The sequence below is a fragment of the Actinophytocola sp. NPDC049390 genome (assembly GCF_044466355.1).
Lineage (GTDB): Bacteria > Actinomycetota > Actinomycetes > Mycobacteriales > Pseudonocardiaceae > Actinophytocola.
Window position 1 is genome coordinate 1 of sequence record NZ_JBITMQ010000006.1, and the last position, 56952, is coordinate 56952.

Here is a 56952-nt window from a genome sequence, read left to right on the forward strand (position 1 = left end):
GGGGGCGGCGGGGCGGGCTTCGGGGGGGGGGGGGGGGGGGGGGGGGGGGGGCGCCCCGGGGGGGGGGGGGGGGGGGGGGGTGGGGCCCCCGGGGGGGCGGGGGGGGGGGGGGGGGCGCGCGGCCGGGGGGCCGCCCCCCCCCCCCCCCGCTGCGGGACTTCGTCGACGCGTTGCGGGCGGCGGGGGCGTCGGTCGTGGAGGTCCCGGTGTACCGGTGGACCGGGCCCGCCGAACCGGCACCGCTGTCCCGGTTGCTGGACGCGCTGGTCGCCGGGCAGGTGGACGCGCTGACGTTCACCAGCGCTCCGGCGGCGGCGAGCGTGCTGCGGACGGCCGCGGAGGAGGACCGGCTCGAACGGGTGCTGGACGCGCTGCGGTACCGGGTGCTGGTGGTGTGCGTCGGGCCGATCACGGCGAGCCCGTTGGCGAGGGTGGGGGTGCCGGTGATCCAGCCCGCGCGGGCACGGATCGGTGCGCTGGTGCGGGAGCTGGCGGTGGCGCTGCCGGCGCGGGCGACACGGGTGAAGGTCGGGCGGTGCCACTTGGAGGTGCGGGGGCAGGCGGTGCTGGTGGACGACGAGCTGCGGCCGGTGCCGCCCGCGCCGATGGCCGTGCTGCGGGCGCTGGCGGAGGACCCGGGGCGGGTGTTGTCGCGGCGGGTGCTGGCGGGGGTGCTACGGAAGCACTCGGGGCGGGAGGACACCGTGGACGTGCACGCGGTGGAGACGGCGGTCGGTCGCCTGCGTGCCGCGCTGGGCACCCCGAACCTGGTGACGACGGTCGTGAAGCGCGGCTACCGGTTGGCGGTGGAACCGGCATGACGCCTGACCGCCGATCGGACGCACTGAAGGACCCCTTCAGCGCGCGGCCCCGGCGGAGCTGCTCCGGCGGGCCGGGGTTGGCCTCCGGCCCCCGGTTTCCAGCCTACGGCAGGGGGTCGACGCTGTCGGAGCGTCGCGGTGTCGCCTGTGGACAGACCGTTCCCCTGTGGACAACCTCATGACGGGCCACCTCGACTGTCGGCCCTCCGGGCTACGCCGGAAATCGGGGGCCGGAGGCGCGGCCTGCGTGCTCGTCGCGCACGGGACGCGCGATCCCGCCGGAGCCGCCGTCGTCCACGAGTTGGCCGAGCTGGTCCGGCGGCACGTGCCCGACGTCCGGGTCGCGTACGCCGACGTCCGGCAGCCCGACGTCACCGCCGTTCTGCGTGACTTCCCCGGCCCGGCGGTCGTCGTGCCCGCGTTCCTCTCCGCCGGTTACCACGTGCGCGTCGACATCCCCGAGCAGGTCGCCGCGTCCGGTGCGCACGCCGTGATCACCCCGCACGTCGGGCTCGACCTCGTGTCCGTCGCCCGGCACCGGCTCCTCGCCGCCGGGTGGGTGCCGGGGCAGCCGGTCGTGCTGGCCGCGTCGGGGTCGTCCGATCCGCGGTCCCGTGCCGAGGTGTACGACGCCGCGTGGCGGCTCGGCGCGTCCCGCGTCGGGTTCGTCGCCACGTCCGAGCCCGCGCTCGCCGACGTCCTCGAACCGGGGGACGCAGTCGCGAGCTGGTTCCTCGCGCCCGGCCTGTTCCACCGGCGGGCCGTCGCGGCGGGGGCGGCGGTGACGGCAGCGCCGCTGGGCGCGCACCCGGCGGTCGCCGCGTCGGTCGTCCGGCGGTACCGGCACGCGTGCGCACCGAACGCTCAGTGCGTGACGTGTGCCAGGCCGGTTACGCGCAGGAGTTCCAGTGCGGACGCGGTGCGGGTGCCGGGCGCGGCCGAGTAGACCAGCACGAACTGGTCGGCCTCCGGCACCAGCAGGATGTCGCAGTCCAGTGTGAGCGGGCCGAGCCGCGCGTGCTCCACGGTCACGGTGCCGGACCGCAGCCGTCCCGAACGCCCGGCTCGCCAGTGCCGGTCGAACGCCGCGCTGCCCGCCCGCAGCTCGGCGACGAGCCGGGTGAGGTCCGGATCGGCCGGGTACCGGGCGTGCGCGCTGCGCAGGGACGCCACGCAGTCGGCCGCCGACGGCGACTCCGGGTCCGGGGTGGGCCCGAGGAACCGCTGCCGGATGAGGTTGCGCCGCTCCGGCGGCCACGCCGAGAAGTCGCCGAGCAGCGCGGCGGCCAAGGGGTTCCACGCCAGCACGTCCGACTTGGCGGACAGCACGAGCGCGGGCAGGTCCGACATCCGGTCCAGCAGCCGCAGCACACTCGACCGCACCGGCATCGGGACCCGGCCGTCGCGCGGCGGCGGGGTCCCCGCGAGCCGGAACAGCATGTCGCGGTCGTCGTCGGACAGCCGCAGCGCCCTGGCCAGCGCACCCAGCACCTGCGCGGACGGCTTCGGGCCGCGGCCCTGCTCCAGCCGGACCACGTAGTCGACGCCGAGGCCCGCGAGCTGCGCGACCTCCTCGCGGCGCAGCCCCGGCACCTGCCTGCGCGTCCCGGACGGCAGGCCCACGTCGGCCGGGGTGACACGGGACCGCGCGGTGCGCAGCACGGCCGCCAGCTCGGCTCTGTCCACACCACCATCGTGCCGGAATCCGGGGTGGTACTGGCAGGTCCTGGCGTTCGGCCGCGCGTCCGGGTGAGGCTGGCGGGCATGGGAGACACCATCCTGTCGCTCGGCATGCACCCGAGCGCGATCGACTTCAGCCGCTACCCGGGCATCACCGAGGACATGCTGACGGCCCGTGTCGAGGCGGGCGAGGCGCAGCTGCGTGCGGCCGGGTTCGACATCGTGCCGTGCCGCCTCACCTCGGACGACCCGGACGACGCCGAGAAGAGGATCCGCGCGACCGTCGCGGAACGGCCGGTGCGGGTCGTGGTGATCGGCGCGGGCCTGCGGATGGTCGAGGAGTACACGCTGCTGTTCGAGAAGGTCGTGAACTTGCTCGTCGACCTCGTCCCGGGCATCCGGTTCTGTTTCAACACCTCACCGGAGACCACCATCGACGCCCTGCGCAGGTGGGCGCGTCCCAGCCACTGACACGAGCCGGTGCGCGATCTGCTCGACCGGCTCCGCCGAGCGCCTGCCGTCGACGACGAACGCCGTGCCGAAGCGGCGCCGCAGCGACCGGACCCGCCAGTGCGCCCGGGTGGGGAAGAGCGCCTCGCCCTGCCTGCTCATGATCCGCACGACCGGGCCCCTGGCGGTGTCGACGCCGTCGACCGCGTGCCATGGCAGGTACACGGCCTCCGGACGGCGGCCGAGGCCGGTGCGGACCCACAGGCCGGTGTGGTCGGCGGCGAGCTGCGGACCGAGCAGGCCCTGGTACTCGCGCACGACCAGCACGGTGAAGTACAGCTGGAGCGCGAGCGGCGGCGCGAGCAGGAGGAACAGGGCCGTCCCGAGCCACACGGAGGCGGCGAGCTGGGCCACGAGTAGCGCGACCAGCAGCGCCGTCACCGCCAGCAGCATGGCGTACAGGGCGGTCGTGTTGCGTTTGGTGCGCACCACCACTGGCGCGTGACCAGGCACTTCAGGAACGAACGACACCAACGGGCCCCTCCTCCGGACGCCAGGTTGTGACGCCGGAGGAGGGGTCCGCGTTCCTCAGAACCCCGCGGTGATACGCGTGAAGTCCCAGTTGTTCTGGGAGATCCCACTGCAGTTGCTCACCACGCCGCCACCGGGACATGGCCGGTCGCGGTTGACGGACCAGAACGCGAGCCTCCCCAAGCCTCGTGCCTTGGCCCAGTCGCGGATCGAGGTCCAGGTGGCCACCGACGTCATCTCCTGCTGGTCGGACAGGCCGTTCATGCCGGAGATGCCCATGTGCGCGTACGCCTGGGCGTCGGTCCAGCCGAACGCGGACTTGAGCTTGTTCTTCAGGCCCTCCGCCGCGTTGATGGTGTCGGTGCCGATGTTCGCCGAGCCGAAGTCGAACGGCATGATCGTGAACACGTCGATGCCCGCGTTGATGGCGGCGGCGCGCTCGATCAGCTGGTTGCCGTAGTAGTTCGGGCCGGTGGTCGTCGTGCCGAAGGTGACGATCGTCTGGATGCCCGGGTTGTTCTGCTTGACGATCTTCAGCGCGTCGAGGATGCGGTTGCGGACGGTGTCGTTCTCGAACTCGTCGGAGTTCTCGATGTCGATGTCGATCGCCTTGAGGTTGTAGGCGTTGATCACCTGCTGGTACGCGCCGGCGAGAGCCTGCGCGGTCGAGCAGTTCGGGCCGAGCTTGTTGCCGCTCCACCCGCCGAACGACGGCACGATGTCACCGCCCGCGGCGCGGATCGCGTTGATCGCCTGCTGGTCCACCCCGCCGGTCAGCGGACGGGTCGAGTCCCATGCGGGCGTGCAGCCGCCGCCGGAGAGCACGAACGCCATGGTGAACCACTTGACGCCGGTCGCCGACATGACCGTCGCGGGCGCGGGCGGGTCGCCCCAGCCCATGTACAGGTACGGCGCGCCGCGGCCGCCCGTCGGCTGGGTGCAGCCGGTGGTCGTGGCCGAGACGGGGCCGCTCTTCGCCGACTCGCCCGAGCCGTTGTACGCGGCGACCGTGTACGTGTGCGAGGTGCAGGCGCCGAGGCCGCTGATGGTGGCCGACGTGCCGGTGACCGTGGCGCGCACGGTCGTGCCCTCGTACACGCGGTAGCCGGTGACCGTGCCCGACGAGCCGCCCCACGACAGTGAGATCGAGGAGTTGGTGGTCCCGGTGACCGACGGCGTGCCCGGGGTCGACGGGGCGCCGGGGTTGCCACCGCCGCCGTCGCACGGGTCGCCGTTGAAGCGGCAGTTCTGGATGCCGGCGAAGTTGCCGGGGCTGCCGTTGAACCCGAACGTGGTCGAGGCGCCCGCGGCGAGCGTCGGGGCCCACGACGGGTTGCGGAACGTGTAGTGCTGCCCGCTGCTGGTGCGCTGCGCGTCCCAGGAGCTGGTGATCGAGTAGCCGCTGGGCAGGTCGAACTCGATGGTCCAGCCGTTGATCGCGGCGCTGGACGCGTTCTTGACGGTGACCTTGCCCTCGAAGCCGGTGCCCCAGTCGGACACCTTGGTGAACGTGGCCGTCAGTCCGGGCGCGGCGCTCGCCGGCGCCGCCGTGACCAGGCCGAGTACCAGTGTGGCGGCGGCCAGACCGGTGAGCCATCTTCGCATCGTGGACTCCTTCGCGCAGGAACGAAGAGCACCCCGTGGATCTCCCGCGCACCAGTTTGGTCTAGACCACCGCTCCTCGGCAAGGTCTGGACCAATACAGCGAGACAAACCGGACTTCTCCGTGCATGCGCAGTGGCTTGCCGGGCCCGTGAACCGCGTGCGACCGTGACTTCGTGGAGCCCACCATCTCGCGGAGCACCGTTCTGGCCGCCGGCCCCGAGGTCGTGTGGGCCATCGTCACGGACCTGCCCAACATGGGGGAGCTGAGCCCGGAGAACGTCGGCGGGCGGTGGGTGGGCGGGGCGACCGGACCCGCCGTCGGCGCCCGGTTCCGCGGCGTGAACCGCGGCCCCGGCAAGGAGTGGCGGACCACCGTGCGGGTGGTGGAGTGCGAGCCGCCGCGCTGGTTCGTCTTCGACGTCCGCTCACCCATCGGGCTGCGGGTGTCGCGCTGGGCGTACGAGATCACGCCGACCGCGGACGGCTGCGTCCTCACCGAGCACTGGTACCGGGTCGGCAACAAGTTCGTGCAGCGCTACCTCGGCCCGATCGTGACCGGCAAGGCCGACCGGCCGGGGTTCAACGCCTACTCGATCGAGCAGACGCTGGCGGCGGTGGCCAGGAAGGTGGCACGCGTAGCCTGAGGGGCATGTCCATCACGGTTCTCGTGCGGCGCCCCGGACCCCGGCTCGCGGACGGGCTCATCTCGCACATCGAGCGGCTGCCCATCGACCCGGCACTCGCGTCGCGGCAGTGGGAGTCCTATGTGGAGGCGCTGGCCGCGCAGGGCTGGCGTGTCGTCGAGGTCGAGCCCGCCGACGACTGCCCCGACGCCGTGTTCGTCGAGGACCCCGTTGTGGTGTACGGGAAAACGGCCGTCCTCGCCCGGTCCGGCGCCCCGGAGCGGCAGCCCGAGACCGAGGGCCTCGCCGCGGCGCTCGACGGGTACGACCTGCGGCGGATCGAGGCGCCCGGCACGCTCGACGGCGGGGACGTGCTCAAGATCGGCTCGACCGTCTACGTGGGCCGCGGCGACCGGACCAACGAGGAGGGCATCCGGCAGCTCGCCGCGCACCTGCCCGACGCCACCGTCGTGCCGGTGCCCGTGACCAAGGTGCTGCACCTCAAGTCCGCCGTCACCGCGCTGCCGGACGGCACGGTGATCGGCTACCCGCCGCTGGTCGACGACCCGTCGGTGTTCGCCCGGTTCATGCCCGTGCCAGAGGAGGGCGGGTCGCACGTCGTGCTGCTCGGCGGCAACCGGGTGCTCATGGCGGCGAGCGCACCCGCCACGGCCGAACTGTTCCGGGAGCTGGGCCTGTCGCCGGTGGTCGTCGACATCAGCGAGTTCGAGAAGCTCGAGGGCTGCGTCACGTGCCTGTCCGTGCGGCTGCGTGACTCCGCAGCGCTGCCCTGACGCACGACGCCGGGTCGCCTTCGTGGTAGATCCGCTCCGACGCCTCGATCCCGTCGAGGAACTCCTGGTACCGGACCGCGAGGTACAGCCTGGCCAGCGGTGCGCCGACCACGAGCGCGCGGGCCGGGTCGCTGCCCGGGCGCTCGGCGCGCCACGCCGACACCCACGCGGCGTGGGCGGCAGGCGTCCGCGCGGTGTCGCCGAACTCCGTGACCCGCAGCCCGTCGAGCACCGGCGCGCCGACGTGCGCGTCGGCGAAGTCGAGCACCGCGGGCGGGCCACCGTCGCTGCGCCAGTTCCCCGAGTGGAAGTCGCCGTGCACGACCGTGGCCGGCAGCCCGCAGTCGGCCAGTGCCGCCCAGCCCGGCAGCAGCGCCCTGGCACGCGCCACCTCGTCGGCGGTGAGGCCGAGGTCACGGTCGAGCAGGGCGTCGATCTCGGCGGGGTAGTCGCGGTGCCGGAGCCATGTCGGCGGGGTCAGTGCGGCCTGAGCGGCGACGTACCGGTGGATGCCCGCCGCGAGCACGTCCTCGGACGCGTGCCAGCAGTCCTCGCCCGGCAGGTGCGTGAGCAGCAGTTTTCCCTCGCCTGACGCCAGGACCTCGGGCACCAGCGTGGGATCCACGGCCGCGAGCTCGGCCATCACGCGTGCCTCGTCGGTGGCGAACGCGGGCAGTGCCTTCAGCCACACCGGGCCACGCTCGGTCGGCAGCCGGAACAGCGCCGCGAGGTTCCACGTCTTGCGCTGCGTCACCGGCCCGGTCACCGCGACCCCGCACCCGGCCAGCGCCTCGTGGGCCCACGTGAACAGGTCGCGCAGCCCGTCGACGGTCGCGAAGTGCGCCCGCGACGGGTCGTCCCCGTCGAGTTGCGCCGCGGGGAGCGACACGGTCGTGCCCGCCGCCTCCACGTGGTAGGTCACGTGCCCGCCGCGTGGTACCTCGCCGCCGTCGACCCGCATGAGCCGCACCACGTACGCGGGCACGCCCAGCACCGCGGACAGGTGCGCGGTGACCGTCTTGACCTCGGCCCACCACGGTGCGGCTAGCCCGCCTCCCCGGATTTCAAAGTGTTGGTCCCGACTCAGCGCAACCGGCGGACCGCAGGCGGTTGGTGGCTGAGTTGCGTCACGTTCCCCTGAGGTCACTGCCGATCAGGCCAAGACTCAGCGGCAAAGATCCACAGGACTCGTCCTAGATTGGCAGCCGTGACCACACCACGAATGGAGACCGTCTGCGTCGGCGCGGGGCGCGGTCCCGAGCAGCCGGGCACGCCGATGAACGTGCCGCCGGTGTTCGCGTCGAGCTTCCGCTCCGGCGGCGAGCACGAGTACTCGCGCAACGAGGGCACCCCGACCTGGGAGGCGCTCGAACAGGTCGTCGGGCAGTTGGAGGGCGGCACGGCGACCGCGTACGCGTCGGGCATGGGTGCCGCGGCCGCCATCGTGGACCTGCTGCCGCCCCGGTCCCGCGTGGTCGTGCCCGCCGACTCCTACACCGCGGTCCGCCAGCTCGTCGCGGCCCGCGGGCACACCGTCGACCTGCGGGACATCACCGACACCGACGCCACCCTCGCCGCCGTCGAGGGCGCCGCGCTGCTGTGGCTGGAGTCGCCGACCAACCCGCTGATGGACGTCGCCGACCTGCCCGCGCTGTGCGCCGGTGCGCGGGCCGCCGGGGTGCCGGTCGCGGTCGACAACACGTTCGCCACGCCGCTGCTCCAGAACCCCCTGGCGCTGGGCGCGGACATCGTGATGCACAGCGGCTCCAAGTACATCGGCGGCCACGCCGACCTGCTGATCGGCCTGGCCGTCGCCGCCGATCCCGACCTGGCCGCGCGGCTGCGCACCAACCGCGTGCTGGCGGGTGCCACACCGGGTGGCATGGAGGCGTTCCTCGCCGTGCGCGGCGTGCGGACCATGGCGCTGCGGGTGCGGCACGCCCAGGAGTCGGCCGGGGTGCTCGCGGAACGGCTGGAGCAGCACCCGGCGGTGTCCCGCGTCCGGTACCCGGGCCTGCCGACCGACCCCGGCCACAAGCGGGCGGCGGCGCAGATGTCCGGGTTCGGGGCGATGATGTCGTTCGAGGTCGCGGGCGGCGCCGCCGAGGCCGACGCGGTGTGCGCGGCCCTGCGCGTGGTCAACGCGGCGACCAGCCTCGGCGGCGTGGAGTCCACCGTCGAGCGGCGCGCGAAGCTCGCGGGCCAGGAGCACGTGCCGCCGTCGCTGCTGCGGTTGTCGGTCGGCTGCGAGCACGTCGAGGACCTGTGGGCGGACCTCGACGCCGCACTCGGCGGCTAGACGTACCTCGCGCGCAGGCCGGGGGCGAGCTTCTCCACGGCGTACCGGAGCGCGGGCCGCGGCATGCGGCCCGCGTTCTCGTCGAGGAACGTCAGCAGCGCGGGCTCGTCCACCAGGCCCGCGTACTTCAGCGCGATGCCGACCGGCTTGGCCACCACGACGTCCTCGTCCGGCAGGAGGAGCTCGGCCAGCCGGAACAGGTCCGGCAGGTGGTCCGGGGTGCCGTACCGCGCCCAGTACAGCGGCGCGGTGATCGCCGTCCGGCGTTCGTGCGGGTCGGCCGAGCGCGCCAGCGTGAACAGCCGGTCGTGCGGGCGGTCCATCAGGTAGCGGCCGACGACCCTCGGCGCGGCCCGGTCGACCATGTCCCACGTGTCGATCCGGTCGTGCCGTGCCAGGTACAGGTCGCAGAGCGCGCGCCGGTCGTCGTCGGTGAGCTTCGCGGAGCGGGCCATGAAGTCCAGCACGCACATCGCGGACAGCCGCGCCTCGTACTCCGGCCGGTCGAGCAGCGCCGACACCTCGTCCAGCGTCATCCCGGCGTGCGCCTTGGCGAGGTCGAACAGTGTCTTCATCCGCACCCCGATGACCGGGTAGCCGGCCGGGAGCCGGGCGCTCGTCTTCGCCCGGTCCTCGGCTGTCGCGTGCGCGTGGAGGTCGGTCAGGATCGCGGGGTCCACTGGCCGGCCCTTTCCTCGAGGGTGGGTGCGTGGCTCGGCAGGTCGGTGGTGACCGGCGGGACACGCAGCCCGTCGAGGATGATCGTCAGGTAGCGCTGCCGCAGGTCGGCGACGCGGGCCGGGTCGCCGACGCCGACCGAGGCCAGCTGGCCGAAGAGGGCGCCGAGGTCGCCGATCTCCAGGTCGGCGCGGATCACGCCCGCACGGTGGGTCCTGGCCAGCAGCTCGTCGTTCAGCTTGCCCGCGCGCGCGGACATCTCGTACAGCTCGGGCGACGGGGTGAACGTGCCGGCGAGCGCGTTGGTGATCGAGTGGGTGTCGGCGGCGACGACGTCCCGCATGAAGGTCGCGAAGACCTCCCAGGGATCTCCACCGGACGTGATGGCGTCGACCGCTTTCTCCACGATGGCGGTGTAGAGCGCGAGGCCGTCCGCGCACAGCTTGCGGAGCAGGTCCTCCTTGCTGGGGTAGCGCCGGTACAGGGCGCTGATCCCGACGCCGGCCCGCTCGGCGACCGCGGCGATCGGCGCCGTCGGGTCGGCGACGAACACCTCGCGCGCGGCCTCGACGATCAGTCCGTCGTTGCGGGCGGCCTGTGCCCTGCGGCCGCTGAGCGGAGCCGACATCGGAACCCTCCTTGGAACGTGTCGTCAGGTTAGTGGGCGGCGTTCTTCGCCTTGCGGGGCAGCAGGAAGCCGAGTCCGAAGGTGACCGCGGTCAGCGCGATCGCGACCAGCGTGACGACCTTGGCCGCGTCGACGAACGCCGGTGCCGCGGGCGCGTCGACGTTGGAGAAGAACACCGTGCCCAGCACCGCGATCCCGAGCGACGCGCCGAGCTGCTGCACCGAGGTCAGGATCCCCGATGCCGAGCCCACCTCGTCGTCGGCCAGGTCGCCGACGATGATGTCGAACAGCGGCACGAAGATCATGCCCATGCCCGCGCCGAACACCGCGAGCGGCGCGACCGGCGGACCGTCGACCGACAGCGAGAAGTACAGCCAGGTCAGTCCGGCGGTCATGAGCCCGAGCCCGAGGTGCAGCACGCGGCGGCCGAGCCCGGCCAGCACGCTCGCGCCGACCGCGGAGCCGACGAACGCGCCGACCGCCCAGGGCGCCATCGTGAGGCTCGCCTTCAGGGGCGAGTAACCCAGACCGAGTTGCAGAAAGAGACCGACCGCGAGCGAGAACCCGGTGATCACCCCGAAGAAGGCGACCACGAACACGACACCCGAGCTGTAGGACCGCCGGGCGAACACGGACAGCCGCACGAGCACCGGACCGTCGCCGCGCTGGGTGGCGGCGAAGACGGCGAGCACCACCACGGAGGCGGCCAGCATGCCGAACGACCAGAGCGGCCAGCCCAGCTCGTGCCCCTGCGTCAGCGGGTAGACCAGCAGGAACATCCCGGCGGCGGCGAGCAGCGCGCCACGTACGTCGAGCCGCTGTCCCCGTGCGGCGGGCGGGCTGTCCGGCAGCACCCGCGCCCCGACGGCCAGCGCGAACGCCCCGAGCGGGATGTTGATCGCGAAGACCATCCGCCAGCCGGTGCCGAACACGTCGGCGTCCACGAGCAGCCCCGCGACCACCGGCCCGAGCACGGTCGCGAGCCCGATCACGGGCCCGAGCAGCGCGAACGCCTTGCCGACCTCGGCCCCGAACAGCTCGCGGATGAGCCCGAACGACTGGGGCACCATCACCGCGCCGAACCCGCCCTGCAGCACGCGGGCGACCAGCAGCGTCTCCGGTGAGAACGCGACCGCGCACAGCAGTGAGGCGCCGAGGAACCCCAGCACCCCGACGATCATCATGCGCTTGCGGCCGTACATGTCGCCGAGCCGGCCGCCGACCAGCAGCCCGACGGCCATGGCGAGGGTGTAGCCGGCGGCGATCCACTGCAGCGTGGCGGTCGAGCCACCGAGGTCCGCCTGGATCGCGGGCGCCGCGATCGTGCCGACCGTGGAGTCGAGGAGGTTGAGCAGGTCGGCGCCGAGGATCGCGAACAGGCCCAGCCAGCGCCGCGGGTGCGCGGCGGGTGCGACCAGGACGGGCGCGTCGAGGGTGGCGGTCACGGTGACTCCTTTGGAACGGAATGCTTGGTTCCGTTCGAGAGTAACAGAACGGAATGCTTCATTCCAATAGGGTGGCTTCAGAAGTTCGACAGGCCCGCGGAGCCGCTATCTGACCAGGGCGTACGCGATCGCCAGGAACTGCTCCTCCGCCGGGAACCCGCTCTCCATGCCGACCTGGATGTCCCACTCCGGTACGCGCTCGTAACCCAGCCGCTCGTACAGCCGGACCGCGCTCGGCATGAAGTCCATCGTGTGCAGCGCGAGGGCGCCTGTCGTGCGCGTGGCGCAGTACGCCATCAGCGCCCGGCCCGCTCCGGTGCCCTGTGCGGACGGGTGCACGGCGACCGCCCGCACCCAGGCCCAGCCCGCCGGCAATGGCACCGGTGCGCGGTCGGGCGGGAAGAGTCTCGCCGTGCCGACGACCTTGTCGCCCGCCATCGCGACGATGGCGTCGCCGCCGTCGTCCAGGTCCAGCACGCCCGCCAGGTAGTACTCGTGCATGGCGGGCGTCAGGTCGTTCGCGTACGGGCGGTAGGCGTCGGTGAGCAGTGACCGGACGGCGTCCCGCTCGTCGATGCGCATCGGGCGTACGTGGGTCATGGTGTCGTTGTACCGGCGCCGAGCATCCGCCGGTACCGATTTGAGCTGGCGAGGTCTGCACGAGAACGCAACTCGGTATGCGTGGGGGCGCGACTCGCGGTGTTGGGGGGCGTGACTCGCGGGGGAAACGTGAGGAATGTTCTGGTCACCAAACGTCACAGGGGGGACCGTTCGGGGGTGGGTGACCGAATGGCATATCGGCACGTCCTTTTCGGTCGCTCGTGGCGATCGGGTGTGAACTCCGCTGACCGCCGTGTTCTTGCTGCGGGTAGTCGATGTGCGACGCGGTGATGGTAACCGCCTTGTAAATAGGCCGTTCGTCGTACGTCGAGTAGCCCGTCGAACGCGAAGCGTCGTAGTGCGGTGCATGATCAATTACCAGATATACGAGACTGTGATGAAAATTTCCCCTTTGGATCATCGTCGCTGGTCCGGGCATCGGGCGGGTCGTGGTGAGAGGTTTCGTCACTCTCTGCTTAATGTTTCGTTGTGAATCTCCCCCTAGAATCCCGCCGGATCCGATCTGGGACGGAGAGCAGATGACCATCACCGCGAGACCCGGCCTGGCCGCACGGACCGGCGCCGGAGAAGTTCTCGACGCCGTCGACCGGTGGGCGGCGCGACTGCCGGCCGCCACCGCGGTCACCGCACCCGACGGCGTGCTGACCTTCGCGGAACTCCAGGAAACGATCAGGAACATGGCCTCGGCGCTGCGTGCCGCGGGCGCGGGCCCGGGTGTTCCGGTGGGACTCGGGTTCGGACGCTCGAAGCTGACCGTGCCCGCGCTGCTCGCGGTGTGGCACACCGGTGCCACCGCGGTGCCGCTCGACGACCGCCATCCCGCCGACCGGCTCGCGTTCATCCTGCGGGACGCGGGCGTTCAGTTGCTGTTGGGCGAACTTCCCTTCGCCACCACCGCGTCCACCGTCGACCTGACCGCGACCGCAGCGCACCTGCCCGCGCACGCCCCGGCACCCGGCGACCTCGCCTACATCGTCTACACGTCCGGCACCACCGGCAGGCCGAAGGGCGTCGAGATCGGCTACCGCGCCCTGGGCACCTTCCTCGACGCGATCGCCACGCTCGGCCTCACCCCGGGTGGGGTCGGGTTCAACCCGCTGTCGCCCGCGTTCGACGGCTGGTTCTGGTGCACCCTGCTCTACCTGCTGCACGGCCAGGGCGTGGCCATCGTGGACACCGACGGCACCGATCTGGCGAGCGCGCTCGCCTCGGTCGCGCCGAGGACCGTGTGCATGAGCCCGTCGCTGTACGCCGCGTGCCCCGACGACATGCCCAGCGTCGACGTGTTCGTGGTGGCCGGAGAGGCCGCGACCCCGGGCTTGCTGCGCCGGCTGCGGGGCCGGCGCGTGCTGAACGTCTACGGCCCCACGGAGACCACGATCGCCGCGACCTGGGCCGACAGCGCCGACGGCGACGACGTGCGCACGATCGGCCGCGCCATGCCCGGCTACCGGACCTACGTGCTGGACGCCGACGGCGCGCCCGTGCCGCCCGGCGGGGACGGCGAGCTGTGCGTCGGCGGGCCTGCGCTCGCGCACGGCTACCGCAACCTGCCGGACCTCACGGGCGACCGGTTCGTGCCCGACCCCTCCGGCGACGGCCGGATGTACCGCACCGGCGACCGCGTGCGGTTGCGCCCCGACGGGCAGATGGAGTTCCTCGGCCGCGTCGACGACCAGGTCAAGATCCGCGGGTTCCGCGTCGAGCTGGGCGAGGTGGAACGCACCGCCGCCGACGCGGACGAGGTCCGCGCCGCGACCGCGTTCGTGCTCGCCACCGGCGACGCGCTCGGGCTCGCGGTGGTTCCGGAACCGGGTGTCGACCCGGTGGCCGCGGTCGAGGCGGCCACCGGTCGTTGCCGCCACCTGCTGCCGGACTTCATGGTGCCGTCCGTCGTGGACGCGGTCACCGAGCTGCCGGTGACCGCACACGGCAAGGCCGACCGGGCCGCGCTCGCCGAGCAGGCGGACGCGCGGCAGGCGGTGTCGGGCGGCAGGCCACCGGCGACCGAACGGGAACGGCAGGTGTGCGACGTGTGGAGCAGCGTGCTGCCGCGCCCGGTGTACGACGTGGACGCGAACTTCTTCACCTCGGGCGGGCATTCGCTGCTGGCGTCACGCGCGGTCGTGGCGCTGCGCAAGGCGACCGGGCTGCGGCTGTCGATCAAGGACCTGCTGACGCACCCCACGCCCGCGGAGCTGGCCAGGAAGCTCGACCGGTTGGCCGAGTCGTGAGCGGACCCCACCCTCTGACGCAGGGCTGGTTGGTGCCGTTCGCGCCGGTGGGGGAGCGGCCGGTGCTGGTGTGCCTGCCGCAGGCCGGTTCCGGGTGCGGGGCGTTCCGGTCCTGGCAGGAGCACCACGACGACGTGTCGGTGGTCGGCGTGCAGCTGCCCGGCCGGGAGAACCGGTTCACCGACGAGTTCGACGGCACGTTCGCCGACGCGGTCGCGGAGATCGTGGCCGCGCTCACCGCCGCCGTCCCGTCCGGGCTGCCGATCGTCCTGTTCGGACACAGCCTCGGCGGGCTGCTCGGCTACGAGGTGGCGCGGGCGTTGCCGAACCCGCCGGACGCGCTGGTGGTGGCCGCGTCCCGGCCACCGCACCTGAGCGGCCGGGTCGCGGGCAGCATGGGCGCGGCCGACGGGGTCGCGACCGCGACGAACCTGTTGGCGGGCAAGGAACTCGACGACGACGTGCGCGAGCTGGTGCTGGAGGTCCTGCGGCAGGACGCGGAGCTGTCGGCGACCTACACCGACCCGGCGGGCGCACCGGTGCCGTGCCCGCTGCACGCGTGGGGCGGCGCCGCCGACGAGGTCGTCACGGCAGAGCACGTCGGCGGCTGGGCGCCCTACGCGGACCGGACGTTCCACACGCGACAGTTCGCGGGCGGGCACGACTTCTGCCTGCGGGCACCGGAGGCGGCCGCCGCGGCACGCGCGCTGCTGACCGCATCGGTGTCCCATTCGATGTCCCCATCGATGTCCCAGTCGCGGCAAGGGGTGTGAGCGTGCGGATCGACCTGAAGGACCCGGGGCTGTTCGAGCGGGACGAGTTCGGCGAGGTGCTCGCGTGGCTGCGCACCAACGAACCCGTGTACTGGCACGAAGAGCCGGACGGCCCCGGCTTCTGGGTGCTGACACGGTACGCCGACGTCGTGCACGTGTACGGCGACGACGACCTGTTCAGCTCGCAGCGCGGGATGCGGCTCGACAGCAGTCCGGAGGCGGTCGACGCGGTCGCCGGGCGGATGCTGATCGTCACCGACCCGCCCGACCACACGCGGTTGCGGCAGGTGGTCGGGCGCGCGTTCGGCCGGTCGGCCATGCCGCGTATCGAGGCGGTCGTGTCGCGGGTCGTGCGGACCGTCGTGGCCGACGCCGTCGAGCAGGGCGAGGTGGACTTCCTCGACGTGGCCAAGAAGATCCCCAACCACGTGGTGTGCGAGCTGATGGGGTTGCCGCGTGAGCACTGGGAGTGGGTCGGCGACACCACCACCGAGGCGTTCGACGCGCCGGCCGACACCGACCGCGTCGCCGCGTACGGCGAGCTGTTCCTGCTGTTCACCGAGCTGCTGATGGAACGCCGCGAGGACCCGGGCGACGACTTCATCAGCATGATCGCGCAGGCGCGCCAACGGGAACGCGGCGGTGCCGAGGGCCGCGAGCTGACCGACGAGGAGGTCGTCTTCAACTGCAACGGCGTCCTCGCCGGGGCGAACGAGACGACCCGCTACTCGATGGCGGGTGCCGTGCTGGAACTCGTCCGCGACCCCGCGCACTGGCAGTGGCTGCGCACAGCGGGGCAGGCGGGCATCGCGTCGGCGGTCGAGGAGGTGCTGCGGTGGACGTGCCCCGGCGTGCACGCGCTGCGCACCGTGACCCGCCCGACCGAGATCGGCGGCGTCCCGATCCAGGCCGGTGACCGGGTGACGATCTGGAACGCGTCGGCCAACCGGGACGAGTCCGTGTTCGACGACCCGGACCGGTTCCGGCCCGACCGCAGCCCGAACAAGCACGTGACGTTCGGTGCGGGCAGGCACTTCTGCGTGGGCGCCCGCGTGGCACGTCTCGAGCTGACGGCGTTCCTCACCGAACTGGTGTCCAGGGTGGACCGCATCGAGCTGACCGGCGAGCCGAGGCATAACTCGTCGAACTTCACATGGGGCCTGCGGACCCTGCCGGTGCGCCTGGTGCCGGGGTCCGCATAACCTCAGCCGGAACCGGGCACTCCCCGGCATGGCGGACATGCCCACCCTCGACCGGCTCGACGAGCTGACCCTGCTCATCGACCACGGAGAACCCGTCTACCTGCGGTACTCGCCCGGTCCGGAGGCCGACGCCCGCCACCCGAGCAAGGACCACGAGAGCGGGCTGCTCATGTCGGGGGTGTCGGCCAACCCGCTGCGGCCGCCGAGGTGGTGGACCCGGCCGCCGGTGGACTGGGTGGCCCGGAGCGTCTGCCAGTACCTGCGTGAGCTCGACGAGGGCGCGCGGCCGTGGGTGCTGACCGGCAGGGTGATCGACTTCGGTCCCGACAACGAGCCGTTGCTCACCGACGTCACGCCGATCGCCTGGCTGTCCGACGAGCTGCTCGCGGCCGCGCACAAGCACTACAAGGAGCAACTTGACGCTGGTCAGGCAACGCACCCCGGTTGACCCGGTGCGGCGCGGGTACCCGCGCCGCATGGTGAGCATGGGGTACTTCCTGTCCTGTGAGGAGTCCGGGCCCAGGGAACTGGTGCGGCAGGCGAAGCTCGCGGCCAACTCCGGGTTCGAGCGGTTGTGGATCTCCGACCACTACCACCCGTGGAACGACGAGCAGGGGCAGAGCCCGTTCGTGTGGTCGGTCATCGGCGCGTTGTCCGAGGCCGTCGACCTGCCCGTCACCACGGCCGTGACCTGCCCGTCCGTCCGCATCCACCCCGCGGTGCTCGCCCAGGCCGCCGCCACGGCGGCGGTGCAGCTCGACGGCGGGTTCGTGCTCGGCGTCGGGTCCGGCGAGGCGCTCAACGAGCACATCCTCGGTGACCCGTGGCCGAGCGCGGACGTGCGGCTCGCGATGCTCGAGGAGGCCGTCGAGGTGATCCGGCTGCTGCACGGCGGCGGCAGCCGCAGCCACCACGGCAAGTACTACACGGTCGAGAACGCCCGGATCTACACGCTGCCGGACGAACCGGTGCCGATCTACGTCTCCGCGTTCGGTCCGAAGGCGGTCGAGCTGGCGGGGCGGATCGGTGACGGGTTCGTCTGCGTCATGCCGGACGCCGACCTGGTGAAGGCCTACCGCGAGGCCGGTGGCAAGGGCCCCGCGCAGGGCGGGTTCAAGGTCTGCCACGCGCCGACCGTCGAGGAAGGACTCGACACCGCCTACCGCGTCTGGCCCAACGAGGGCCTGCCCGGCGAGCTGGCGCAGGTGCTTCCGCAACCGAAGCACTTCGAACAGGCCAGCACCCTTGTCACCCGTGACATGCTGTCGCTGCCGACGGGACCGGACCCCGAGCCGTACCTGACACAGGTCAGGGCGTTCGCGGACGCCGGCTTCGACGAGGTGTACGTGGCCCAGATAGGGCCCCGGCAGGACGAGTTCTTCCGGTTCTGGCGCGAGGAGGTAGCCCCGCGACTGTGAGCACGTTCGGTGTCGAGGAGGAGTTCCTGCTGGCCGACCCGGAGACGGGCCGGCCGGTTCCCGCTGCCACGGAGGTGCTGAAGGCCGCGTGGGAGGAACCCGCGCCCGGCGCCGTGCACCCCGAGCTGTCGCAGACGCAGGTGGAGGCCGCGACCGTGCCGTGCGCCACGCTCGACGAGCTGGAGCACGAGCTGATGGCGGGCCGGGCACACCTCGCCGCCGCGGCCAGCAGCTGCGGGGTGTGGCTCCTGCCGAGCGGCACGTCCCCGCTCGGCGGCGCCGCGGAACCGGTGGACGAGCCGCGGTTTCGCGACATCGCGGACCGGTACGCCGAGGTGGCGCGCGACTACCAGGCGTGCGGCTGCCACGTGCACGTCGGTGTGCTCGACCGGGAGACCGCGGTCGCCGTGAGCAACCACCTGCGGCCGTGGCTCGCGACGCTGCTCGCCCTGTCGGTGAACTCGCCGTACCACGACGGCCGGGACACCGGGTACGCCAGCTGGCGGATCGTCCAGCAGTCCCGGTTCCCCGGCGCGGGCGTGCCGCCGTGGTTCCGCGACGCCGACGACCACGACGAGCGGGTGGCGCGGCTGGTCGACAGCGGTGTCCTCGTGGACGAGGCCCAGTCCTTCTGGCTGGTCCGCCCGTCGCCGACGTGGCCGACCGTCGAGCTGCGGGTCGCCGACACCGCGGTCGACGTGTCGGGTGCGTTGCTGCAGGCCACGCTGTCGCGGGCGCTGGTCGAGACCGCGCTCAACGACCTCTCGCTCGGCCGCGAGGCGCCGCCGCTCGACGACCAGGTGCTGGCCGCGGGGGTGTGGTCGGCCGCGCGGTACGGATTGGGCGGGGCCGGCGTGCATCCGGTGCGTGCCTGCCGGGTACCCGCGACCGAGCTGCTCGACGAGCTGATCGTCCGCGTCGCGCCCGCACTCGCCGAGGTCGGCGACCTGGCCGCGGCACGGGAGCTGTTCGCGGGCGTGCTGCGGCGGGGCACCGGCGCGGAACGTCAGCGCGCCGTCGGGGAGCCACTCGACGTGGTGCGGCTGCTGGCGATTGGAGTGTCGTATGAGGACTGAGGCGCGCGCGGTGCTCGCCGCGGTGTTACCGGAACCGCGCGGACCGCTGTCCGCCGCGGTGGTCTCGGCGCTGCGGGACGGTGGCCTGCCGTCCGTGGACGTCGCGGCCGCCGACCCGTTCGGCGCGGACCTCGCGGTCGCGCTGCACACCTGCTACGAGCTGCACTACCAGGGTTTCCGCGACGTGGACCCGGACTGGGAGTGGTCGCCGTCGCTGCTCGCGTTCCGCCGCGAGCTGGAGCGGGTGTTCGAGGCGGCGCTGCGCGCGGCGGTGCCGGCCGGCGACGCCACCGTCGCCACCGTGCTCGACGAGCTGCTGGTCGAGCCGGTGCCGGGCACCGGGGTGTCGCACTTCCTGCGCGACGAGGGCGAGTGGTGGCAGTTCCGCGAGTACGTCGTGCACCGCTCGATCTACCACCACAAGGAGGCCGACCCGCACGCGCTGGTGATCCCGCGCCTGTCCGGCCAGGCGAAGGCGGCGCTGGTGGCGGTCGAGTTCGACGAGTTCGGCGGCGGCCACGGCGACCGCGTGCACGCCCAGCTGTACCGGGACCTGATGGCCGCCACCGGCCTGGACGACGGCTACCTGCGCTACTTCGACGACGTGCCCGCGCCGGTCATCGCGGTGGTCAACATGATGTCGATGTTCGGCCTGCACAGAAGGCTGCGCGCGGCGATGGTCGGCCACTTCGCGGCCGCCGAGATCACCACCGCACCCAGCGCGGCCCGCCTGGTGAAGGCCGTCGAACGCCTCGGCGGCGGCCCCGACGTCACCCACTTCTTCGCCGAACACGTGGAGGCCGACGCGGTGCACGAGCAGGTGCTGCGCCACGACGTCGTCGGCGACCTCCTCGACCGCGAACCGGACCTGGCCGCGGACGTCGTGTTCGGTGTTCAGGCCACGGAGTTCCTCGAGTCCCGCTTCGGCGACCACGTACTGACCGCGTGGCGCGCGGGCCACACTTCGCTGCTGACGGCGCTCTAACCCTGGTCCACGCGCACCCGCTCGCGGTGGCTCGTGTCGCACAGCGGGTAGCGCTTGCTGCGGCGGCACGTGCACACCGCGACGACGAACCGGTCCGACGTCACGGTCTCGCCGTCGTCGGTGACCAGCTCGACCGGGCCCTCGACGAGCAGCGGCCCGTCCGGTACGACGCGCACCCTACGCGGCCGTGGGCTGGTCACCGCGAATCACCACCAGTTCCTCACTGTGCTGGCCCGGCTCGATGAGGCCGAGTTCGACCAGTTCCCGTCGTCGTCGGTGCATGACGGGCCCGAACGGGACGTCCGCGCGGACGACCACCTGTGCCTTCAGCCCGCCGCCGCGCAGCAGGTGCAGCGTCCGCTCCTCGTCGCACAGTCCGGAGTGGACCATCAGCAGCGTGCCGGCGGGTGCGAGGAGCAGGGGAGCGTTGACGCACAGGCGGTCCAGCATCTCGCGACCGTCCTCTCCGGCGTCCCACGCACGATGCCTGCCGCGCGGTGTTCCGCACTTGCCGGGCACGTACGGCGGGTTCGCGAGGATCAGGTCGAAGGTGCGGCCCGCGACCTGCTCGAACGCGTCACCGCGCGTCACCTCGGCGCGGACACCGCGCAGCGCGGTGTTCACGCGGGCGACCCACACGGCTCTTCGCGAGACGTCGACGGCCGTGACGGAGCGTGGACCGGTGCGTGCCGCCGCGATCGACAGCGCGCCGGTGCCGCAGCCGACGTCCAGTACCGAGGCGCCCGGGCGGATCCCGGCGTCGGCGAGCGCGTCGGTGAGCAGCCAGGTGTCGTGCTGGGGGCGGTACACCCCGGGTAGGCGAGTCAGTGACATGCGTGAGAGTGCCTCCCCCTCACCCGGTCAAACCCGTCCCTCGACCGGGTGAGAACGCGGTTACGCACGCATATTCGGCCGTGCGAAGGGCAAGCCCGACCGGCAAGTTTCCACTGTCGACAATGGAAGGTGAGCAGAGTGATCGCTCAGAACATGGTCAACCAGCTGTACGACTGCCAGGTCGTCGACCCGAGGGGCGAGAAGATCGGTGCCGTCAAACGGGTCTGGCTGGATGGTCGCACGGGAGACCCGCTGTGGGCGTCCGTGCACACCGGACTGTTCGGCCTGAAGGAGTCCTTCGTCCCGTTGCAGCGCGCGGAACTGCGCAACGACCAGCTGCAGGTCCCGGTGGACAAGGAACAGGTGAAGGACTCGCCGAGGATCGAGGCGACGCACGACCACATGACCGACGAGGAACAGGCCGCGCTGTACCGCCACTACGGGTTCGGACCGCAGGGTGGCGCACCGGGACAGACCTCGCAACGGCAGACCTCGCAGCGACAGACCACGCAGCGCCAGACATCGCAGCGACGCCCGGGTTCCAGCCTCCAACCGGAGGAGTACCCCGGTCGTGGCCGAGAACACCGGGGTGACCCGCGGTCCACCCGGGACGACGCGATGACCCGTTCCGAGGAACGGCTGAACGTCGGCACCGAACAGGTGGAGACCGGGAAGGTGCGGCTGGTCAAGCACGTCGTCACGGAACAGCAGCAGGTGCAGGTCCCGGTGAAGCGCGAGGAGGCGCGGCTCGAACGCGAGCCGATCACCGATGCGAACCGCGGCGACGCGATGCGGGGCAAGGACATCACCGAGGCGGAACACGAGATGACGTTGCACGCCGAGCGGCCGGTGGTGAAGAAGGAGACCGAGCCGGTGGAGCGCGTGCGGCTCGCCAAGGAGGAAGTCACCGACACCGAGACGGTGTCCGACACCGTCCGCAAGGAACAGATCGACCTCGAGGACGGCCGCAGCCGCGACGACCGTCGCCGCCGCAGTTGACCGCGCACAAAACCGGGGCCCCGCAAGGGGTCCCGGCTGCGACGGTGGGGAACAGGGCGAGCAGGATCAGCCGAGCGCGAACCGCGCGCTCGGCAGCGTCACGTAGACCTCCAGCTCACCGGTGACGTCGGTGAGACTGAGCACCCGCTGGACGGGCTGCGTCGGCGCGGCGAGCACCAGCCTGCGGTGCTCGGCGGCGCTGCGGTCGCCCGCGGCTCGCAGTACCTGCACGCCGACCAGTGCGAGGAAGCGCACCTCAGAGAGGTCGACCAGCACGTTCGGGACCTGACGTCGTTCGGTGTCGGCGAGCGCGTCCCGCAGGACCGCGGCGGTGCACAGGTCGACCTCGCCGATCGGGTTGACCTGTTCCAGGTCGTCCCGCACGCGGATCTGACGCACCGTGAGGTGCCGGTAGATGGTTTCCCGGTTCGTGACCGGCGGAGTTGCTTTGTTGCTCATCGGATCTCCCCGAATTGGTGACCGTGAGCGCTTGAAAGAAGAGCCCACCACCGAGAACCCGTTGGTGGTGCGGCTGGCGTGCCGCCTGCCGCCATGGCAGAGGTCCCGCTACAGCGTCTCGACTACCTGGCTGTCTGCTCAACCTCATCCCAGCATCGCACGGTGCTGCCGAGGTGTCCACCGGGGCCATGTCATGCCTGGACAGCGGCTCCGGCGCGGCGCACGGCCGCCACGATCTCGGCGTTCGTGGCGCCCTTGACGAGGTACTCGCGCACGCCGAGGCGCAACAGCTCGTCGACCGTGCCGGAGTCGTCGTAGGCGGAGAAGGCGAGCAGTTGCGTACGCGGTGAGCGGGCCCGGATCTCCCGCGCGGCGTGCGTGCCACCGCCACCGGGCATCCGCACGTCCAGCACCGCCACGTCCGGGTCGTGCACCTCGGCGAGGGCGATGGCCTGCACCGCGTCCTCCGCGATCGCCACCACCAGCAGGTCCGTCTCCGCCGCCAGGACCTCGGACAACGCGAGGCGGATCATCGGGTCGTCGTCCGCGACGAGGACCCGCACCGGCGCCCGCACGTCATACGTCACGAGACGCCTCCGGAGGTGGGTCGGGCAACCAGAACCGGACGGTCGTGCCCTCTTCACGGGAACTGGTCACCGACCACCAGCCGCCCGCGGTCTCGGCGCGCTCCCGCATCTCGATCAGCCCGAAGTTCCGCTTCGGGTCGGTGTTGACCTGGTCGGGGAAGCCGCCGCCGTTGTCCTGTACCTCTGTCAACGTGCCGCCGTTCGTGCTGGTCAGCCGGATGTCGACACGGGAGGCGCCCGCGTGCTTGCGCACGTTCGCGAGCGCCTCCTGACAGATCCGGAAGATCGTCACCGCGGTCGCCGTCGGCGGCTCACCGGACAGGTCCCCGGTCAGCTCGGCCGTGATCCCCCAGGTCGAGGTCACGTCTCGCAGGTAACCGGACAGCGCGGGCAGCAGCCCGTGCTCGTCGATCGCGGTCGGCCGCAGGTGCACCACCAGGTTGCGCAGCCTCATGATCGACGCCCGCACCGACTCCTCCAGCTGCCCGACCGTCGCGCGTTCCTCGTCGGGCAGGCGGCCGGCGAGCAGCTGCAACCGCATGCCGACGGCCACCATGGCCTGGATCGAGTCGTCGTGCACGTCCCACGCGATGCGGCGGCGCTCCAGCTCCTGCGCCTCGACCAGGTGCCCGAGCAGCCTGCGCCGCTCGGCGAGCGCCTGCTCGGTGTTGCGGCGTTCGGTCATGTCGCGGGTGACCTTGCCGAAGCCCCGCAGCTTGCCACTCTCGTCGAAGAGCGGGGTGATGATGACGTTGGCCCAGAAGCGGGTGCCGTCCTTGCGGAGCCGCCAGCCCTCGTCCTCGAGCCTGCCCTCCGTGATGGCCTCGCGGAGCTCCCGCTGCGGTTTGCCGTCCGAAATGTCCTCGGATGGGTAGAAGATGGAGAAGTGCTGGCCGAGGATCTCCTGTTCCTCGTACCCGCTGATCCGCTGCGCGCCGACGTTCCAGCTGATGATGTGGCCCGCCGGGTCGAGCATGAAGACGCCGTAGTCACGCACCCCCTGCACCAGCAGGCGGAACCGTTCCTCGCTCTCCCGCAACGCCTGCTCGGTGTTGCGGCGTTCGGTCATGTCGCGGGTGACCTTGCCGAAGCCCCGCAGCTCCCCGCTCTCGTCGAACAGCGGGGTGATGATGACGTTGGCCCAGAAGCGGGTGCCGTCCTTGCGGAGCCGCCAGCCCTCGTCCTCGACTCTGCCCTCCGCCACGGCTTCCCGCAGCTCGCGCTGGGGTTTTCCCTCGGCGACGTCCTCCGGCGGGTAGAGGACGGAGAAGTGCTCGCCGAGGACCTCCTCCTCGCGGTAACCCTTGATCCGCTCGGCGCCCAGGTTCCAGGTGATGATGTGCCCGGCCGGGTCGAGCATGAAGATGGCGTAGTCCGAGACGTTGCGCACGAGCAGCCGGTACGCGTCATCGGCGTGCATGGTCCAACTGTGCCCTACGTGCTCGCGGTACTGCCCGTCAGGCTGGAACGCCGTTCGGGGGTGTGGCCAGCTCACACCACACCACCTTCCCACGACCACGACGGGACGCCCCCCAGGCGGAGGAGATCTGCTCGACCACCCGCAGGCCGAGTCCGCTCGTCGGCGTGACCCGGTGCGAGACGGGGAGGAGGGGACTGTCGTCGCACACCTCGGCCCGGATCCGGTCACCGCCATCGATGAGCCGGACCACGGGCGTGCCATGCCCGTGCAGGAGCGCGTTGGTCACCAGTTCGGACACCGCCAGCACGAAGTCGTCGTGCGAACAACTGCTGCGCCACGCCGCCAACGTCGACCGCGTGAACTGGCGTGCGAGCGCTGCGCTGGTGTCCCGCTCGGCGAGACGGAGCTCGGCCACCACTGGTACACCTGTCTCCACCACACAACCTTCCGTCAGCGCCCCTGTTCCGGGCGAGATGCGGATGCCGATGGCGGGTTGGTGCAGATGCACCAGTTCGTCGAGCCGACTCAGTCCAGCAGGCCTTCCCGGCGCGCGATGGCAACCGCCTCGAGCTTCGAGCGGGCGCCCAGCTTCTCCAGGACGCGCTGCACGTGGTTGCGGGCCGTGTTCAGCGCTACGCCCATGCGGGCCGCGACCTCGGCCGTGCTGGCGCCGTCCGCGAGCAGGTCCAGCGCCTGCCGCTCCCGGGTGGTGAGCGTCGCACTCGGGGTGCGGCCGGTCAGGCGGTTCAGCACGCCCGCGAGGAACTCGGCCCCGAACACCGCCTCGCCGTCGGCGACCCGCCGGACCGCGTCCTCCAGCTCGTCGAGACCGGCGGACTTCAGCACCAGGCCGGAGCCGCCCGCCTCGGCGACCCTGGCGGCCACGCTGGCGGTCGCCTCACCGGTCAGCACCAGCACGCGGGCGCCGGACCTGCTCAGCGCGCCGATCGAGTCGATCGCGTCGCCGTCGGGCAGCCTGCGGTCCAGCAGCACGACGTCGGGTTCGTGCCTGCGTACGGAGTCGACCGCGGTGGCGATCGAGTGGGCACGTGCGACGACCTCGATGTCGTCGGCGCGCGCCATCGCGAGGGCCATCGCCTCGGCGACCATGTCGTGGTCCTCAACCAGAACCACCCGGGTCGGCGCCATGGACAAGGTTCTCCCGCGTCGGTGAGGTCGGGTCGGTCCCCCAGTGTCCCTGTTCGCCGACGGGCTACCCCACCCGGTGTCCGTTTAGCCGTCCGACGGCCCGGCTATTCCGCTGACATGACGCGCTCGCTGTGGCTCGACACCACGCAGGGGACGGCCCGCAGGGAAGCCACGCTGCCCTCGACCGCCGACGTCGTGGTGCTCGGCGCCGGGATCGCGGGCATGACCACCGCGTACCTGCTCGCCGAGACCGGCCGGTCGGTGCTGGTGCTGGAGGCGAGGGAGATCGGTGGTGGCGTCAGCGGCAACACGACCGCGAAGCTCACCGCGCAGCACGAGCTGATCTACCACCGCATCGGGTCCGCGGCCCCGGCGTACGCGCGCAGCCAGCTGGCCGCCCTCGAATGGGTGGTCACCACGGTCGCCCGTACGGGTGTCGAGTGCGACCTCGAACGGGTCGACAGTCACGTCCACACGACCGACCCGGCACGGCTGCCGATCCTGCGCGAGGAGGTCGCGGCCGCCGTCGACGCGGGGCTGCCCGCCGACTTCGTGGAGAAGATCGACCCGCCGCTGGACGCCGTGGGGGCGGTGCGGTTCCGTGACCAGGCACAGTTCCACCCGCGCAAGTGGCTGCTGGGGCTCGCCGAGCTGACCGAGGCGGCGGGCGGGCGGATCATCGAGGGCGTGCGCGCGACCGGTCTGCGGGAGGGCGACCCGTCGATCGTGCGGACGACGGCGGGTGCCGTGCGTGCGAAGGACGTCGTCGTGGCCACGCACTACCCGGTGTTCGACCGGGGCATGTTCTTCGCCCGGCTGGAGCCGACCCGTGACCTCGTCGTCGCGGGCCCGGCGGACCGCGAGGTCACCGGCACCTACCTCGACGAGACGACCCACCACTCCGTGCGCTCCGTGCCGACGCCGAACGGTCCGCAGGTGATCGTCGGTGGCGAGCACTACCGCGTCGGCGACCACGTCGACGTCGAGGCGCGGTTCGCGCGGCTGGCGGACTGGGCGCGGGAGCACGTGGGCCTCGATGAGGTCCGCTACCGCTGGTCGGCGCACGACATGTCCACTCTGGACAGAGTGCCGTACGTGGGCCGCTACCACCCGAGGGCGTCTCACCTGTGGGTGGCGACGGGCTTCGGGCAGTGGGGCATGACCGGCGGTACGGCCGCGGGGCTGCTGCTGCGTGACCTGGTGGCCGGGCTCGACAACGAGTTCACCCGGTTGTACGACCCGAACCGGTTCTCACTGCGTGCCGCGGGTTCGCTGGTGTCCGCCAACGCGACGGTGGCGAAGTTCCTGGCGGGCGACCACGTGCGCGCGCTCACGAAACCGGGCCTCGCGAACCTCGCTCCTGGCGAGGCGGTGGTGACCCGGCACGGCACGTCGATGGTCGCCGCGTACCGGGACGACGGCGGTGACCTGCACACCGTGGGCGCGCACTGCACGCATCTCGGCTGCCTGGTGGCGTTCAACAACGCGGAACGCACCTGGGACTGCCCCTGCCACGGCTCACGGTTCGATGTGGACGGTCAGGTCGTCCAGGGTCCGGCCGTACGCCCACTGCGTGCGATCCCCACAAAGGAAGAGGAAGCCCGATGACCGAACCAGTACCTCCCAGCCCGAACCCCCTCCCACGACCAGGCGAACCCGCACCGGGCCCGGGCCCAACCGACCCACCACAACCACCGGTACCCCCAGGCCCAGACCCAAGGCCCCCCTCAGAACCAGACCCCCTAGGCCCAGCAGGCCCATAACCCCGCGAGTCGCGCCCCCAAACCCCGCGAGTCGCGCCCCCAAACCCCGCGAGTCGCGCCCTCAAACACCGCGAGTCGCGCTCTCGGACACCGCGAGTCGCGCTCCCGGACACCGCGAGTCGCGTCCTCAGACACCGCGAGTCGCGCTCCCGGACACCGCGAGTCGCGTCCTCAAACACCGCGAGTCGCGCTTCCAGACAGCGCGAGTCGCGCTCTCGGACATACCGAGTTGTCGGCTTCGTGCACATCGCCAGCGCACGGCGTCTGCACGAAACCGACAACTCGGCATGCCTGGGGACGCGACTCGCGGTGTCCTGGGACGCGACTCGCGGTGTTTCTGGGCGCGACTCGCGGTGTTCTGGGGCGCGACTCGCGGTGTTCTGGGGCGCGACTCGCGGTGTTTCTGGGCGTGACTCGCGGGGTTAGGTCAGGTTGTCCAGGAATGGGTTTGTGAACTTGTTTTTCGGGTCGTGGTGGGTGCGGAGTTCTGTGAAGTCGGTCCACTTTGGGTAGCGGGGGCTGATTTCCTTGGTGTGGAACAGTTTTCCCCAGTGGGGGCGGGCGCCCAGTGGGAGCAGGGCCGACTCGATGGCTGGCAGCAGGGCCGTTACCTCCGGGACGTTCAGGTGCCACGTGAAGTGGATGGCCAGTACGTCTCGTCCGCACGCCGGGGAGAGCCACAGCTTGTCCGCCGCGACCGTGCGCAGCTCCGTGATCTGCAGCAGCGGTGCGATCCGTGGCGCCATGTCCCGCAGTCGCGTCAGCGCCTCCACCGCCGAGTCCCTGGGCAGCAGGTACTCGCTCTGCAGCTCCGCGCCGGCGCTCGGCTTGTGGCCCAACCTGAAGTGCGGCAACCGGTCCAGCCACGGCCCCGGTACGCCACCCTGCTCGGTCACCGCCGCCACCGACTCGCCCGCCAGCATGTGCACCGGCTCAGGAGCGGCCTTCGCGTCGAAGGGCAGGGACGCGGGGCCGGTGCTCTTCACCCACACCTGCGCGGGCCCGGTCCAGTCGGTGAACACGCTCACGCTGTAGCCGCACGCGAACACCCCGTCCAGCTCGCCGACCACCGACGCCCACGGCACGTCCACCCACACCTGTTGCCGCACCTCGAAAGTCGGCCGGACGTCGAGCGTCACCGTGGTCACCACGCCGAGCGCGCCCAGCGCCACCACGCTGCCCGCGAACTCCGGGTCACCCCGCCACAGCGTGCGCGACCCGCCCGACGCGGTCACCAGTTCCAGCCCGGCCACGGCCGTCGACAGGCAGCCGTTGCCGTCACCGGAGCCGTGCGTACCGGTCGCGATCGCGCCCGCCACCGAAATGTGCGGCAGTGACGCCATGTTCGGCAGCGCGAGCCCGCGCTCGGCCAGGAACTCGGCCAGCACCCCGTACCGGACCCCGGCGGGTACCGACACCTGGTTCCCGGTCACGACGATCTCGGCAGGCAGGTCCTCCAGCGACACCAGCGTGCCCGGCCCGTCCGCCAGGTCGTTGAACGAGTGCCGCGACCCCAGCGCACGCACCCGGTCCCGGTCCGCCACGAGTTCCCGCAGCGCGTCGACCGACCGTGGCCGCGCGACCTCCCGCGCCCGGTACGCGATGTTGCCGGCCCAGTTCTGCTCCACCTACGCGTGCTCCTGTCTGTGCGCGAGAGCGGCCGCCTGGATCCTGCTCTTCACCCCGAGCTTGCGCAGGATGTTGGAGACGTGCACGCTCGCCGTCTTCGTGCTGATGAACAACTCCGCCGCGATCTCCGCGTTCGTCTTCCCCTGCCCCACCAGGGAGAAGATCTCCGCCTCACGGGCGGTCAGCCCCAGCGGCGGCACGGTGCCCGACGTGACGAGCCTGGCCCGTCCGGCCAGGGCCGCGATCCGGTCGGCCAGCGGTGCGGCCGACAGCGTCGACGCCGTCGCGGCCGCCGACGCCAGCAGCTCGCCGGCCCGCGTGCGGGCGCCCCGGGCCGCCAACAGCGCCTCGGCCTCACGGAACCGGGCGTACGCGGTCACGTACACCTCCGGCCCACCGTCCACCGCGGCCCACGCCGCCGCGTCCGGACCGCGGCGTTCCGCCTCCGCCAGCGCCACCGCGCGCAGCGTGCGCGGCAACGCCACCGCACCCCGCGCCTCGAGCGACGCCCGGTGCGCACGGCCCGCCGCCAGCAGTTCGTCGGCCGCCGCCGTGTCCTGCATCGCCATGGCGAGCCAGACGCCCGTCGCGACGAGCCGGGCGACCAGCCACATGTCCTGCGCGGCCAGCGCGGTCTCCAGGCCCGACCTGACGACCGTCAGCCCGTCGGCGTGCCTGCCCTCCGCACCGGCGAGCCGTGCCCGCAGGTGGGCCAGCTCGGAGCCGTACTGCGCGTCGTCCTGGCCGTCGAGCACCGCACCCGCCCTGGTCAGCAGCTCGGCGGCGGCACCCGTCTCGCCCCGGCGCAGCAGCACCTCGGCGCGCGGCAGGTCCACGAAGATCCAGTTGAACGGGTCGGCGGCCGGGTCGTCCGGGTCGCCGGAGGTGTCGAGTGCCTCGTCCCACCGGCCCAGCTCGGCGAGCGCGCGCACCACGTTGCCGACGATCGGCAGCAGGTAGATCGTGAAGCCCAGCTCGCCCGCCCGGGCGACGCCGTCGCGGGCCAGCGCCAGCGCCTCGGTCTGCCGGTCCGCCCAGATCAGGCTCTCCGCCGTGTTCACGTACCCGACGCCGACGAACCGCGGCACCCCGGTGCGCGCGCCGAACTCGCGGTGCCGCGCCAGGTACGTCATGCCCTCCTCGACGTGCCCGAGCATGACGTGCGCGGTGCCGAGCGCGGTCAGCGCGCGGTTGCGGGGCACCAGGTCCTCGTCCGGGCTCTCGGGCGCGAGCGGCAGGATCCGTTCACCGTGCCGTATCGCGTCCAGGTGCCGCGCGCCCAGCATGTCCAGCATCATCTGCCACGCCTCGACCCGCAGCCGCGCCGGTGAGCCGTCCGGCATGAGCCGCACGGTCTCGGCGCTCGCGTGCCGCGCCAGCTCCCAGTTGCCGACGCTGCGGGCCTGGTAGGAGAGCTGCTCGTAGGCGTGCGCGATCCGTTCGGGAGCACGCAGGTCGGCCAGCCGCTGCCGGGTCAGCTCCACGGCGCGCTGGTTGTGCCCGGCGAGGCTCGCTGCCTCGGCCGCCCGCTCGAGCAGCTGGTCGTGGTCGACGCCGGCCACCGACTCGGGGCCGGTGACGTCCGGCCAGCGGCGCAGTGCCCGTTCGTAGTGCGCGTGCGCGGCCGCGGGGGCGTGCCCGTCGGAGGCGCCCGCGGCGGCCAGCACCGCAGCGGCCAGCGCCGGTTCCGCCTCGCCCGCCGCGTCCCAGTGGTGGGCCAGCTCGGCCGCGTGCGACCTGGCCAGCTCGGGACGTGCGGTGAGGCCCCGCGCGACGGCCGCGTGCGCCTGACGTCGTTCGCCCGGCAACAGTTCCCGGTACAGCGCCTCCTGGATCAGCGCGTGCCGGAACGCGTAGGCGTCCGGTTCGACGATCACCAGCTGGCCGTGGTCGATCAGGTCGCGGACCGCGCCGTCCAGGTCGTCGGCCGGGACCAGCGCGGCGAGCAGGTCGTGTGGGACGGTCCTGCCGACCACGGACGCGAGCCGCGCGAGCCGCTGCGCGGGCGCGGTCAGCCGGGCCATGCGGGTCATGATGATCTCGCGGACCGTCCTCGGCACGGTGTTGCCCTCGGCCAGCAGCTCCTCGGTGAAGAACGGGTTGCCCTCGGCACGGGCCATGAGCGTGTCGACCAGCTCGGTGGGCGGCGGTGTGCCGAGGATGCCCGTCGCGAGCGCCGCCACGCCGTCGCGGTCCAGCGGTGGCAGGTGGAGGCGGGTGGTGTGCCGGGACCGGGACAGCTCGGCGACGAGCGCGGCGACCGGGTGGTGTGCGGGCACCTCGTCCGCGCGGCAGGTGACGATGATCAGCACCGGCGCGGTCGCGAGCGCCCGGTGCAGGAACAACAGCAGGTCACGGGTGGCGGCGTCGGCCCAGTGCAGGTCCTCGACCACCAGCACGACCCGTTCGCCCGCGGCGCGGATCGCGTCGGCGATCCTGCGGTACTCGGCGGCCCGGTCACCCGCCGCGGGGCCCGCGGTGCCGGTGAACAGGTGGGGGAGCGCCTCGACGAACGGCGCGTACGGGATGTCCGCCTCGAACTGCAGGCAGCCGCCGGTCAGCACGGTCGCGCCGGTCCGCTCGGCGAACGCGCGGACCAGCCGCGTCTTGCCGACGCCCGCGTCGCCGTCGACCAGCACCAGCCGTGTGTGCTGTTCGCTCCGCGCGGCGGGCTCACAGGCGAAGAGGGCGGCGAGCTCGGCTCGCCGCCCGACAAGTTCCGGCACCGACACCCGCGCCACGCGGTGCAGTATGTCCCAGATGTGGTTTCGCCCATAGCCTCCATGCATGGACGTGCGCCAGTTGCAGTACTTCCTCGCGATCGTCGACCACGGGAGCGTGCACCGGGCCGCGCAGGAGCTGTTCGTGGCGCAGCCGTCCGTGTCGCAGGCGCTGCGGGCGCTCGAACGCGATCTGGGCACCGAGCTGTTCCACCGCACCGGCCGCAGCCTGGTGCTCACCCCGGCCGGGGAGCGGCTGATCGACCCGGCGCGCGAGGTGCTGCGCGGGGTCGAGCTGGCCCGCGCGACCGTCGAGGCCGTCCACGGGCTGCGCGCGGGCCGGCTCGTGATCTCGTCCATGCCGTCGCAGGCGGTGAGCCCGCTCGCGGCGATGATCAGCCGGTTCCGCGCCGAGTACCCGCTGGTGGAGGTGGCGGTCCGGGCCGCGGCCACCCCGCCGGAGGTGATCGCCGCGGTCCGCGCGGGCACCGCGGAGCTGGGCATGCTCGGCGCCCCGCACCTCGGTCCCGAGCTGGCCGGGCTGGCCGTGCACCGGCTGGAGACGCAGGCGTTCGTGCTGGTCGCGGCCACCGAGGCGGACCTGCCCGCCGGTGAGCGGGTGCCCGCGGAGGCGTTGGCGGGGCAGCGGCTGATCGTCGGCCAGCCCGGCACCGGCATGCGCCGCGTCGCCGACGACATCCTCCGCCGGGCCCGGGGCTCGCGGATCGCGGTGGAGATCGAGCACCGGGAGGCGGTGCTGCCGCTCGTGCTGGCGCGGGTCGGCGTCGCGGTGCTGTCCGAGTCGTGGCGGGAGATGGCGAGGGCGGCGGGCGCGGTGGTGCGCGACCTCGCGAGCGACGAGGTGCTGCGGGTGTGCCTCGTGCACCGCGACGGCCGCCTGAGCCCGGCCGCGGCCGCGTTCCTGCCCTGATAGGTGCTGCCTATCGCTCCGACAGGTAGGTGGTCTTGGCCCGGGACACCCCGTATCCGTTTGACTTCTGGTCATGACCGACCACCGCATCGCCCTCATCCCCGGCGACGGCATCGGCGCCGAGGTGCTGCCGCCCGCCCGTGCCGTTCTCGACCGCGTCGGCGCCCGCCACGGCGTCACGTTCAGTTACGACGAGTTCGACTGGTCGTGTGCTCGTTACCTCGCCGAGGGGGCGATGATGCCCGCCGACGGACTGGACCGCCTCCGCCACCACGACGCGATCCTGCTCGGCGCGGTGGGCTGGCCGGGCGTGCCGGACCACGTGTCGCTGTGGGGTCTGCTGATCCCGATCCGGCGGCGGTTCCGGCAGTACGTCAACCTGCGGCCGATCAAGGTGTTCGAGGGCGTGCCGACCCCGGTCCGCGGCGCGGAGCCGGGCATGGACTTCGTGGTCGTGCGGGAGAACGTCGAAGGCGAGTACTCGGAGGTCGGCGGCCGGTTCAACCGCGGCTTCCCCGACGAGATGGCCGTCCAGGAGGCGATCTTCACCCGCCCGGGTGTCACCCGGATCCTGGACTACGCGTTCGAGCTGGCGGCAACGCGCCGCGGCCACGTCACCTCGGCGACGAAGTCCAACGGGATCGTGCACACGATGCCGTTCTGGGACGAGCTGGTCGCCGAGGCCGGTGCCCGTCACCCCGGCGTCGAGTGGCGGCAGGAGCACATCGACGCGCTGGTCGCCAAGATCGTGCTCGACCCGTCGCGGTTCGACGTGATCGTCGGCTCGAACCTGTTCGGCGACATCCTCTCCGACCTGGCGGCCGCGGTGGCGGGCAGCATCGGCATCGCCCCGGCGGGCAACATCGACCCGACCCGCGAGTTCCCGTCGATGTTCGAGCCGGTGCACGGTTCCGCGCCGGACATCGCGGGCCAGGGCGTGGCGAACCCGCTCGGCGCGATCTGGTCGGCGGCGATGATGCTCGACCACCTGGGCCACCCGGAGGCGGCTTCCTCCGTGATGGACGCGTTGACGAACGTGCTGGCGACCTCCCCGGTCCGGACCAGGGACCTCGGCGGCACCGCGTCGACCGCCGAGTTCACGAAGGCGGTGCTCGACGCGCTGCCGGGCTGACGCCCGCCCCGCGGTCCAGCGCCGTGCGGGCCGCGGTCGCCGACGCGGCGTGGTCGGCCATGTCCGACCACGGATCCCTCTTGCGGCGCCGGCGAACGCGGTCCGGGGTGAACCCGTCCGGCTCCACCCGGCTCAGCTCGTCCCACGTGACCGGCGTCGCCACCCCGGCCGCCGGGCGGGCCCGCAGCGTGTACGGCGCCACGAACGTCTGGCCGTACGCGTTCCGGTTGACGTCCAGGAAGATCCGGTCGCCGCGCTTGTTCTTGCGTTGCGCCGTCGTCAGCAGGTCCGGATCGGCCGCGGCGACGTGATCCGCCAGCTCCGACGACAGCGCACGCGCCTCCTCCCAGCCCGCACTCCGGTCCAGCGGAGCCGCCACGTGGAAGCCGCGCCCACCCGTCGCCTGCACGTACGGTGTCAGCCCCACCTCGCGGTACACCGACGCCAGCCGGCGTGCCACGTCCCGCAACGTGCGCACCGGCACCCCGGACGGCGGGTCGATGTCGATCACGAGGCGATCCGGGTGCTCCAGGTCGTCCATCGTGGACAGCCACACGTGGAACTCGATCGTCGCCTGGTTGGCCAGGTAGACCAGCGTGTCCTCGTCGTCGCACACGACGTGGTGGATCGTGCCGCCCTGTCGTTGCGGCACCTCCTCCACCCGCACCCAGTCCGGGAAGTGGTCCGACGCGTCCTTCTGGAAGAACCCGCCGTCGCCGGTGTCGTCGCCGATGCCGTCCGGGTAGCGGCGCATCGTCAGCGGCCGACCCGTCAGGTGTGGCAGCATCTTCGCCGCCACCCTGCGATAGTGCTCGATCACGTCCCCTTTGGACAGTCCGGCGTCCGGGAAGAACACCTTGTCGAGGTTGGACAGTTTCACGGCACCTCCCGTACCACGTCGGTCGGCGACTTGTCGTCGCGCAGTCCCGTGAACCTGGGATGGCGTAGCCGCCCGTCCGTCGTCCACTCGGTGAACCCGATCTGCGCCACCAGCTCCGGCGCCACCCAGTGCACGTCCGGCTCACGCACGCGGTCCGCGAACGGGCTCCGGTCGACCGCCAGCCCGCGCATCCGCGCCCGCAACGACAGCAGCGCCGACCGGTCGTAGCCGGTGCCGACCTTGCCCGCGTACCGCAGCCGGTCACCGTCGTAGTAGCCGACCAGCAGCGCGCCGAACCCAGCCCGTGAGCCCTTCGGGTCCGTGAACCCGCCGACCACGAACTCCTGGTCCCGGACGCACTTGAACTTCAACCAGTCCGCCGAGCGGCCCGGCTGGTACCGCGAGTCCACGCGTTTCGCGATCACGCCCTCCCAGCCGCGCCGGCAGGCCTCCTCGAAGTAGGCCTCCCCCTCCGTGTCCCGGTGTGCCGACAGCCGCAGGGGATCGGTGAACGTGAACGCGCGTCGCAGGATGCGCTTGCGTTCCCGCAACGGCGTGCTCCGCAGGTTCTCGCCCTCGTACGACAGCAGGTCGAACAGGTAGTAGTACACCCGCACCCCGGTCGACGCGATCCGGTTCCGGCCGGTCAGGTTGATGCGTGGCTGCAACGCGGCGAAACTCGTTCTCGCACCGTCGAACGCGACGATCTCCCCGTCCGCCACGAAGCGCGGGCCGCCGTGCGCAGCGAGTGCGTCGGCCAGTTCGGGGAAGCTGCCGTCGATGCGTTTCTCGTTGCGGGACCACAGCTCCACCGCGTCACCGTCGCGTGGGGCCAGTGCGCGCACGCCGTCCAGCTTGCGCTCGAACAGCCAGCTCTCCGACGAGAACCGGCGGTCCGTGAGTGTCGCGAGCATCGCCTTCGGCGCGCTCACTCGAAGTCCTCGTTCACGTGACCGGACAGCACGGACTCCGGTTTGGTGCGCGCGGGTTTCGCCCTGCGGTCGGCGCCCTTGTCGTCCTTCTTGACGAGGAGCCACTTGTCGCCGCCTCCGGTACGGGTCATGGAGAACGCGCCCGACAGCTTCTCGCCGTCGAGCCACACCGTCAGGTGACCGTCCTCGACGGCCTGGGACATGGGCGCAGGCGTGTTCCGCCTGACGCCTGTCAGGTTGCGGTAGGTGCCGGTGTCCCACACCACGACCGTGCCCTTGCCGTAACCCTCGGCGATGCGACCCTCGAACTCGGCGTACTCGATCGGGTGGTCTTCGGTGCGGATCGCCAGCCGCTTGTCCCTGGGGTCGAGCGACGGGCCCTTCGGCACCGACCACGACACCAGCACCCCGTCGACCTCCAGGCGGAAGTCGAAGTGCAGGGTCGACGCGTCGTGCCGCTGGACGACGAACCGGTCGCCACCCCGCCCGCGCCCGCGGCGCCCGGCGGGTTCGCCGGACGCCGCGGTGTCGCGCTTCGACCGGTACTCGGTCAGCTTGTCCTTGCTCATGGCCGGTGCCGGAGCAGCGCTCCGACGCCGTCCCGCAGCGGCACCGGCTCGCCGCGCACGTCGGCGCTGACCAGGTCGGCACCCACCAACAGCGCGGCGGCGGGCAGTGCCTCGTCGGCCTGTGCCCGGCCGACCTGCCGGGCACCGACGGCACGCAGCTCGTCCTCCTTGAGCGCCACCGTCCTCGGCTCGGCGCTCGTCCACACCACCGTGTCGTGGAGGGCCTGGTCGGCGCCGAACACGACGGCGGCCGCGTTGCCCTCCCGCAGCGCGGCGGTCGTCTCGGCCAGCCCCTGCACGGCGAGGCCGCGGTCGGCGGCCAGCGCGGCGCGGAACTGCTCGACCACCTCGTCCTGCTCGGCCCGCGACCGTTCGGCGGCGAGGCTCGCGACGATCCGGTCGAAGTCGGCGCCCTCGTTCTCGCGCCGGCCGGAGGGCGCGGCCAGGATCTCCCGGCACCGGGGCGGCAGCTCCTCCGCCACCTCCGCGACCACGGCCGACTCACCCGCGACCACCAGCAGACGGGCGCCGACCTCGTCGACCAGCCGCGCCAGCTCCTCGGCGACCCTGCGAACGTTGCGGTGCACGGTCTCCTCGACGTTGTGCTGGATGCGCAGGTGCGACCAGCCGCCCCCGCGGACCTTGTGCACCGGGTGGTCGTCACCCTCCGTGCTGTGGTCGGTGCGCACCACACCGTCGGCGTCGACCGCGCGCACGTCGGCGCCGGTCTTGTCGACTCGCGCGGCGACGTGCGGAACCTGACCGGTGTCAAGTTCCACGAGCGGCAGCAGGTACGGGCACAAACCCACCCTGGTGACCGGTGCCGGTGGCGGGCCCGCGAGCGTGCGGTCCAGCAGGACCTCGCCTCCCGCGGCGATCAGCAGCCTGCCGACGCGCCCCTCGCCGGGCGGGGCGTTCCGCACGGCCTCGTCGAGCGCGGCGAGCGTCTGCTCGTCGGCGCCCTTCTCGGCCAGCTCCCCGCGCGCGGCACGCCAGCGCAGCTCCTGCTCCCGTGCGGCGTTCGCGGTGTCGTGCGACCCGTCCAGGTGGACGGTCGCGAACGGGCCCTGGTGCGCCAACACCCGGCGCAGCTCACCGGTGTTCATCTGTGCGCCTCCTTCCGGTCCGGCGCACCGGGTACCCCTTCGCGGCGGTGGTCATTCCAGTACGAGCGCGGCCACCCGTTCCGGATCGGCGAGGATGTCGATCTCCGCGATCCGCCCGCCGACCACCGTGAAACCGAACACGACCTGCGGTTTCCCCGCGCGCCGGAGCACCATGCCCGCCGCGCCGTTGACCAGCGCGGGCTCGCCCGTCGCGGTCTGCCCGGCCCGCCGGAACAGCAGCGCCTGCCCGGCCACGGCCTCGGCCCCGCGCACGGTCCGCAGCGCACCGCCGGGCACGGCACCGTTGTCGGACCGCAGCACCACGTCCGGGTCGAGCACGGCAACCAGCCGGTCGAAGTCACCGGCGTGGGCCGCCGCGAAGAAGGCGTCGACCACCACACGCTGCCTGGACAGGTCCGGGTCGGGCGTGGTCGACACGCCCCGCACCCGCCGCCGGGCGCGGCTCGCCAGCTGCCGGGTCGCGGCACTGGAGCGGCCGACGACCGACGCGATCTCGTCGAAGGGCAGCCCGAACATGTCGTGCAGCACGAACGCGAGCCGCTCGGCCGGGTCGAGCGTGTCCAGCACGACCAGCAGAGCGAGCCCGACGGAGTTCGCGAGCAGCGCCTGGTGCTCCGGGTCGAACCCGTCGGCGCGGCCGACCACGGGGTCCGGCAGGTGCGGTCCGGCCGGTTCCTCGCGGCGGGCGCGCCGTGACCGCAGCATGTCCAGGCACACCCGGCCCACGACGGTGGTGAGCCACCCACCGAGGTTCTCGACGTCGCTCGTGTCCGTCCTGGACAGCCGCAGCCAGGCCTCCTGCACGGCGTCGTCGGCCTCGGTGAGGGAGCCGAGCATGCGGTACGCCACCGCGCGCAGGTGCGTGCGATGCCCCTCGAACCGCTCGGCGAGCCAGTCGTTGTCGTCCATCAGTCCTCCGTGGTGGTCCTACCGCACTGACGCGCCGGACGCGAGGAATGTGACCAGCCGCTGGTCGCACGGGCGGCCGCGGGCCGGGGAGCGGCTACGGTGCGTGGGTATGGGTTCGATCATTCCGCCGCCTCGGCGGCTCATTCGGCATGGCGGCACCGTTCCGTTCCCCGGCCGCGTCGCTCTGACCGGGGTGACCGGCGCGGATCGGGCGGCGGAGAACGTCGTGCGGTCCGCGCTCCACCGGGCAGGGGTGTACCGGATCGAGGTGCCCGACCCCGACCTCACGATCCGCTTCGCCCGCGGGCCCGGCGCGCCGGAGGAGTACCGGGTCGTCGTCCAGGCGGGAGAAGTCCTGCTCGAAGGCGCCGACGACACCGGAACCTGCTACGCCGCACACGTTTTCGCTCGCCTGCTGGCCGACGGGCTGCCCGCCGTCACCGTCGAGGACCGGCCCGGGATGGCGTGGCGCGGGTCGATCGAGGGTTTCTACGGCACCCCATGGACGCACCGGGAACGTCTGGCCCACCTGGACTTCCTCGGCGCCCACCGCATGAACGCCTACGTCTACGCCCCCAAGGACGACCCCTACCACCGCGACCGCTGGCGCGAGCCCTACCCGTCCGACGAGCTGTCCCGGCTCGCCGAGCTGGTCGACCGGGCCAACGCCAACCACGTCAGGTTCGTCTTCACCGTCTCGCCGGGACTGTCCATCCGCTACAGCGAACCAGCCGATCTCGACGCGCTGCTCGCCAAGTTCGCGGCCGTGAAAGCACTGGGCTGCGAGCACTTCTGCGTCGCGCTCGACGACATCGACCCCCGGCGCTGGCACGACCCCCGCGACGAGGCCGTGCACGGCCACCTCGGCGCGGCGCACGCGTGGCTGGTCAACCGGGTCCGCGGATGGGCAGGGGTGCCGGTCCAGTTCGTGCCCACCGAGTACCACGGGCTCGCGGAAACCCGGTACAAGAAGGAGGTCCGCGACCTGCTCGCGCCCGACACCGCCGTCTGGTGGACCGGTCACGACGTCGTCCCGGCCACGATCACCGTCGACGAGGCGCGGCAGGCCCGGGAGCTGTTCGGGCACCCGATCCTCGTGTGGGACAACTACCCCGTCAACGACTACATCCCCGGCCGGGTCCCGCTCGGGCCCTACGACGGCCGCGACAACGGGCTCTCCGCGCACGTCGAGGGCGTGCTCTCCAACCCGGCCAACCAGGTCGCCATGAGCACGGTCGCGTTGCGCGCGTTCGCCGAGTACGGCTGGGACGACACCGGTTTCGACGCCACCGCCGCGCACCGGCGCGCACTCGCCGACCTGGCCGGCGGCCGGGCGGACACGCTGGCCGCGCTCGTCGCGTTCGCCGACCTCAACACCCGCGACGACCGGCTGCACCACGAGCAGGCGCCCGAGCACGCGGCCGCTCTCGCCACGATCCGTGCCGATCTCGACAACGGGAAGCGGGAGGACGCGCTGTCCCGGCTCACCCTGCTGGCAGAGCGGCTCATCGCCATGCCGGAGCGGGTCGCGGCCGCCGACGCGCGGTTCGCCGTCGAGGCGCAGGCGTGGCTCACCGCCGCCCGGTTGTGGGGTGAGGCGCTCGCCGCGCTCGTGCCGGTGATCGAAGACGGCACCGGGCACGATCACGTGCGACGGCTGATGGCCGCCGCCGCGGGTGTGCGGGACGACCGGCGGCCGCACCACAAGGGCGGCGTGCACGTCGGCGACGGTGTGCTGGACGCGTTTCTCACCGCGGTGCTGGACGGGTCCTGACCGTGTGTGGCAACGTTGCCACACATGCTGGCCGACGGGGTCCACCTCTTCCGTGACACCTGCAACGTCTACGTCCTCGTCCGTGACCGCGACGCGGTCCTGATCGACTTCGGCGACGGCGCGGTGCTCGACCACCTCGCCGACTTCGGTGCCGACCGGGTCACCGACGTGCTCGTCACGCACCACCACCGCGACCAGGTGCAGGGCCTGCACCGGGCGGTCGCGCACGGCGCGCGGATCTGGGTGCCGCCCGTCGAGCGCGACCTGTTCGACAAGGTCGACGCGCACTGGCAGCAACGCCCCGTCCACAACTACTACGACCTGCGCCAGGACCGGTTCTCGCTGCTGGAGCCGGTCCCGGTCGCGGGCACGGTCCCCGAGTACCGCACGCGCCGGTTCGGCGGGTTCGACGTCACGACGGTCCCTACGCCCGGCCACACCCTGGGCTCCGTGTCCTACCTCGTGGACGTCGACGGCAGGCGGCTCGCGTTCACCGGCGACCTGATCCACAGCGCGGGCAAGGTGTGGTCGCTCGCCGCGACCCAGTGGTCGTACACGGCGCTCGAAGGCGTCAAGTCGACCGTGCTGTCGCTCTACGACCTCGGTGCCCGGAGTCCCGACCTCGTGCTGCCCTCGCACGGCGACCCGATCGACGACCCGCGGGCCGCGTTCGACCTGCTGGAACACCGGCTGTTGGCCTACAACGACTCCCGGCACGACAAGCCCTGGGACGCGCGCGGCCAGTGGGAGCACCCGTTCGAGGAGCTGAGCCCGCACCTGCTGCGCAACCGGACCAGTTTCGCGACGAGCTACGTCCTGCGCTCGGACACCGGTGCCGCGCTGCTGATCGACTTCGGGCTCGACATGATCGTCAACCTGCCGACCGGGGACGACCGGTCGTCGCGGCGGCCGTGGCTGCCCTCGCTCGGCCCGCTGCGCCGCGACTTCGGGGTCGAGCGGGTCGAGGTCGCGATCCCCACGCACTACCACGACGACCACGTGGCCGGGTTCAACCTGTTGCGCGAGGTCGAGGGCACGCGGGTGTGGTCGGCGGCGGCGGTCGCGGACGTGCTGACCACGCCGAACCGCTACGACCTGCCGTGCCTGTGGTACGACCCGATCCCGGTCGACCGCGTGGTGGAGACCGGTGTTCCCGTGCGGTGGCACGAGTACGAGCTGACCATGTACCCGCTGCCCGGGCACACGATGTACGCGGTGGCCATCGCGTTCGAGGTGGACGGGCAGCGGGTGGTCGCGACCGGTGACCAGCAGACGACCACGTGGCGGCCGGGGGAGCGGACCGAAGTCCTGAACCTGCAGTACAAGAACCGGTTCCGCATCGACGACTTCACCAGGAGCGCTGCGCTGTACCGGAAACTCCGGCCGGACCTGATGATCAGCGGGCACTGGGAACCACGCCGTGTCGACGACGCCTACCTCGACCACCTGGAGGAGAAGGGCGCCGAGCTGGCCCGCATCCACCGCGAGCTGCTCCCGCTGTCCGAAGTGGACTTCGACGCGGAGGGTGTCGGCGCCTGGCTGCGGCCCTACCAGGTCACGACCGGCGCGGGCGTCCCGTTCCCGGTCGAGGTCGAGGCCCGCAACCCGTTCGCCGACGCCGACGAGGTGACGATCGCCCTCGTCGTCCCCGACGGCTGGCGCACCGAACCGGCGTCAGCCACCGCCGAGGTGCCCGGCCGCGCGACGGAGACCTTCGAGTTCGTCGTGACACCGGGGGAAACACCGCGCAGGCGTGCGCGCATCGGCGCGGACCTGACGGTCGGCGCGACCCGTTTCGGCCAGCACGCGGAGGGTTTGGTGGACGTCCGATGAAGGTGACACTCAACGAGAAGCGCGCGGTCGTGACGATCGAACACGGCGGCGTCCGGTGGTTCCAGCTCCGTCTGCTGTCCTCTGTGGACACGTTGCGGGGGCCGGACGAGACCCTGGCCGTCACCGCGACCGAGCACGGCGACCGGATCGTCACACGGGCGACCAGCACCCGTTGGGACGAGCGTGTCACCGTCCTCGAGACCCATCCCGACCGCCTGGAGATCACCACCACCGTACGGGGCCGCGGCGACATGCTCACCGCGCACCTGCTCGGCGGCCACCGCCCTCCGGCGGGCTTCCTGCCCAGCGGCTCCGCGCTCGACACGGTGTTCTCACCCAACCCCGACCACCCACGCCGCGTCCTGCGTCCTGCCGTCGAACCCGCCGTCATCGCCGTGACCGGCGACGGCGCCGAACCCGGCGTCGGCCGCTGGCTGTTCTGCCCGGCGCCCTGGTGCTACGCGGTCTCCCGTGCGGACCGCTGGACCGCCATGGGTCTCGCCGCGCCGATCGACGAGCAGACCTTCACGTCGTTCCACTACGCGGCGGGCACCGACGGTTTCACACTGCGCCTCGACTACGAGGGCCACACCCGCGTCGACGGCGAGTTCACCTTGCCGACGCTGGTTTTCCAGTTCGGTCACGACACCCCGCAGGACGCCATCCGTGCCCACGGTGACTACCTGCGGGACCGCGCACTCGCCCCGCCGGTCCCCACCGAACGGCACCGGCACTGGCTCGAACCGATCTTCTGCGGCTGGGGCGCACAGAGCGCACGTCCCGGCGTCACCCAGGACGAGTCGACGCAGGTGAACTACGACCGCTTCCTCGCCCACCTCGCCCGCCACGACGTCGTCCCCGGCACGGTCGTCGTCGACGACAAGTGGGCCGCGCACTACGCCACCTGCCGCGCCGACGAGCGCAAGTGGCCCGACCTGCGTGGCTGGATCGCCAAGCAGCACGCCGAGAACCGTCGCGTCTTGCTGTGGTGGAAGGCCTGGGACCCCGACGGCGCGCCGCCCGAGGCGTGTGTGACCCTGCCCGACGGCACCCCGGTCGCGCTCGACCCCGAGCACCCGCTCGGCGAGCAGGCCGTGGTCGACGCCGTCACCCACATGCTCGGCGACCTCGACGCGGACGGCCTCAAGGTCGACTTCCTCGCGAAGACCCCGAGCGGGACCGCACTGCGGCACGCGGGCCGCCGCTGGGGTTCCGCGCTGCTGCACCACCTGCTGAAACTGGTGTACGACACGGCGAAGTCGGTCAAACCCGACGCCCTGATCGTCACCCACACCCCGAACCCCGCGTACGCGGATGTCACGGACATGATCCGGCTCAACGACATCCGCATGCTCGACGCGATCGACCCGGCGGGCCCGGTCGTGCCACACATGCGTTACCGCGCCTCGGTCGTCACCGCCGCGCTGCCGGGCATGCCGGTCGACAGCGACGGCTGGTGCCTGCCCGATCGCGCGGAATGGCGTGCCTACCTCGACATCCAGGCAGAACTCGGCGTTCCCGCGCTGTACTACACGGACCGGATCGACCTCTCCGGCGAGGAGCTGACCGGCGAAGATCTCGCCCAGGTGGCACGCCTGTGGGGGACTTACCGACACACCCTTGACGAGCCCACCACGTCGTCCTAGCGTGTGGCAACGATTCCATGTGGGATCGTTGCCACATCTTTCCCCTCAACGACGCGGAGGAAGTGCCATGCGATTCCCACGGGTGGCGGCGTTATCGGCGGCATCAGCGCTGGTCCTGGCCGGTTGTGGCGGCGTCGGCGGCGGTGACGACGAAGGCGCGGGTGGCGCGGTCACCCTCACCACGATGGGCTTCGGGCTCGGCGACGAGATCGCCACCGTGCGGGCGGACCTGGCGAACAAGGCCATCGAGCCGTCGAAGGTCAAGGTCAGCGAGAACGCCTTCGACCCGCAGCAGTTCCTGTCGGCGGTCGCGTCGGACAACCCGCCGGACCTGGTGTACATGGGCCGCGAGAAGCTCGGCACGTACGCCGCGCGCGGCACCATCGAACCGCTGGAGAACTGCGTCGAGAAGGAAGGCATCGACCTCGACCAGTACCGCGATCCGGCGCTCGAGGAGGTCACGCTCGACGGCAAGCTCTACGGGCTGCCCGAGTTCTACAACAACCGCGTCATGCTGATCAACGACGCGTCGGTGCAGAGCGCCGGGCTCACCCCGGACGACGTCGACCCGAGCGACCGGAACAAGCTCGCCACCGTCACCGACCAGCTCACCAAGCGCGACGGCGACAAGCTCGCCCGCATCGGCTTCGACCCGAAGATCCCCGAGTTCCTGCCGGTGTGGGCCAAGGCCAACGGCGTCGACATGCTCAGCGAGGACGGCAAGACCGCCAACCTCGACGACCCGAAGCTGATCGCGGCGCTGGAGTACACGGTCGGGCTGATCAACAAGCAGGGCGGCTGGGGCTCGTTCAAGGCCTTCCGCGACTCGTTCGACCTGTTCGGTGACAAGAACCCGTTCGCGACCGACCAGCTCGCCGCGTTCCCGATGGAGGACTGGTACCTCAACGTGCTCTCCGAGGTCTCGCCGGACCACAAGCTCACGGTGAAGCCGTTCACCGACGAGCAGGGCAAGCCCATCGACTTCGTCACCGGCTCCGCGTGGGCGATCCCGGCCGCGGCCAAGCACAAGGACCAGGCCTGCAAGTGGATCAAGACGATGACGGACTCGGCGACCTGGATCGCGGCCGCGGAGGCCCGCGTCGAGAAGCGCAAGGCCGAGGGCACCGCCTTTACCGGCGTCTACACCGGCAACGAGGTGGCCGACGAGAAGATCTTCGGTGAGCTGGTGCAGCTCTCCGACAGGCCGGTCTACGACAACGCCGTGAAGGCCGTGCTGGAGGCCCAGGAGCACGCGTTCTCGCTGCCCGCGTCGCCCGCGGGATCGGAGTTCCAGACCGCCTGGCAGGACGCGGTGAACCGGGTGCTGTCCGGGCAGCAGTCCCCGGCCGACGCGATGAAGCAGGCGCAGCAGGAAGCCCAGACGGCACTCGACAACGCGGCGAAGTAGTCATGCTGCCACCGGCCACCGACCGCGTGAGCGTGAGCGAGCGAGCGGACGCCGTCTGGACTGACGAGCACGGAGATCCCTGCGCGAGGAACGAGCCCAGGGATCTCCGCGCGCAGGAGGGAAGACGGCGTGCTAGCGAGTGAGCGGAGCGAACAATCAAACACCGCGCGCGTCCGCCGCTGGGCGCGTGGTTTCCGGGACCGGGACACCTGGGCCGCGTACGGGTTCATGACGCCGTGGCTCATCGGGTTCGTCGTGTTCCTCGCCGGCCCGATGATCATCAGCCTGGTGCTGTCGTTCACCGACTACGACGGGTTGCGCGAGACCAGCAACGTCGGCATCGCGAACTACGAGCAGCTGCTCAGTGACCCGAAGATCCGCAGGAGCCTCTCCAACACCGTCATCTACGCGATCATGATCGTGCCCGGCACGATGGTCGTCGCGCTGGGGCTCGCGATGATGCTCTCCCGGGTCGGGCGGCGCTCGGCAGGGGTGTTCCGGACCCTGTTCTACCTGCCGGAGGTGACACCGAAGGTCGCGGTCGGCGTGCTGTTCCTGATGCTGTTCAACGGTCAGGTCGGTCTGGTGAACGGTGCGCTCGGGCTGGTCCGCATCGACGGCCCCGACTGGAGCACCGACCCGGCGTGGGTGAAGCCGGGGCTCGCGCTCATGCACATCTGGTCGGTGGGCGGCACGGTGATCATCTACCTGGCCGCGCTCAACAACGTGCCACGTGACCTGTACGAGGCGGCGGAGCTGGACGGGGTGTCGGCGTGGCAGCGGTTCCGGCACATCACCGTGCCGATGATCAGCCATGCGTTGTTCTTCACGCTGATCGTGCAGACCATCAACGCACTCCAGACGTTCGACGAGGCGTACGCCGCGTTCTACGGCAGTTCCGCGTCGGCCACCTACTCGTCCGACGCGGCGCTGTTCTACCTCGTGTACCTGTTCCAGCAGGCGTTCCAGTTCCTGCACATGGGTTACGCGTCCGCGATGGCGTGGCTGCTGTTCGTCGTGATCATGGTGATCACCGCGATCCAGATCAAGGTGAGCAAGCGGTTCGTCTACTACGAGGGCGGTGACCGCTGATGGCCACCACCACGACGGCGCCCGCCCGCCCGGCACCCGTGCCCGAACGCGGCCCCAAACCCGTGCCGGCCACGAAGAGCAGGGTGTTCTTCTGGATCGGGCTGACGGCCGCGTCGGTGGCGTTCCTGTACCCGTTCTGGTGGGTGCTGACCGCGTCGCTCAAGCCGCGCTCGCAGGTGTTCGACAACCTGATCCTGCCGAGGAACTGGGCGTTCGCGAACTACCTGAGGATCTGGGACGCCGCGCCCGTGTGGACGTGGTTCGTCAACAGCGTCACCGTGTCGCTCGCCGCCGCGGTGGCGGTGACGTTCTCCAGCGCGATGGTGGCGTGGGCGTTCGCCTACTACCGGTTCCCCGGCCGCAACGGGTGGTTCGGGCTGGTGCTCGCCACCATGATGCTGCCGGGCGCGGTGACGATGATCCCGGTCTACCTGATCTGGAACTCGGTCGGCCTCGCCACCACGCAGGTCCCGCTGTGGGCGTCGAACCTGTTCGGCAGCGCGTTCTACATCTTCCTGCTGCGGCAGTTCTTCCTCGGCCTGCCACGCGACCTGTTCGAGGCGGCGAAGATCGACGGCGTCGGGCACTTCGGCCTGTTCTGGCGGATCGCGGTGCCGCTGTGCAAGCCCGCGCTGATCGTGACGTTCGTGTTCGAGCTGAAGGCCAGCTGGTCGGACCTGCTCAAACCGCTGATCTACCTGCGGGACGTGGAACTGTTCACGTTGCCGCGCGGGCTGAAGGCGATCTCGGACCGCTTCGGGCAGGCCGGCGAGCAGCAGTGGGAGATCGTGCTCGCGGGCAGCGTCATCACCGTGCTGCCGATGGTGATCGTGTTCTTCCTGGCCCAGCGGCACTTCCTCCACGGCATCGCCACACAGGGGCGCAAGGGATGACCGCTCCGGGGGTGCTGGCGCTCGACATCGGGGGGACCAAGCTCGCGGCCGGGCTGGTCGACGCGACGGGGCGGGTCCGCTCGTTCCTCGTCGCGCCGACCCCGGACGGCCCGGGCCCCGCGCTCGACGTGCTGTTCGCGTTGGGACGCAAGGCGGTCGCCGACGCCGGCGCGGACTGGCCGGAGGTGGCGGCGGTGGGCATCGGCTGCGGCGGCCCGCTCGACGCGGACCGCGGTGTGCTGCTGTCCCCGCCGCACCTGCCCGGCTGGGTGGACGTGCCGGTGACGGCGCTGGCCGCCGCGGCGTTCGGGCGCCCGGTGGCGCTCGACAACGACGGCACGGCGGCGGCCGAGGCCGAGCACCGTTTCGGCGCCGGGGTCGGCACGTCGCAGATGGTGTACCTGACGCTGTCGACCGGGGTCGGCGGCGGCGCGGTGCTCGACGGGCAGGTGTACCGGGGCGCGACCGGCAACGGCGCGGAACTGGGGCACGTCGTCGTGGACTGGCGCGGGCGCGCGTGCCGGGGGTGTGGTGGCCGGGGGTGCCTGGAGGCGTACGTCTCCGGCACGTCGATCGCCGAGCGGGCCAGGGAGCTGCTCGACGACCGCAGTTCGCTGTCTGCCCTCGACTCGTTGACCGCCGCCGAGGTCGCCGCGCACGCGTCGGCCGGTGACGCGCTCGCGTCGCGGGTGTGGCGGGAGACCATCGACGCGCTCGGCACCGGGCTCACGTCGATCGTGAACATGTTGGAACCGGAACTCGTCGTGCTGGGCGGCGGGGTGACCCGCTCCGGCGACGCGCTGATCGTCCCGGCCAGGGACGCGGTGCGTGCCGCCGCGATGACACCCGGCGGCAGGTCCGTGCGGGTCGAGAGGGCCGCGCTCGGCGACCGGGTGGGTGTGGTGGGTGCCGCGGCGGTGGCGATGCGCCGCTTCTTCAGGGAAGGGATGTCGTGAACGAACTCGCGGACCAGTTGGCCGACCACGTCGGGCTCGCCTCCCGGGTGGGAGAACTGCTGCCCGAGCTGTCCACAGTGGCCGACCTGCTGATCAGGACCTACGAACGCGACGGGCGGCTGTTCACGTTCGGCAACGGCGGCAGCGCGGCCGACGCGCAGCACCTCGCCGCCGAGCTGATCGGCCGCTACCAGCGCACGCGCAGGCCGCTGCCCGCGCTCGCGCTGACCGTCGACCCGTCGGTGCTCACCTGCATCGCCAACGACTTCGGCTACGACGACGTGTTCGCCCGCCAGGTCGCGGGCTTCGTCCGGCCGGGCGACATGGTCATCGCGTTCTCCACCAGCGGACGCTCCGAGAACGTGGTGCGCGGCCTCGCCGAGGCGAGGAAGATGGGTGCCACCACGGTGTTCTTCGGTGGCTCCGGCGGCGGGCCCGCCGCGGAACACGCCGACCACGCGCTCGTGGTCGACTCCAAGCAGACCGCACGGATCCAGGAAATGCACCTGCTGCTCCTGCACCTGCTCAGCGAGCGGGTCGACGCATGGGCCGCCGGGGAGGGGTGACGAGATGGCTGAGGAACGCCTGCTGCACATGATCGGCAACGCCCACATCGACCCGGTGTGGCTGTGGCAGTGGCCGGAGGGGTACCAGGAGGTGCGCGCCACCTTCGCCTCGGCCATCGACCGGATGGAGGAGTACCCCGAGTTCGTGTTCACCTGCGACTCCGCGCTGTACCTCGCGTGGGTGGAGGAACACGATCCCGACCTGTTCGCCGCCATCGGCAAGCGGATCGCCGACGGCCGGTGGCAGCAGCTCGGCGGGTGGTGGATCGAACCCGACTGCAACCTGCCGGGCGGCGAGTCGTTCGTGCGGCAGGCGCTGTACTCCCAGCGGTACCTGAAGTCGCGCTTCGGCATCACGTCCACGGTCGGCCTCAACGTCGACCCGTTCGGGCACAACGCGTCGCTGCCGCAGGTCCTGCGCAAGTCCGGAATGGACTCCTACGTGTTCATGCGGCCCGGCCCGCACGAGATGACGCTGCCCGGACCGTACTTCTGGTGGGAGTCACCCGACGGCACGCGCGTGCTGACCTACCGCATCCCGCACGAGTACTGCAGCTCCGGCACCGATCTCGGCTACCAGATCGACAAGTCGCTCGCCCAGCTGCCCGCCGACGCGCCCGAGCTGATGGTGTTCTACGGTGTCGGCAACCACGGCGGCGGCCCGACCAGGGCCAACCTCGAGTCGATCCGCCGCCTCGACGCCACCGGCGGGCTGCCCCGGCTGCGGTGCTCGTCGCCGCGTGACTTCTTCGACCAGCTCGTCGCGTCCGGTGTGGACATTCCGGTGCACGCCGGTGAGCTGCAGCACCACGCCGTCGGCTGCTACTCGGCGCACTCCGGCGTCAAGCGGTGGAACCGGCGCGCGGAGAACCTGCTGGCCCGCGCGGAGAAGTGGGCGTCGGTCGCCACGGTGCTGTCCGACGTGGCGTACCCGGCGGCGGACTTCGAGCGGGCGTGGAAGCTGGTGCTGTTCAACCAGTTCCACGACACGCTCGGCGGGGCCGCCATCGAACCGGCCTACGAGGACAGCCGCGACCAGTACGGGCACGCCGTCTCGCTGGCCGGTGAGGCGTTCAACCGGTCCGTGCAAACGCTTGCGCGGCGGATCGACATCCGCCAGGAGCCGGACATGACTCCGCTCGTGGTGTTCAACCCGCACCCGTGGCGGCTCGTCGCCGACGTCGAGTTCGAGTTCGGCGGGTTCCCCGCGTTCGGCGCGCGTGCCGTCGACGACTCGGGTACCGCCGTCGCCGTGCAGCGCACCCGGTCCAGGGCGACCGTCAACGGGTGGCGCCGACGGCTGGCGCTCGCCGCGGACGTGCCGCCGCTGGGCTACCGCGTCTACCGGATCCACCCGTCCGGCGACACCGAGGGCGCACCCGGGATCACGGCGACGGACACCCGGCTGGAGAACGACTTCGTCGCGCTCGAGATCGACCCGGAGACCGGCTGGCTGCGGTCACTGTGCGACAAGGTGTCCGATGTGGACGTCGTATGCGGCGGCTCGCACGGCGTGGTGGTCGACGACCGGTCCGACACGTGGGGCCACCGGGTGCGTGCGTACGACAAGGTGGCGGGGGTGTTCGCGCCGCGGTCGGTGCGGCTGGTCGAGAACGGGCCCGTTCGCGCGGTGCTGCGGGTCGTCAGCGAGTACGGGTCGTCCACGCTCACCGAGGAGTACGTGCTCGGCGTCCGCGACCGGCACGTCGAGGTACGTGTCACGCTGGACTGGCACGAGAAGCAGAAGCTGTTGAAGCTGCGGTTCCCGACCGTGCTGTCCGCTGTGGACGCCACGTTCGAGATCCCGTACGGGCACCTGGCGCGGCCCGCGAACGGCAGCGAGGAGGCCGCGCAGGCGTGGGTCGACGTGTCCGGCGAGCTGCCCGGGGGCCGTCGTGCGGGGCTCGCGGTGCTCAACGACGGCAAGTACGGGCACGACGTGCTCGGCGGCGACATCGGCGTCACCGCGGTCCGCAGCCCCGTGTACGCGTGGCACGAGCCGAAGGAGCTGGACCCGGACGAGCTGTACACGTTCCAGGACCAGGGCCGCCAGGAGTTCACCATGCGGCTCGTCCCGCACGGCGGCGACTGGCGCGACGCGTCCGTGGTGCGGCTCGCGGCCGAGCTGAACCAGCCCGCGTTCCCGCTGATCGAGTCCTATCACGACGGTGACCTGCCGGCGGTCGGGTCGTTCATGTCGGTGTCCGACGGCAGCGTCGTGCCCGCCGTGCTGAAGGTCGCCGAGGACGGCCCGGACGCGCTGGTGGTGCGTGCCTACGAGACCGCGGGCCGCGCGTGCGAGGCGACGATCGAGGTGCTGGGCCGTCCGGTGACCGCGTCGTTCGGACCCGCGGAGATCAAGACGTTCCTGGTGCCGCGCGACGGGGAGGCGCCCGTGGCCGAGACGGACATGATCGAGTGGTGACCCCGCCGTTCACCGTCACGGTGCTGGGCCCGGCGGAGGGGCTGGCCGTCGAGCAGGACGTGACGCCGCACGACGGCGGCCGGTTCGCGGTGCGGTTGACCGTGACCGCCGCGTCGGCCGTCACCGCCGGTCTGCGGGTGTCGCTGCGGCTCGGGCGCTCCGATGACCCCGGCTGGCTCGTGCCGGGCGTGTTCTACGGGGAGAACCGGGTCGACGGGTGCCGGGTGCGGTACCCGAGGTTCACCGTGGACAGTCCGAACGCGACGGAGCTGGAGTCGGACACGTGGTCGTTCCGCGCCGACCGGTGCGCGACGCCCGCGGTGTTCGCGTGGGACGCCGACGGCGGCGCCGCGCTCGTCACCGGCGAGTGGTCGCCGCTCGGGCAGGCCGGTGTCGGGTTCGCCGTCGAGGACGGCCGCCCCGAGCTGCGGCTGCACTTCCCGTACCGGGAGGAGCCGGTGGTGTACGACGGCACGCCGGTGCCACACCCACCGGACCTGCCGTCCCACACGTGGGAACCGGGTGAGCAGGCCGTCCTCGAATTCGACGTCTACGTGCTCGGCCCCGACCGGCACTCCTACACCGACGTGCTGCGCGACGTGCACCGCCGGACCGCGGCACGCGACCTCGACACGGTGCCGTGGGTGACGCTCGCCGAGGCGGCCGACCTGACGGCGTGGGGCCTGTACCGGTGGCACTACCGCGAGGAGGACGCGGTCCTGCTGGAGACCGCGGCGTTCGACCGGCACGCGCTGGGGGAACGCGGCGACCGGCAGGCCATGCACGTGTCGTGGATCAGCGGCGTCCCGTACGCGTACGCGTTGCTGCGCCACGGCCGCCGCGTCGGCGACCGGACCTATGTGGACGCGGCGAGCGCGGTGCTGGACAACATCACCGCGAACCTCACACCGGGGGGCACGTTCTGGGGCCAGTGGACCCGTGAGAACGGCTGGAACGCGGGCTGGACGCCGGACCGGCGACGTGTGCACGCCCGCACGCTCGGCGAGGCGACGGTGTTCCTGCAGCGTGCCGTGGCGCTGGGCCGGGCACCGCGGTTGTGGACCGACGCCGTGCGGTCCAACCTGGACGTCGCGTGCGCGGGCCAGGACACCGACGGCTCACTGGGCTCCGGGTACGACGTGGAGACCGGCGAGGTGGTCGACCGCTTCGGCACGAGCGGCCTGGCGTGGATCCCGGCGCTGGTCGCGGATGGTCGCGTGACGGAGGCGCAGCGAGCGGGCCGGTTCTACGCACCGGCCGTGCGGGACGAGTTCCTTTATGGTGCGCCAGAAGACGTCGACCTGGCACCCACGTCGGAGGACGGGTACCTCGCGATCATGGCGTACGTGTCGCTGTACGAGGCGGACGGTGACCCGGCGTGGCTGGAGCTGGCGTGCCAGGCGGCGGACTGGACGCTGACGTTCCGGTACACCTACGACGTCGACTTCCCGGCGCACACGCTGCTCGGCGCCTACGAGTTCCGTTCGCGGGGCGCGGACCAGGCGTCGCCCGCGAACCAGCACCTGCACTCGTACGGGTTGATCTGCCACGCCGAGCTGACGCGTCTCGGCAAGCACACCGGCGACGACTACTACACGCGGTCGGCGGAGGAGACCCTGGCGTGCTTCCGCCAGTTCGTGGCCCGCGAGGACGGCGACTTCAACGCGTACCGGGGGATGGTGACCGAGCGGTACTACCAGACGGCCTGCTACCAGCCGAAGGGCATGCTGCTCACGCTGTCGCACGCGTGGTGTGTCGGCGTGCTGCTGCTGGCCTGCGAGGAGAGCCTTGGCTGAACTGGTCGTGTACGGGGCGACCGCCGCCGGTGTGTGCGCGGCGGTCGCCGCGGCCCGGCACGGCGTCGCGGTGACGTTGCTGGAACCGGGCAGGCACGTCGGCGGCATGGTGTCCGGCGGTCTCGGCTACACCGACATCGGCGATCCGCGCGTGATCGGCGGCATGGCCGCGGAGTTCCGCGCGGCGGTCGCCGCGCATTACGGCACCGGCCGGTACGCGGGCCCGGAACCCCGTGTGGCGGAACAGATCTTCACCCGGTGGCTGACCGAGGCGGGCGTGGGCGTGGTCTTCGACGCGGCCCTGCCGGAGATGTCCGACGCCGCCGTGTACGTGGACGCGAGCTACGAGGGCGACCTGCTGGCGGCGGCGGGCGTGTCGTATCGGGTGGGCCGGGAAAGCCGGTCGCTGCACGGGGAGTCGTTCGCGGGGCGCACCGAACCGGCGCCGGGCAAGCACCAGTTCGCGCCGTACCTGAACCCGTTCTCCGCGTCCGGCGAGCTGCTGCCGCTGATCGACCCGGGCGTCGAAGCGCCGGTCGGCGAGGGCGACGGGCGTGTCATGGCGTACGGCTACCGCGTCTGCCTGTCCACAGCGGACGATCGGATCCCGTTCACCCGCCGCGACGGCTACCGCGAGGAGGAGTGGGAACTCGCGCGCCGCTGGCTGGCGCTGGGCTCGCCCGGCGACGTCGTGGGCCTGGTGCGGAACCTCCCGAACGGCAAGTGCGACGGCAACTCCATCGGGCCGCTGTCGCTGAACCTGCTGGACGGCACGCACCAGGACTACCCGACCGCGACCCCGGCGCGACGCGCGGAGATCGTGCGCCGCTTCCAGGAGTACACACAGGACTTCCTGTACTTCATGGCCACGCGGGGTGCGCTGGACGGCTGGGGCTGGGCGGCGGACGAGTTCGACGGTGGGCTGCCGCACCAGCTGTACGTGCGGGAGGCACGCCGAATGGTGGGCGAGTACGTACTGACACAGCACGACCTCGGCCCGGCGCCGCGGTACGACGCGGTGGCGATGGGTTCCTACCACATGGACATCCGGGAGGTCCGCCGCACGTGGCGCTGGGTGTACGAGCACCCGGACCCGATCCCGTCGGTGTACAACGAGGGCTACCTGTCGGTTCCGGTACAGCCGTATCAGATCCCGTACCGCTCGCTGGTGCCGCGCTACAGCGAATGCCAGAACCTGCTGGTGCCGGTGTGCGTGAGCGCGTCCCACCTGGCGTTCAGCTCGGTCCGCATGGAGCCGCAGTACGAGATGCTGGGCCACGCGGCGGGGTTGGCGGCGGTGCAGGCGTTGAAGAAGGGCGTCGCGGTACAACGGATCGACGTGGCTGAACTACAGGACCGGCTCCGCGACGAGGGACAGGTGCTGGCGCTGTAGCGGGCGGCGGCCCGTCAGTCCGCGACCACTTTCCGCGTCGACCCCCGGCGCTCGAACGTCGGCGCCAGCCACTCCGTCTTCGGCGGCCCGGTCAACTCACCGGACAACCGGGCCAGCAACAGCTCCGCCGCCCGCGCCCCCATCGACACCACCGGCTGCGACACCGCCGACACCGCGGGCTGGACCATCGTCATCCACGGCAGATCGTCGAACGCCACCAGCGACACGTCCCTCGGCACCCGCAACCGCCGCCGCTGCAGCTCCTGCCACACCCCGGAGGCCATCAGGTTGTTCGCCGCGAACACGGCCGTCACGTCCGGCCGCGCGTCCAGCAACGTCGACAGCGCGCTCGCGGCATCACCGGAGCCGAACCCGACCCGCGCCACCAGCCGCTGGTCGAACCGCACCTTCGCCGCCCGCAGCGCCGCCTTGTACCCGGCGAGCCGCCCCACGCCGGTGGTCCACTCCAGCTCGTCGATCACGAACGCGATGCGCCGGTGACCGAGGTCGAGCAGGTGTGACGTGGCGGCTCGCGCCCCCTCCTCGGAGTCGACAAGAACCGCGTCGCACTGGCTCTGTGCCATCTGCCGGTCCACCTCGACGACCCGCACGCCCTGTGCGGTCAGCTGCGCACCCGCCTCCGGGGTGAGCGGTGTGACGATCGCGCCGGGCACCCGCATCGCCAGGAGCGTGCGGGCGCCCGCCAGTTCGCGGTCGGCGTCGCCGTCGTCGTTGACCAGCACCATCTGGTAGCCGGCCTCGCCGAGCACCTGCTCGATCCCGGCGGCGAGGTCGGCGTAGAACTGGTTGCGCAGGTCGGAGATCACCACCCCGACCAGCCTGCTCGTGCGCCGCTTGAGGCTGCGGGCGATGTCGTCCGGCACGTACCCGAGCCGTGCCGCGGCGGCCTCCACCCGCAGCTTCACCGACGCCGCCGCGTACCCCTGCCCGGTCAGGGCGCGCGACGCGGTCGACGGCGACACCCCGGCGGCCCTGGCGACATCGCCAATGGTCGCCCGCCGGGGCACCCCGTCGACCTGGTGGTTCATGCCGTCCCCTCACAAGCTCCGCTCATGACTGATGGTTCGCTCCGCTCACGCCGCGGCCTCCTGCCACGGCCGTGCCGAGCTGTCGACCACCTCGGCGAGCCGCTTCAGCCGGTCCACCGCACGCGACCGCAGCAGCGGCGCCGGGTCGGCGAGCGTGTCGCTCCAGATGGCCCGCCCGGCGAGAAAACCGGACGCACCCGCGCTGCACGCCGTGCGCACGGCACGCGGGAAGTCCTCGATCGTCACGCCCTGCGACAGCACCACCCACGGCACCGGCACCGTCGCCGTGATCCGTTCGCACACGCGTGCCACCTCGGCCTGGTCGCCGAGGCCGCGTCTGGGCACCTGCGCCTTGTACAGCGACGGCCGCAGCGCACCCAGCTCGGCCGCCGCCTCCAGCTGCAGGCGGTCGAAGTCGTCGTCCGAGGTCGGGCGGACCACGCCCTCGAGAATCGACAGCAGCCCGGCGTCCGCGCAGCGCCGCACGAACTCCTGGGCCATGGCGAGCCGCTCGTCGCGGTGCTCGTCCGGCCGCCACACCAGCAGCAGCTTCATCGCGACCACGCCGCGTTCGCGGACGTGCGCCGGCGTGATCGCCTCGTCGAGCGAGGTCTCCACCACCGGCCCGCCTTCCGGCGGGTGCCGGAGCCGGTCCGCGGCGAGGATCAGCCCGCACGTCGGCGGCAGCAGCCGTTCGCCGAGCACCTGGTCGAACCCGAACTCCCGGTCGATCAGGAACCCGCTGGCGTACGCGCCGAGCTCGGTGGCGACCGCGAGCTTGAACTTCGTGATGTCGCTGTCGGGCACCGGTGCGGGGGAGTGCTCCCCGAGCAGCGCGCGCAGGCTCTCACGCTGGTCCATCGCCACCATGGCCAGACCACCGGACGGCCGCGCCAACTCGGTCAGGCTTGTCATGCCACCTCCCGTACCCGGGGCAGGAAGCCGCCCCGGTAGATCGCGTCGTATCGGTCGGCGAGGAGATCGTCACGGGTCAGGACATCGCTACGCAGGACCGGTGCGGGCAGTCCCGTCGCGACGCCCGCGAGCAGCGCGGCACCCGCACATGCCGCGTCGGCGGTCGTCGTCGTCCGCACCGGACCCGGCATGACGTGGGCTTTCACCGTCATCCATGCCGCGCCTCTGCTCGGTCCGCCGAGCACGGTCACCGTGTGCAACTTGGTGTCCGTGAGCTCGGCGTGGTGCTCAGCGAGCCACCGGGCGTGGTACGACGCGCCTTCGAGCGCGCCGACCAGGACGTCCGGCAGCCCCTGCCCCGGCGCGAGATCGTGCACCGTGAGTCTTCGGTGCGGATCGGGCGCGGGCGCGCCGAGGCCCTCGAGGTAGGGAAGCACCACGATGCCGGTCGGTCGCCGGTCGACCGCCTCGGTCGCCTTCTCCAGGCCGGCCACGTCCCCTGCCGGTGACGCGAGCGAGCACAGCCATTCGAGAAGCCGGCCACAGTGCGGAAAACCGGACACCATGGCCCACCGCGTTCCGTCCGCGGTCCGGTTCCAGGACGTCCCGGTACCGGCCGCGGTGCGGGGGGCCACCCGCTCGGACACCGTCACCACCGCCTCTGCCGTTCCCAGAGAGTCCACCACATCTCCCGGCTCACGCGCGCCCGCCGCGTGTGCGGCAACCAGGTGATCGTGGCCCGCCACCACGACCGGGGTGCCTACTGGGAGTGGTCCCGCCGCGGCCGACCCGACCTGCTGTTCGGCCAGCTGCCCGGCCCGCACCCCGGCGAGGTCGAGGAGATCGTCGTCCCACCGGTCCGCCACCTGGTCGTAGGCCCCGGAGCGGCCCGCGAACGTCCGGTGCGCGAGCGGTGTGCCCGCCAGCACCGTGGCAACCAGCTCGGGAATCCCCACCCACACGCGCATCTCGTCAAGCAGTGCCGGCTGGTGCCGCCGCAACCACAACCACGACGCGAGCGGCGTCCGAGCCGAGACGTGCACACCGGTCCTGACGAAGATCGCTTCCCGCCCCACGCGCTCGGCCAGCCACCCCGCCTCGCCGGACGCCCGCTTGTCGTGCCACCAGAGCATCGGCCCCATCGGCAGCAGCTCGTTGTCGAGGGGAAGGCCGCCCTCCGCCACCCCGGTGACTCCGACCGCGTCCGGCGCGCCTGACGTTTCCACGCAAACCCGCAGGTCATCCAGCACCCCGGCGACAAGGTTCCCGGCGTCCACCGGGGTAGGGCGACGGCGCTCGACCA

General features: G+C 72.0%; 53 protein-coding genes (1 of these 53 only partly in view). 28 read left to right on the forward strand and 25 right to left on the reverse strand.

Annotation, left to right across the window (positions count from 1 at the left end; genetic code table 11):
* The first annotated feature begins 149 nt into the window (after positions 1–149).
* Both ACIBVP_RS18575 and ACIBVP_RS18580 read left to right on the forward strand, forming a co-directional pair.
* Positions 150–821 carry a uroporphyrinogen-III synthase gene (locus tag ACIBVP_RS18575; protein ID WP_396107731.1) on the forward strand — a complete coding sequence of 224 codons (672 nt, stop codon included), beginning with the start codon at positions 150–152 and terminating at the stop codon, positions 819–821.
* A gap of 247 nt (positions 822–1068) precedes the next feature.
* Complete coding sequence (locus ACIBVP_RS18580) at positions 1069–1767, forward strand: sirohydrochlorin chelatase (RefSeq protein WP_396107382.1); 699 nt, start codon at positions 1069–1071, stop codon at positions 1765–1767.
* On the opposite strand, the gene ACIBVP_RS18585 is transcribed toward ACIBVP_RS18580, so the two are convergent.
* On the reverse strand, positions 1686–2507 hold the full coding sequence (locus ACIBVP_RS18585; protein WP_396107383.1) for a helix-turn-helix transcriptional regulator: 822 nt from the start codon (positions 2505–2507) through the stop codon (positions 1686–1688). The two genes, ACIBVP_RS18580 and ACIBVP_RS18585, sit on opposite strands and share 82 nt — an antisense overlap.
* 78 nt (positions 2508–2585) lie before the next feature.
* Here ACIBVP_RS18585 and ACIBVP_RS18590 point away from each other — a divergent pair, with 78 nt between their 5' ends.
* Complete coding sequence (locus ACIBVP_RS18590; RefSeq protein WP_396107384.1) at positions 2586–2972, forward strand: hypothetical protein; 387 nt, start codon at positions 2586–2588, stop codon at positions 2970–2972.
* Here ACIBVP_RS18590 and ACIBVP_RS18595 read toward each other — a convergent pair.
* Entirely contained in the window at positions 2919–3482 is a 564-nt protein-coding gene (locus ACIBVP_RS18595; RefSeq protein WP_396107385.1) for a hypothetical protein, read from the reverse strand. The two genes, ACIBVP_RS18590 and ACIBVP_RS18595, sit on opposite strands and share 54 nt — an antisense overlap.
* 57 nt (positions 3483–3539) lie before the next feature.
* Positions 3540–5087, reverse strand: coding sequence for a cellulose binding domain-containing protein (locus ACIBVP_RS18600; RefSeq protein WP_396107386.1), 1548 nt, complete (start codon positions 5085–5087; stop codon positions 3540–3542).
* A gap of 173 nt (positions 5088–5260) precedes the next feature.
* Here ACIBVP_RS18600 and ACIBVP_RS18605 point away from each other — a divergent pair, with 173 nt between their 5' ends.
* Both ACIBVP_RS18605 and ddaH read left to right on the forward strand, forming a co-directional pair.
* Positions 5261–5731 (forward strand): SRPBCC family protein, encoded by a 471-nt coding sequence (locus tag ACIBVP_RS18605; RefSeq protein ID WP_396107387.1) that lies wholly within the window; start codon positions 5261–5263, stop codon positions 5729–5731.
* A 5-nt stretch (positions 5732–5736) separates the two neighbouring features.
* Positions 5737–6504, forward strand: a complete 768-nt coding sequence (gene ddaH / locus ACIBVP_RS18610; RefSeq protein ID WP_396107388.1) for a dimethylargininase — start codon at positions 5737–5739, stop codon at positions 6502–6504.
* On the opposite strand, the gene ACIBVP_RS18615 is transcribed toward ddaH, so the two are convergent.
* Positions 6458–7489 (reverse strand): aminoglycoside phosphotransferase family protein, encoded by a 1032-nt coding sequence (locus ACIBVP_RS18615; protein WP_396107389.1) that lies wholly within the window; start codon positions 7487–7489, stop codon positions 6458–6460. The two genes, ddaH and ACIBVP_RS18615, sit on opposite strands and share 47 nt — an antisense overlap.
* Before the next feature lie 237 nt (positions 7490–7726).
* On the opposite strand from ACIBVP_RS18615, the gene ACIBVP_RS18620 reads away from it, so the two are divergent.
* On the forward strand, positions 7727–8803 hold the full coding sequence (locus ACIBVP_RS18620; RefSeq protein ID WP_396107732.1) for a trans-sulfuration enzyme family protein: 1077 nt from the start codon (positions 7727–7729) through the stop codon (positions 8801–8803).
* On the opposite strand, the gene ACIBVP_RS18625 is transcribed toward ACIBVP_RS18620, so the two are convergent.
* The 4 genes from ACIBVP_RS18625 to ACIBVP_RS18640 all read right to left on the reverse strand — a co-directional run bounded on the left by ACIBVP_RS18625 (position 8800) and on the right by ACIBVP_RS18640 (position 12154).
* On the reverse strand, positions 8800–9483 hold the full coding sequence (locus ACIBVP_RS18625) for a DNA alkylation repair protein (protein WP_396107390.1): 684 nt from the start codon (positions 9481–9483) through the stop codon (positions 8800–8802). The two genes, ACIBVP_RS18620 and ACIBVP_RS18625, sit on opposite strands and share 4 nt — an antisense overlap.
* On the reverse strand, positions 9465–10109 hold the full coding sequence (locus ACIBVP_RS18630) for a TetR/AcrR family transcriptional regulator (RefSeq protein ID WP_396107391.1): 645 nt from the start codon (positions 10107–10109) through the stop codon (positions 9465–9467). Before ACIBVP_RS18630 ends, ACIBVP_RS18625 begins: the two co-directional genes overlap by 19 nt.
* A 29-nt stretch (positions 10110–10138) precedes the next feature.
* Positions 10139–11554, reverse strand: a complete 1416-nt coding sequence (locus ACIBVP_RS18635; RefSeq protein ID WP_396107392.1) for an MFS transporter — start codon at positions 11552–11554, stop codon at positions 10139–10141.
* Positions 11555–11659: 105 nt separating this feature from the next.
* Positions 11660–12154 (reverse strand): GNAT family N-acetyltransferase, encoded by a 495-nt coding sequence (locus ACIBVP_RS18640; RefSeq protein ID WP_396107393.1) that lies wholly within the window; start codon positions 12152–12154, stop codon positions 11660–11662.
* Positions 12155–12693: 539 nt separating this feature from the next.
* On the opposite strand from ACIBVP_RS18640, the gene ACIBVP_RS18645 reads away from it, so the two are divergent.
* Genes ACIBVP_RS18645 through ACIBVP_RS18675 form a run of 7 tightly spaced genes read left to right on the forward strand, consistent with a single transcriptional unit; the run spans position 12694 to position 19863 of the window.
* Entirely contained in the window at positions 12694–14409 is a 1716-nt protein-coding gene (locus ACIBVP_RS18645) for a non-ribosomal peptide synthetase (RefSeq protein ID WP_396107394.1), read from the forward strand.
* Entirely contained in the window at positions 14406–15182 is a 777-nt protein-coding gene (locus tag ACIBVP_RS18650; RefSeq protein ID WP_396107395.1) for a thioesterase II family protein, read from the forward strand. The genes ACIBVP_RS18645 and ACIBVP_RS18650 overlap by 4 nt, the downstream gene beginning before the upstream one ends.
* Before the next feature lie 2 nt (positions 15183–15184).
* The gene (locus ACIBVP_RS18655; RefSeq protein ID WP_396107396.1) at positions 15185–16384 is read left to right on the forward strand and encodes a cytochrome P450; all 1200 of its coding nucleotides are present in this window, start codon (positions 15185–15187) and stop codon (positions 16382–16384) included.
* A gap of 28 nt (positions 16385–16412) precedes the next feature.
* Positions 16413–16832: a DUF6098 family protein gene (locus tag ACIBVP_RS18660; protein WP_396107397.1), complete on the forward strand. Its 420-nt coding sequence runs from the start codon at positions 16413–16415 to the stop codon at positions 16830–16832.
* A complete protein-coding gene (locus ACIBVP_RS18665) occupies positions 16801–17802 on the forward strand; it encodes a TIGR03557 family F420-dependent LLM class oxidoreductase (RefSeq protein WP_396107398.1) in 1002 nt (333 codons plus the stop codon). The genes ACIBVP_RS18660 and ACIBVP_RS18665 overlap by 32 nt, the downstream gene beginning before the upstream one ends.
* Entirely contained in the window at positions 17799–18878 is a 1080-nt protein-coding gene (locus ACIBVP_RS18670; protein WP_396107399.1) for a glutamate--cysteine ligase, read from the forward strand. Before ACIBVP_RS18665 ends, ACIBVP_RS18670 begins: the two co-directional genes overlap by 4 nt.
* Positions 18868–19863, forward strand: coding sequence for an iron-containing redox enzyme family protein (locus ACIBVP_RS18675; protein WP_396107400.1), 996 nt, complete (start codon positions 18868–18870; stop codon positions 19861–19863). Before ACIBVP_RS18670 ends, ACIBVP_RS18675 begins: the two co-directional genes overlap by 11 nt.
* Here the strand turns inward: ACIBVP_RS18675 and ACIBVP_RS18680 are convergent.
* A complete protein-coding gene (locus ACIBVP_RS18680; protein WP_396107401.1) occupies positions 19860–20063 on the reverse strand; it encodes a CDGSH iron-sulfur domain-containing protein in 204 nt (67 codons plus the stop codon). The genes ACIBVP_RS18675 and ACIBVP_RS18680 overlap by 4 nt on opposite strands.
* Positions 20041–20697: a HemK2/MTQ2 family protein methyltransferase gene (locus ACIBVP_RS18685; RefSeq protein ID WP_396107402.1), complete on the reverse strand. Its 657-nt coding sequence runs from the start codon at positions 20695–20697 to the stop codon at positions 20041–20043. Before ACIBVP_RS18685 ends, ACIBVP_RS18680 begins: the two co-directional genes overlap by 23 nt.
* 138 nt (positions 20698–20835) lie before the next feature.
* On the opposite strand from ACIBVP_RS18685, the gene ACIBVP_RS18690 reads away from it, so the two are divergent.
* On the forward strand, positions 20836–21696 hold the full coding sequence (locus tag ACIBVP_RS18690; protein WP_396107403.1) for a DUF2382 domain-containing protein: 861 nt from the start codon (positions 20836–20838) through the stop codon (positions 21694–21696).
* Positions 21697–21762: 66 nt separating this feature from the next.
* Here the strand turns inward: ACIBVP_RS18690 and ACIBVP_RS18695 are convergent, their stop codons facing one another.
* The 5 genes from ACIBVP_RS18695 to ACIBVP_RS18715 all read right to left on the reverse strand — a co-directional run bounded on the left by ACIBVP_RS18695 (position 21763) and on the right by ACIBVP_RS18715 (position 25296).
* A complete protein-coding gene (locus ACIBVP_RS18695; protein WP_396107404.1) occupies positions 21763–22155 on the reverse strand; it encodes an STAS domain-containing protein in 393 nt (130 codons plus the stop codon).
* Positions 22156–22346: 191 nt separating this feature from the next.
* A complete protein-coding gene (locus tag ACIBVP_RS18700) occupies positions 22347–22742 on the reverse strand; it encodes a response regulator transcription factor (RefSeq protein WP_396107405.1) in 396 nt (131 codons plus the stop codon).
* A complete protein-coding gene (locus ACIBVP_RS18705; protein ID WP_396107406.1) occupies positions 22732–24162 on the reverse strand; it encodes a PAS domain S-box protein in 1431 nt (476 codons plus the stop codon). The genes ACIBVP_RS18700 and ACIBVP_RS18705 overlap by 11 nt, the downstream gene beginning before the upstream one ends.
* A 37-nt stretch (positions 24163–24199) precedes the next feature.
* Entirely contained in the window at positions 24200–24577 is a 378-nt protein-coding gene (locus ACIBVP_RS18710) for an ATP-binding protein (RefSeq protein WP_396107407.1), read from the reverse strand.
* A gap of 110 nt (positions 24578–24687) precedes the next feature.
* Entirely contained in the window at positions 24688–25296 is a 609-nt protein-coding gene (locus ACIBVP_RS18715; protein WP_396107408.1) for a response regulator, read from the reverse strand.
* A gap of 132 nt (positions 25297–25428) precedes the next feature.
* Here ACIBVP_RS18715 and ACIBVP_RS18720 point away from each other — a divergent pair, with 132 nt between their 5' ends.
* On the forward strand, positions 25429–26919 hold the full coding sequence (locus ACIBVP_RS18720; protein ID WP_396107409.1) for an FAD-dependent oxidoreductase: 1491 nt from the start codon (positions 25429–25431) through the stop codon (positions 26917–26919).
* A gap of 577 nt (positions 26920–27496) precedes the next feature.
* On the opposite strand, the gene ACIBVP_RS18725 is transcribed toward ACIBVP_RS18720, so the two are convergent.
* Complete coding sequence (locus tag ACIBVP_RS18725) at positions 27497–28702, reverse strand: D-arabinono-1,4-lactone oxidase (RefSeq protein ID WP_396107410.1); 1206 nt, start codon at positions 28700–28702, stop codon at positions 27497–27499.
* Positions 28703–31444 (reverse strand): AAA family ATPase, encoded by a 2742-nt coding sequence (locus tag ACIBVP_RS18730; RefSeq protein ID WP_396107411.1) that lies wholly within the window; start codon positions 31442–31444, stop codon positions 28703–28705.
* A gap of 46 nt (positions 31445–31490) precedes the next feature.
* Between ACIBVP_RS18730 and ACIBVP_RS18735 the strand changes: the two genes are divergently transcribed.
* Both ACIBVP_RS18735 and ACIBVP_RS18740 read left to right on the forward strand, forming a co-directional pair.
* On the forward strand, positions 31491–32354 hold the full coding sequence (locus ACIBVP_RS18735; RefSeq protein WP_396107412.1) for a LysR family transcriptional regulator: 864 nt from the start codon (positions 31491–31493) through the stop codon (positions 32352–32354).
* Positions 32355–32427: 73 nt separating this feature from the next.
* Positions 32428–33486 (forward strand): tartrate dehydrogenase, encoded by a 1059-nt coding sequence (locus ACIBVP_RS18740; protein ID WP_396107413.1) that lies wholly within the window; start codon positions 32428–32430, stop codon positions 33484–33486.
* Here ACIBVP_RS18740 and ligD (ACIBVP_RS18745) read toward each other — a convergent pair.
* Genes ligD (ACIBVP_RS18745) through sigJ form a run of 5 tightly spaced genes read right to left on the reverse strand, consistent with a single transcriptional unit; the run spans position 33452 to position 37903 of the window.
* On the reverse strand, positions 33452–34366 hold the full coding sequence (ligD, locus tag ACIBVP_RS18745; RefSeq protein WP_396107414.1) for a non-homologous end-joining DNA ligase: 915 nt from the start codon (positions 34364–34366) through the stop codon (positions 33452–33454). The genes ACIBVP_RS18740 and ligD (ACIBVP_RS18745) overlap by 35 nt on opposite strands.
* Positions 34363–35280: a non-homologous end-joining DNA ligase gene (ligD, locus tag ACIBVP_RS18750; RefSeq protein ID WP_396107733.1), complete on the reverse strand. Its 918-nt coding sequence runs from the start codon at positions 35278–35280 to the stop codon at positions 34363–34365. Before ligD (ACIBVP_RS18750) ends, ligD (ACIBVP_RS18745) begins: the two co-directional genes overlap by 4 nt.
* A 14-nt stretch (positions 35281–35294) precedes the next feature.
* Positions 35295–35867, reverse strand: a complete 573-nt coding sequence (locus tag ACIBVP_RS18755) for a DNA polymerase ligase N-terminal domain-containing protein (RefSeq protein WP_396107415.1) — start codon at positions 35865–35867, stop codon at positions 35295–35297.
* Positions 35864–36973: a Vms1/Ankzf1 family peptidyl-tRNA hydrolase gene (locus ACIBVP_RS18760; RefSeq protein ID WP_396107416.1), complete on the reverse strand. Its 1110-nt coding sequence runs from the start codon at positions 36971–36973 to the stop codon at positions 35864–35866. The genes ACIBVP_RS18755 and ACIBVP_RS18760 overlap by 4 nt, the downstream gene beginning before the upstream one ends.
* 51 nt (positions 36974–37024) lie before the next feature.
* Positions 37025–37903: an RNA polymerase sigma factor SigJ gene (gene sigJ / locus ACIBVP_RS18765; RefSeq protein WP_396107417.1), complete on the reverse strand. Its 879-nt coding sequence runs from the start codon at positions 37901–37903 to the stop codon at positions 37025–37027.
* A gap of 109 nt (positions 37904–38012) precedes the next feature.
* On the opposite strand from sigJ, the gene ACIBVP_RS18770 reads away from it, so the two are divergent.
* From ACIBVP_RS18770 to ACIBVP_RS18820, 11 genes are all read left to right on the forward strand, one after another.
* Complete coding sequence (locus tag ACIBVP_RS18770) at positions 38013–39677, forward strand: beta-N-acetylglucosaminidase domain-containing protein (protein ID WP_396107418.1); 1665 nt, start codon at positions 38013–38015, stop codon at positions 39675–39677.
* Positions 39678–39701: 24 nt separating this feature from the next.
* A complete protein-coding gene (locus tag ACIBVP_RS18775) occupies positions 39702–41510 on the forward strand; it encodes an MBL fold metallo-hydrolase (protein WP_396107419.1) in 1809 nt (602 codons plus the stop codon).
* On the forward strand, positions 41507–43156 hold the full coding sequence (locus ACIBVP_RS18780; protein WP_396107420.1) for a hypothetical protein: 1650 nt from the start codon (positions 41507–41509) through the stop codon (positions 43154–43156). Before ACIBVP_RS18775 ends, ACIBVP_RS18780 begins: the two co-directional genes overlap by 4 nt.
* Before the next feature lie 67 nt (positions 43157–43223).
* Entirely contained in the window at positions 43224–44564 is a 1341-nt protein-coding gene (locus ACIBVP_RS18785) for an extracellular solute-binding protein (protein WP_396107421.1), read from the forward strand.
* A gap of 129 nt (positions 44565–44693) precedes the next feature.
* Positions 44694–45656, forward strand: a complete 963-nt coding sequence (locus ACIBVP_RS18790) for a carbohydrate ABC transporter permease (protein ID WP_396107422.1) — start codon at positions 44694–44696, stop codon at positions 45654–45656.
* Positions 45656–46549, forward strand: coding sequence for a carbohydrate ABC transporter permease (locus ACIBVP_RS18795; protein ID WP_396107423.1), 894 nt, complete (start codon positions 45656–45658; stop codon positions 46547–46549). The genes ACIBVP_RS18790 and ACIBVP_RS18795 overlap by 1 nt, the downstream gene beginning before the upstream one ends.
* Positions 46546–47505, forward strand: a complete 960-nt coding sequence (locus tag ACIBVP_RS18800) for an ROK family protein (protein WP_396107424.1) — start codon at positions 46546–46548, stop codon at positions 47503–47505. Before ACIBVP_RS18795 ends, ACIBVP_RS18800 begins: the two co-directional genes overlap by 4 nt.
* Complete coding sequence (locus ACIBVP_RS18805) at positions 47502–48071, forward strand: SIS domain-containing protein (protein ID WP_396107425.1); 570 nt, start codon at positions 47502–47504, stop codon at positions 48069–48071. Before ACIBVP_RS18800 ends, ACIBVP_RS18805 begins: the two co-directional genes overlap by 4 nt.
* Positions 48072–48075: 4 nt before the next feature.
* Positions 48076–50496, forward strand: coding sequence for an alpha-mannosidase (locus tag ACIBVP_RS18810; RefSeq protein ID WP_396107426.1), 2421 nt, complete (start codon positions 48076–48078; stop codon positions 50494–50496).
* Positions 50493–52292 carry a hypothetical protein gene (locus ACIBVP_RS18815; RefSeq protein ID WP_396107427.1) on the forward strand — a complete coding sequence of 600 codons (1800 nt, stop codon included), beginning with the start codon at positions 50493–50495 and terminating at the stop codon, positions 52290–52292. Before ACIBVP_RS18810 ends, ACIBVP_RS18815 begins: the two co-directional genes overlap by 4 nt.
* On the forward strand, positions 52285–53685 hold the full coding sequence (locus ACIBVP_RS18820; RefSeq protein WP_396107428.1) for an FAD-dependent oxidoreductase: 1401 nt from the start codon (positions 52285–52287) through the stop codon (positions 53683–53685). The genes ACIBVP_RS18815 and ACIBVP_RS18820 overlap by 8 nt, the downstream gene beginning before the upstream one ends.
* A gap of 14 nt (positions 53686–53699) precedes the next feature.
* On the opposite strand, the gene ACIBVP_RS18825 is transcribed toward ACIBVP_RS18820, so the two are convergent.
* The 3 genes in view from ACIBVP_RS18825 to ACIBVP_RS18835 are tightly spaced (at most 45 nt apart) and all read right to left on the reverse strand, a layout consistent with a single transcriptional unit that may run on beyond the window.
* The gene (locus tag ACIBVP_RS18825) at positions 53700–54734 is read right to left on the reverse strand and encodes a LacI family DNA-binding transcriptional regulator (RefSeq protein WP_396107429.1); all 1035 of its coding nucleotides are present in this window, start codon (positions 54732–54734) and stop codon (positions 53700–53702) included.
* A gap of 45 nt (positions 54735–54779) precedes the next feature.
* Positions 54780–55649: a hypothetical protein gene (locus ACIBVP_RS18830; RefSeq protein WP_396107430.1), complete on the reverse strand. Its 870-nt coding sequence runs from the start codon at positions 55647–55649 to the stop codon at positions 54780–54782.
* Positions 55646–56952 carry the 3' portion of an L-fuculokinase gene (locus tag ACIBVP_RS18835; RefSeq protein ID WP_396107431.1) on the reverse strand. Its footprint extends 79 nt past the window's final position, so the window shows 1307 of its 1386 coding nt (coding positions 80–1386); its start codon lies beyond the right edge, outside the window; the stop codon is at positions 55646–55648. Before ACIBVP_RS18835 ends, ACIBVP_RS18830 begins: the two co-directional genes overlap by 4 nt.

Coding starts and splice junctions, on each gene's coding strand:
- ACIBVP_RS18590 (WP_396107384.1), top strand. CDS start 2,586: ATGGGAGACACCATCCTGTCGCTCGGCATGCACCCGAGCGCGATCGAC.
- ACIBVP_RS18600 (WP_396107386.1), bottom strand. CDS start 5,087: ATGCGAAGATGGCTCACCGGTCTGGCCGCCGCCACACTGGTACTCGGC.
- ddaH (WP_396107388.1), top strand. CDS start 5,737: ATGTCCATCACGGTTCTCGTGCGGCGCCCCGGACCCCGGCTCGCGGAC.
- ACIBVP_RS18620 (WP_396107732.1), top strand. CDS start 7,727: ATGGAGACCGTCTGCGTCGGCGCGGGGCGCGGTCCCGAGCAGCCGGGC.
- ACIBVP_RS18630 (WP_396107391.1), bottom strand. CDS start 10,109: ATGTCGGCTCCGCTCAGCGGCCGCAGGGCACAGGCCGCCCGCAACGAC.
- ACIBVP_RS18640 (WP_396107393.1), bottom strand. CDS start 12,154: ATGACCCACGTACGCCCGATGCGCATCGACGAGCGGGACGCCGTCCGG.
- ACIBVP_RS18645 (WP_396107394.1), top strand. CDS start 12,694: ATGACCATCACCGCGAGACCCGGCCTGGCCGCACGGACCGGCGCCGGA.
- ACIBVP_RS18660 (WP_396107397.1), top strand. CDS start 16,413: ATGGCGGACATGCCCACCCTCGACCGGCTCGACGAGCTGACCCTGCTC.
- ACIBVP_RS18675 (WP_396107400.1), top strand. CDS start 18,868: ATGAGGACTGAGGCGCGCGCGGTGCTCGCCGCGGTGTTACCGGAACCG.
- ACIBVP_RS18685 (WP_396107402.1), bottom strand. CDS start 20,697: ATGTCACTGACTCGCCTACCCGGGGTGTACCGCCCCCAGCACGACACC.
- ACIBVP_RS18695 (WP_396107404.1), bottom strand. CDS start 22,155: ATGAGCAACAAAGCAACTCCGCCGGTCACGAACCGGGAAACCATCTAC.
- ACIBVP_RS18705 (WP_396107406.1), bottom strand. CDS start 24,162: ATGCACGCCGATGACGCGTACCGGCTGCTCGTGCGCAACGTCTCGGAC.
- ACIBVP_RS18720 (WP_396107409.1), top strand. CDS start 25,429: ATGACGCGCTCGCTGTGGCTCGACACCACGCAGGGGACGGCCCGCAGG.
- ACIBVP_RS18735 (WP_396107412.1), top strand. CDS start 31,491: ATGGACGTGCGCCAGTTGCAGTACTTCCTCGCGATCGTCGACCACGGG.
- ACIBVP_RS18740 (WP_396107413.1), top strand. CDS start 32,428: ATGACCGACCACCGCATCGCCCTCATCCCCGGCGACGGCATCGGCGCC.
- ligD (WP_396107733.1), bottom strand. CDS start 35,280: ATGCTCGCGACACTCACGGACCGCCGGTTCTCGTCGGAGAGCTGGCTG.
- ACIBVP_RS18755 (WP_396107415.1), bottom strand. CDS start 35,867: ATGAGCAAGGACAAGCTGACCGAGTACCGGTCGAAGCGCGACACCGCG.
- ACIBVP_RS18760 (WP_396107416.1), bottom strand. CDS start 36,973: ATGAACACCGGTGAGCTGCGCCGGGTGTTGGCGCACCAGGGCCCGTTC.
- sigJ (WP_396107417.1), bottom strand. CDS start 37,903: ATGGACGACAACGACTGGCTCGCCGAGCGGTTCGAGGGGCATCGCACG.
- ACIBVP_RS18770 (WP_396107418.1), top strand. CDS start 38,013: ATGGGTTCGATCATTCCGCCGCCTCGGCGGCTCATTCGGCATGGCGGC.
- ACIBVP_RS18775 (WP_396107419.1), top strand. CDS start 39,702: ATGCTGGCCGACGGGGTCCACCTCTTCCGTGACACCTGCAACGTCTAC.
- ACIBVP_RS18780 (WP_396107420.1), top strand. CDS start 41,507: ATGAAGGTGACACTCAACGAGAAGCGCGCGGTCGTGACGATCGAACAC.
- ACIBVP_RS18785 (WP_396107421.1), top strand. CDS start 43,224: ATGCGATTCCCACGGGTGGCGGCGTTATCGGCGGCATCAGCGCTGGTC.
- ACIBVP_RS18795 (WP_396107423.1), top strand. CDS start 45,656: ATGGCCACCACCACGACGGCGCCCGCCCGCCCGGCACCCGTGCCCGAA.
- ACIBVP_RS18800 (WP_396107424.1), top strand. CDS start 46,546: ATGACCGCTCCGGGGGTGCTGGCGCTCGACATCGGGGGGACCAAGCTC.
- ACIBVP_RS18810 (WP_396107426.1), top strand. CDS start 48,076: ATGGCTGAGGAACGCCTGCTGCACATGATCGGCAACGCCCACATCGAC.
- ACIBVP_RS18825 (WP_396107429.1), bottom strand. CDS start 54,734: ATGAACCACCAGGTCGACGGGGTGCCCCGGCGGGCGACCATTGGCGAT.
- ACIBVP_RS18830 (WP_396107430.1), bottom strand. CDS start 55,649: ATGACAAGCCTGACCGAGTTGGCGCGGCCGTCCGGTGGTCTGGCCATG.